At 63.7% G+C, this 57254-nt stretch carries 49 protein-coding genes (1 of these 49 running past the window's edge); 31 read left to right on the top strand and 18 right to left on the bottom strand.

Annotated features, from left to right (window positions below; translation table 11 throughout):
• On the bottom strand, window positions 1-713 hold part of the coding region annotated (locus tag ACT3UQ_RS16290; protein ID WP_444637541.1) for a choice-of-anchor G family protein (this coding region is incomplete at its 3' end). The annotated region extends 1234 nt beyond the left edge of the window; 713 of 1947 annotated nt are visible.
• Window positions 714-1248: 535 nt separating this feature from the next.
• Here ACT3UQ_RS16290 and ACT3UQ_RS16285 point away from each other — a divergent pair.
• Window positions 1249-1893 carry a helix-turn-helix transcriptional regulator gene (locus ACT3UQ_RS16285; RefSeq protein ID WP_181150446.1) on the top strand — a complete coding sequence of 215 codons (645 nt, stop codon included), beginning with the start codon at window positions 1249-1251 and terminating at the stop codon, window positions 1891-1893.
• Here ACT3UQ_RS16285 and ACT3UQ_RS16280 read toward each other — a convergent pair.
• The 3 genes from ACT3UQ_RS16280 to ACT3UQ_RS16270 all read right to left on the bottom strand — a co-directional run bounded on the left by ACT3UQ_RS16280 (window position 1890) and on the right by ACT3UQ_RS16270 (window position 5729).
• Entirely contained in the window at window positions 1890-2501 is a 612-nt protein-coding gene (locus ACT3UQ_RS16280) for an SH3 domain-containing protein (RefSeq protein WP_105650612.1), read from the bottom strand. The genes ACT3UQ_RS16285 and ACT3UQ_RS16280 overlap by 4 nt on opposite strands.
• A 204-nt stretch (window positions 2502-2705) precedes the next feature.
• Complete coding sequence (locus tag ACT3UQ_RS16275) at window positions 2706-3209, bottom strand: ferritin (RefSeq protein ID WP_096286777.1); 504 nt, start codon at window positions 3207-3209, stop codon at window positions 2706-2708.
• A 147-nt stretch (window positions 3210-3356) separates the two neighbouring features.
• Complete coding sequence (locus tag ACT3UQ_RS16270; protein ID WP_105650624.1) at window positions 3357-5729, bottom strand: Tex family protein; 2373 nt, start codon at window positions 5727-5729, stop codon at window positions 3357-3359.
• Window positions 5730-5822: 93 nt separating this feature from the next.
• Between ACT3UQ_RS16270 and ACT3UQ_RS16265 the strand changes: the two genes are divergently transcribed.
• Window positions 5823-6179 carry a hypothetical protein gene (locus ACT3UQ_RS16265; protein WP_105650611.1) on the top strand — a complete coding sequence of 119 codons (357 nt, stop codon included), beginning with the start codon at window positions 5823-5825 and terminating at the stop codon, window positions 6177-6179.
• 27 nt (window positions 6180-6206) lie between these two features.
• Window positions 6207-6602: an RNA-binding S4 domain-containing protein gene (locus tag ACT3UQ_RS16260; RefSeq protein ID WP_105650610.1), complete on the top strand. Its 396-nt coding sequence runs from the start codon at window positions 6207-6209 to the stop codon at window positions 6600-6602.
• On the opposite strand, the gene ACT3UQ_RS16255 is transcribed toward ACT3UQ_RS16260, so the two are convergent.
• Complete coding sequence (locus ACT3UQ_RS16255; protein ID WP_444637540.1) at window positions 6599-8551, bottom strand: prolyl oligopeptidase family serine peptidase; 1953 nt, start codon at window positions 8549-8551, stop codon at window positions 6599-6601. The two genes, ACT3UQ_RS16260 and ACT3UQ_RS16255, sit on opposite strands and share 4 nt — an antisense overlap.
• Window positions 8552-8626: 75 nt before the next feature.
• Here ACT3UQ_RS16255 and ACT3UQ_RS16250 point away from each other — a divergent pair, with 75 nt between their 5' ends.
• Window positions 8627-9184, top strand: coding sequence for a DUF1697 domain-containing protein (locus ACT3UQ_RS16250; RefSeq protein ID WP_105650608.1), 558 nt, complete (start codon window positions 8627-8629; stop codon window positions 9182-9184).
• 45 nt (window positions 9185-9229) lie between these two features.
• Entirely contained in the window at window positions 9230-9886 is a 657-nt protein-coding gene (locus ACT3UQ_RS16245) for a trimeric intracellular cation channel family protein (protein WP_096286765.1), read from the top strand.
• A 6-nt stretch (window positions 9887-9892) separates the two neighbouring features.
• On the opposite strand, the gene ACT3UQ_RS16240 is transcribed toward ACT3UQ_RS16245, so the two are convergent.
• The gene (locus ACT3UQ_RS16240; protein WP_105650607.1) at window positions 9893-11146 is read right to left on the bottom strand and encodes an MFS transporter; all 1254 of its coding nucleotides are present in this window, start codon (window positions 11144-11146) and stop codon (window positions 9893-9895) included.
• Between the two features lie 19 nt (window positions 11147-11165).
• Window positions 11166-11720 carry a TetR/AcrR family transcriptional regulator gene (locus ACT3UQ_RS16235; protein WP_096286760.1) on the bottom strand — a complete coding sequence of 185 codons (555 nt, stop codon included), beginning with the start codon at window positions 11718-11720 and terminating at the stop codon, window positions 11166-11168.
• 137 nt (window positions 11721-11857) lie between these two features.
• Between ACT3UQ_RS16235 and ACT3UQ_RS16230 the strand changes: the two genes are divergently transcribed.
• The 3 genes from ACT3UQ_RS16230 to ACT3UQ_RS16220 all read left to right on the top strand — a co-directional run bounded on the left by ACT3UQ_RS16230 (window position 11858) and on the right by ACT3UQ_RS16220 (window position 14990).
• Window positions 11858-13375, top strand: a complete 1518-nt coding sequence (locus ACT3UQ_RS16230; RefSeq protein WP_444637539.1) for an MFS transporter — start codon at window positions 11858-11860, stop codon at window positions 13373-13375.
• A gap of 288 nt (window positions 13376-13663) precedes the next feature.
• Window positions 13664-13867, top strand: coding sequence for a cold-shock protein (locus ACT3UQ_RS16225; RefSeq protein WP_096286756.1), 204 nt, complete (start codon window positions 13664-13666; stop codon window positions 13865-13867).
• 130 nt (window positions 13868-13997) lie between these two features.
• The gene (locus ACT3UQ_RS16220; protein WP_444637538.1) at window positions 13998-14990 is read left to right on the top strand and encodes an LLM class flavin-dependent oxidoreductase; all 993 of its coding nucleotides are present in this window, start codon (window positions 13998-14000) and stop codon (window positions 14988-14990) included.
• Window positions 14991-15178: 188 nt separating this feature from the next.
• Here the strand turns inward: ACT3UQ_RS16220 and ACT3UQ_RS16215 are convergent, their stop codons facing one another.
• Window positions 15179-16429, bottom strand: coding sequence for an MFS transporter (locus tag ACT3UQ_RS16215; RefSeq protein WP_105650605.1), 1251 nt, complete (start codon window positions 16427-16429; stop codon window positions 15179-15181).
• Between the two features lie 241 nt (window positions 16430-16670).
• On the opposite strand from ACT3UQ_RS16215, the gene ACT3UQ_RS16210 reads away from it, so the two are divergent.
• The 4 genes from ACT3UQ_RS16210 (at window position 16671) to ACT3UQ_RS16195 (ending at window position 19529) form a co-directional block, all read left to right on the top strand.
• Entirely contained in the window at window positions 16671-17147 is a 477-nt protein-coding gene (locus tag ACT3UQ_RS16210; protein WP_096286750.1) for an Lrp/AsnC family transcriptional regulator, read from the top strand.
• A 121-nt stretch (window positions 17148-17268) separates the two neighbouring features.
• Window positions 17269-17505, top strand: coding sequence for a hypothetical protein (locus ACT3UQ_RS16205; RefSeq protein WP_096286748.1), 237 nt, complete (start codon window positions 17269-17271; stop codon window positions 17503-17505).
• A gap of 46 nt (window positions 17506-17551) precedes the next feature.
• Window positions 17552-18457: a LysR family transcriptional regulator gene (locus ACT3UQ_RS16200; RefSeq protein WP_096286746.1), complete on the top strand. Its 906-nt coding sequence runs from the start codon at window positions 17552-17554 to the stop codon at window positions 18455-18457.
• Between the two features lie 43 nt (window positions 18458-18500).
• A complete protein-coding gene (locus tag ACT3UQ_RS16195; protein ID WP_258133761.1) occupies window positions 18501-19529 on the top strand; it encodes an enoyl-CoA hydratase/isomerase family protein in 1029 nt (342 codons plus the stop codon).
• Window positions 19530-19536: 7 nt separating this feature from the next.
• On the opposite strand, the gene ACT3UQ_RS16190 is transcribed toward ACT3UQ_RS16195, so the two are convergent.
• From ACT3UQ_RS16190 to ACT3UQ_RS16180, 3 genes are read right to left on the bottom strand one after another with little or no spacing between them, the layout of a single operon-like run.
• Window positions 19537-21300: an FMN-binding glutamate synthase family protein gene (locus tag ACT3UQ_RS16190; RefSeq protein WP_105554515.1), complete on the bottom strand. Its 1764-nt coding sequence runs from the start codon at window positions 21298-21300 to the stop codon at window positions 19537-19539.
• Window positions 21301-21339: 39 nt separating this feature from the next.
• Window positions 21340-23109 (bottom strand): amino acid ABC transporter ATP-binding/permease protein, encoded by a 1770-nt coding sequence (locus tag ACT3UQ_RS16185; protein ID WP_444637537.1) that lies wholly within the window; start codon window positions 23107-23109, stop codon window positions 21340-21342.
• Window positions 23106-24836: an ABC transporter ATP-binding protein/permease gene (locus ACT3UQ_RS16180; RefSeq protein ID WP_444637536.1), complete on the bottom strand. Its 1731-nt coding sequence runs from the start codon at window positions 24834-24836 to the stop codon at window positions 23106-23108. Before ACT3UQ_RS16180 ends, ACT3UQ_RS16185 begins: the two co-directional genes overlap by 4 nt.
• Window positions 24837-24907: 71 nt before the next feature.
• Here ACT3UQ_RS16180 and ACT3UQ_RS16175 point away from each other — a divergent pair, with 71 nt between their 5' ends.
• A complete protein-coding gene (locus ACT3UQ_RS16175) occupies window positions 24908-25909 on the top strand; it encodes an acyl-CoA thioesterase (RefSeq protein ID WP_105554512.1) in 1002 nt (333 codons plus the stop codon).
• Window positions 25906-26517: a phosphoribosylanthranilate isomerase gene (locus ACT3UQ_RS16170; protein ID WP_444637535.1), complete on the top strand. Its 612-nt coding sequence runs from the start codon at window positions 25906-25908 to the stop codon at window positions 26515-26517. The genes ACT3UQ_RS16175 and ACT3UQ_RS16170 overlap by 4 nt, the downstream gene beginning before the upstream one ends.
• On the opposite strand, the gene ACT3UQ_RS16165 is transcribed toward ACT3UQ_RS16170, so the two are convergent.
• Complete coding sequence (locus tag ACT3UQ_RS16165; RefSeq protein ID WP_105554510.1) at window positions 26514-27065, bottom strand: acyl-CoA thioesterase; 552 nt, start codon at window positions 27063-27065, stop codon at window positions 26514-26516. The genes ACT3UQ_RS16170 and ACT3UQ_RS16165 overlap by 4 nt on opposite strands.
• 164 nt (window positions 27066-27229) lie before the next feature.
• Here ACT3UQ_RS16165 and ACT3UQ_RS16160 point away from each other — a divergent pair, with 164 nt between their 5' ends.
• The 8 genes from ACT3UQ_RS16160 to ACT3UQ_RS16125 all read left to right on the top strand — a co-directional run bounded on the left by ACT3UQ_RS16160 (window position 27230) and on the right by ACT3UQ_RS16125 (window position 35451).
• Window positions 27230-28588 (top strand): ATP-binding protein, encoded by a 1359-nt coding sequence (locus tag ACT3UQ_RS16160; RefSeq protein ID WP_181148608.1) that lies wholly within the window; start codon window positions 27230-27232, stop codon window positions 28586-28588.
• Window positions 28589-28597: 9 nt separating this feature from the next.
• Window positions 28598-29257 (top strand): response regulator, encoded by a 660-nt coding sequence (locus tag ACT3UQ_RS16155; RefSeq protein WP_096286730.1) that lies wholly within the window; start codon window positions 28598-28600, stop codon window positions 29255-29257.
• An 87-nt stretch (window positions 29258-29344) separates the two neighbouring features.
• Entirely contained in the window at window positions 29345-30226 is an 882-nt protein-coding gene (locus tag ACT3UQ_RS16150; protein WP_096286728.1) for an ABC transporter ATP-binding protein, read from the top strand.
• Window positions 30223-31395 carry an ABC transporter permease gene (locus ACT3UQ_RS16145; RefSeq protein ID WP_096286726.1) on the top strand — a complete coding sequence of 391 codons (1173 nt, stop codon included), beginning with the start codon at window positions 30223-30225 and terminating at the stop codon, window positions 31393-31395. Before ACT3UQ_RS16150 ends, ACT3UQ_RS16145 begins: the two co-directional genes overlap by 4 nt.
• Window positions 31396-31442: 47 nt before the next feature.
• Entirely contained in the window at window positions 31443-32051 is a 609-nt protein-coding gene (locus tag ACT3UQ_RS16140; RefSeq protein WP_444637534.1) for a hypothetical protein, read from the top strand.
• 397 nt (window positions 32052-32448) lie between these two features.
• Window positions 32449-33558: a hypothetical protein gene (locus tag ACT3UQ_RS16135; RefSeq protein WP_444637533.1), complete on the top strand. Its 1110-nt coding sequence runs from the start codon at window positions 32449-32451 to the stop codon at window positions 33556-33558.
• Window positions 33559-33572: 14 nt separating this feature from the next.
• Window positions 33573-34769: a sensor histidine kinase gene (locus ACT3UQ_RS16130; protein ID WP_444637532.1), complete on the top strand. Its 1197-nt coding sequence runs from the start codon at window positions 33573-33575 to the stop codon at window positions 34767-34769.
• A gap of 16 nt (window positions 34770-34785) precedes the next feature.
• A complete protein-coding gene (locus ACT3UQ_RS16125; RefSeq protein ID WP_444637531.1) occupies window positions 34786-35451 on the top strand; it encodes a response regulator in 666 nt (221 codons plus the stop codon).
• Between the two features lie 100 nt (window positions 35452-35551).
• Here the strand turns inward: ACT3UQ_RS16125 and ACT3UQ_RS16120 are convergent, their stop codons facing one another.
• On the bottom strand, window positions 35552-39073 hold the full coding sequence (locus ACT3UQ_RS16120) for a bifunctional proline dehydrogenase/L-glutamate gamma-semialdehyde dehydrogenase (protein ID WP_444637530.1): 3522 nt from the start codon (window positions 39071-39073) through the stop codon (window positions 35552-35554).
• Between the two features lie 259 nt (window positions 39074-39332).
• Here ACT3UQ_RS16120 and ACT3UQ_RS16115 point away from each other — a divergent pair, with 259 nt between their 5' ends.
• The 3 genes from ACT3UQ_RS16115 to ACT3UQ_RS16105 all read left to right on the top strand — a co-directional run bounded on the left by ACT3UQ_RS16115 (window position 39333) and on the right by ACT3UQ_RS16105 (window position 43569).
• Window positions 39333-40277, top strand: coding sequence for a LysR substrate-binding domain-containing protein (locus tag ACT3UQ_RS16115; RefSeq protein ID WP_444637529.1), 945 nt, complete (start codon window positions 39333-39335; stop codon window positions 40275-40277).
• Between the two features lie 157 nt (window positions 40278-40434).
• Window positions 40435-41940, top strand: coding sequence for a sodium/proline symporter PutP (gene putP / locus ACT3UQ_RS16110; RefSeq protein ID WP_105554498.1), 1506 nt, complete (start codon window positions 40435-40437; stop codon window positions 41938-41940).
• Window positions 41941-42153: 213 nt separating this feature from the next.
• On the top strand, window positions 42154-43569 hold the full coding sequence (locus ACT3UQ_RS16105) for an NAD-dependent epimerase/dehydratase family protein (RefSeq protein ID WP_105570265.1): 1416 nt from the start codon (window positions 42154-42156) through the stop codon (window positions 43567-43569).
• On the opposite strand, the gene ACT3UQ_RS16100 is transcribed toward ACT3UQ_RS16105, so the two are convergent.
• Complete coding sequence (locus ACT3UQ_RS16100; protein ID WP_105554496.1) at window positions 43555-44508, bottom strand: Lrp/AsnC family transcriptional regulator; 954 nt, start codon at window positions 44506-44508, stop codon at window positions 43555-43557. The genes ACT3UQ_RS16105 and ACT3UQ_RS16100 overlap by 15 nt on opposite strands.
• A gap of 187 nt (window positions 44509-44695) precedes the next feature.
• Between ACT3UQ_RS16100 and ACT3UQ_RS16095 the strand changes: the two genes are divergently transcribed.
• The 5 genes from ACT3UQ_RS16095 (at window position 44696) to ACT3UQ_RS16075 (ending at window position 50588) form a co-directional block, all read left to right on the top strand.
• Window positions 44696-45445: a DUF5058 family protein gene (locus ACT3UQ_RS16095; protein ID WP_444637528.1), complete on the top strand. Its 750-nt coding sequence runs from the start codon at window positions 44696-44698 to the stop codon at window positions 45443-45445.
• A 15-nt stretch (window positions 45446-45460) separates the two neighbouring features.
• On the top strand, window positions 45461-46186 hold the full coding sequence (locus tag ACT3UQ_RS16090) for a hypothetical protein (RefSeq protein WP_105554494.1): 726 nt from the start codon (window positions 45461-45463) through the stop codon (window positions 46184-46186).
• Between the two features lie 23 nt (window positions 46187-46209).
• Window positions 46210-47421, top strand: a complete 1212-nt coding sequence (locus tag ACT3UQ_RS16085; protein WP_444637527.1) for an amidohydrolase — start codon at window positions 46210-46212, stop codon at window positions 47419-47421.
• Between the two features lie 242 nt (window positions 47422-47663).
• Window positions 47664-49304 carry a biotin carboxylase gene (locus ACT3UQ_RS16080; protein WP_219843957.1) on the top strand — a complete coding sequence of 547 codons (1641 nt, stop codon included), beginning with the start codon at window positions 47664-47666 and terminating at the stop codon, window positions 49302-49304.
• An 87-nt stretch (window positions 49305-49391) separates the two neighbouring features.
• Window positions 49392-50588 (top strand): serine hydrolase domain-containing protein, encoded by a 1197-nt coding sequence (locus ACT3UQ_RS16075; RefSeq protein ID WP_105554492.1) that lies wholly within the window; start codon window positions 49392-49394, stop codon window positions 50586-50588.
• 412 nt (window positions 50589-51000) lie between these two features.
• Here ACT3UQ_RS16075 and ACT3UQ_RS16070 read toward each other — a convergent pair whose 3' ends face one another.
• Genes ACT3UQ_RS16070 through ACT3UQ_RS16055 form a run of 4 tightly spaced genes read right to left on the bottom strand, consistent with a single transcriptional unit; the run spans window position 51001 to window position 56196 of the window.
• Window positions 51001-51942 (bottom strand): Lrp/AsnC family transcriptional regulator, encoded by a 942-nt coding sequence (locus ACT3UQ_RS16070; RefSeq protein ID WP_105554491.1) that lies wholly within the window; start codon window positions 51940-51942, stop codon window positions 51001-51003.
• 41 nt (window positions 51943-51983) lie between these two features.
• Window positions 51984-53522 (bottom strand): carboxyl transferase domain-containing protein, encoded by a 1539-nt coding sequence (locus ACT3UQ_RS16065; protein ID WP_444637526.1) that lies wholly within the window; start codon window positions 53520-53522, stop codon window positions 51984-51986.
• The gene (locus ACT3UQ_RS16060) at window positions 53519-54721 is read right to left on the bottom strand and encodes a CaiB/BaiF CoA transferase family protein (protein ID WP_105570268.1); all 1203 of its coding nucleotides are present in this window, start codon (window positions 54719-54721) and stop codon (window positions 53519-53521) included. Before ACT3UQ_RS16060 ends, ACT3UQ_RS16065 begins: the two co-directional genes overlap by 4 nt.
• Before the next feature lie 20 nt (window positions 54722-54741).
• Window positions 54742-56196, bottom strand: a complete 1455-nt coding sequence (locus ACT3UQ_RS16055; protein WP_444637525.1) for an amidase — start codon at window positions 56194-56196, stop codon at window positions 54742-54744.
• Window positions 56197-56415: 219 nt separating this feature from the next.
• Here ACT3UQ_RS16055 and ACT3UQ_RS16050 point away from each other — a divergent pair, with 219 nt between their 5' ends.
• Window positions 56416-57156: a DUF5058 family protein gene (locus ACT3UQ_RS16050; protein ID WP_105554488.1), complete on the top strand. Its 741-nt coding sequence runs from the start codon at window positions 56416-56418 to the stop codon at window positions 57154-57156.
• Window positions 57157-57254 lie beyond the last annotated feature (98 nt).

Here is a 57254-nt window from a genome sequence, read left to right as displayed (position 1 = left end):
TCTACGGCAGTCTGGAATACGTCACCCAACGTGGTGCCAAGCGTACCCACCAGAGGGCTGCTCAGTTCCAGCTCGGCTCCCGCGATGACGTAATCACTAGTAACCACGTCGTTGGTGCTTTCGGCTTCCGAAGCCAGCGCACCAAGTTCGATACGAGCAGCGTCAAGGATCTGATCGGTCAGTCCATCAACTCCAGCCTGGTCGAACAGTGCAGCCAGGTCGATGTACGCTGGGTCGTTTCCAACACCGGCGTTCGGGGATACTGCGATCGCGCCGCCGTCGGTAATTGCACCAGAGGACGCGCGAGCATGAACCTCAGTATCAGCAAGGCTGTAACTGCTCAATCCACCCAGTTCGCCCAGATCGATGAGGCCCACGCCTTCCGCATTCTTCAAGAGCGGAAGCTGGACGCCTGAACCTAAATCAATCGTCTCATCGGAAAGCAGGCCGATATCCAGCTGCCCCTGATCGGCACCTGGATTGCCGTCATCCGGGAAACTCTGCTGAGTGAAGCCCGAACCCACAAGGTCTAAGGTCGACAAGTCAAGGTCAATAATATGAGCTTGAGCTTGCGAAGGATCGTCAGCGCTGAAGGCACTAGCCGGCGCTGCGCAAAGTACTGCCGAAGCAGCGAATACAGCCGTCGTTGTTCCAAACGCTAGGCCAGAAGTGGCCGTGCGCCGGAAACGCGGCTTCTTGTTGGTATCTTTCAAAACTCGTGTCCTCCCACAAAGTCTTTCACTGATGCCCGATGTGCAGCGAGCCCCAATTGGTCCTCAAGTTGCGATGCTTCATTTCTCCTGTCGGATCAGAAGCCAAATCGTTCAATCGGAATGTTTCGAGTGCACTTCTGCAAAAGTGACCCAACTTTGACCCTATGCCGAGCAACCCTCCACTCTCAGGTTTCTTTCAGCTAATTCTTTGCTAATTCAGGTTATTAATCTTGGCCACTTGGCTAAAAAATCTAGCTGATATGGGTTACCCGTCGGTAGCTGACATATACACTTCAATTGAAATTCATCAAAATTAGGTATTGACACCGCTTAGGTGGAGGTCCATTGTGAAAACCGTGTCTGATTTGAGACTTAACAGCCGACTGTCGGAGTGTTTTTTTAGCCACATGGCTATAGGATTACACTACAAGCAATGGATGAACTCATGTGGGGACATGAAGGGGCGATCTGTTGCACCTCAACCTGAGTATTTTCTGAATAAGGATGATGCCCCTTGCCCCCTATTCGAGTCCATTTGGCCGATAGCGATCATTTTTCGCGCGCAGGGATTTCCGCTGTTTTAGCATCGGCCAATGACATTACGATCGAGAAAATCTCGGACTCGATGCATGAAGCAGTGCAAAATGCCGTGAGCTTTACCCCGCACATCGTGATTCTTGAGTACTCACTTAGCGGCACCGATATCCATCTCGCCATCCAGGATATTACGTCCCAAGCACCATCGACGAAGGTCGTGCTGCTCGCCAATTCATACGGGCGCGCGGAACTCGCGAAGGCCTACGAGTCGGGTAGTTCCGGACTGATTTCGAAGAATTCGATTAGCGCCGAGCTGCCCAGCGCGCTTCGCATGGTCGCCGCCGGCTATCAACTATTTGCCCAGCCCTCCGAAGGTTGGGAGAAGCCGCTGCGATTCGCCAGGCGATCCCAGAATCAAGCAATCATTGACAAAATGAGTGATCGCGACAGGCAACTCGTGCGTGGTGTCGCGTCAGGTATGACGAACATCCAGATTTCGCGATCAACGCACATCAGCGAAGGGTCGGTGAAATTGCATTTGGCCCGGATCATGGACGAGTTCGGCGTTTCGAACCGAGTTCAGCTGGCAGTCATCGCAGCAGAGACAGGGCTCATTACCTCAGCGGATCTGCTGACCGCTTAGTAGACGGTCCGCAGTTGGCTGGCTGGAATCCACATTTCTTCACCGTCGCGGTCGATCTGCCGCCAGGCACCCTGGCGGGCCACGATCACCACGGCGGTGTCGGCCTGCAAAATGCGCGCCAAAGAGTGGTGGTCTCCAGGTCCGCGTCGGGCATTGAGTTGAATGGTCGTCAGAGCCCGTTGGTTGGGAACCGCGATGAGCCCGCCCTTGGCCGGACGCGACGGCAAGGTCTGCAGATACATGCTCGGGACCCAGCCCAGCAGTTGGCCAAACTGGATTTGCGACCACAGTCCCTGTTGCAGCACCATCCGCACCTTGCTCGCCTGTTCGACGACTTTGAGTACCGGATATCCCGTGCCGCTGCCCTGGCGCAGATTGAGAGTCGCGGTGGTGAGGTGCGTTGCCTCGATCAGCGAATAGCGCGAAAGCACCCGCGAACCGCTATCTACTTCAGGATTGCCTTCAACGTTTTCCTCAATGGCCGCCGGAATCGGTTCAAGATAGATATTCGGCAGCCACCCATAGATTCGGTGAACGTAAACATGCGCCCAGGAGCCGCGCACTTCAACGAGCGCAAGTTCCGTTCCCGAGCTCAGATTGCTCTGCACAAGGTAGTGTCGCCCGGCACCCTTACGTAGTTTCAGCTCTGCCGTCGTGCGGTGCGTATGCGTCGGTGACGACGTCCGAGCCGAAGGATGCGGATAACCCAATTGGTTCACAACCACCTCGATATAGAAAAACTTAGAGAACCAGCAATTAGCTGATTCCCTAAGTTTATTTCATGTTTGAAGAGTTTTTATCTTCCTGAAGTTTTATTCGCCGGCCGACGTACGTGCCCCGAGCTCACGGTCCAGTCGCAGAATGCCGCTGCCGTCGTCTCCGACGAGCTTGAGCCGGTCCAGAATCTCGGAAACGGTGGCCTCTTCTTCGACCTGTTCCTCGATGAACCAGTTCAGCATCGGGATCGAATCGATGTCGCCCTCGGTCTGTGCCAGTCGGTAGAGTTCCCGGATTGCTTCGGAAACCTTGCGCTCGTGGGACAGCGAAACGGTGAAAGCGTCGACAACGGTCTTGACGTTCATCACCGGTGCCGGCTGTTCGCCGATCTTTGGGCGGGCATCACGGTCGGTCATGTGAGTCATGAACTTCTCCGCATGCACTACTTCTTCGGCCGCCTGCGCACGGAACCAACCGGCAATGCCGGAAAGGCTCATAACGTCCATTTCCACTGCCAGCTGACGGTAAACGGTCGCAGCTGTCAATTCGAGAGTTAACTGAGTGTTGAAGGCCTCTGCCAGTTTTCCTGTAAGTTCCATGTCTACAGACTACGACTCATTTTCCTGCTTGTCACCGAAGTTCGGACACACTTATCACGAGGGTAATTAGCGCATACTTTAGCGTTGACCAGTAGTTAATTGAGCCGATGCTAACAAAGGCAAGGGCAACAACCACCTGGGTCCTACCTATTTCCCCAGCCCTGCGCGGCGCAGCGCTTCGGCCATGGCCGTATTGGCGCTGGCTGCCGGCGCCGCCTTCCGATTCCCCTCCTGGTCACGCTCGCCCCGCTTGCTTGGCCCGCCGTTGGACCGGGGCCCACCCTGACCGCGCGGCCTTGTCTGTTCTGGCGTCGTTTTCTCGCCCGGCAGCTCGTCGTCCAAACGCAAGGTGAGCGAAATGCGCTTGCGCGTCGCATCGACTTCGAGGACCTTCACCTTGACGATCTGTCCCGAGCTGACTACTTCGCGCGGATCGGAGATGAACTTGTTGCTCATCGCCGAGACATGGATCAGTCCGTCCTGGTGCACGCCCAAATCTACGAACGCGCCGAAGGCTGCCACGTTGGACACGGTGCCCTCCATGATCATCCCCGGCTTGACGTCGGAAAGTGTTTCCACGCCTTCACGCAATGCGGCCGTAACGAATTCGCCGCGGGGGTCACGCGCCGGACGGCGAAGTTCTGCAATGACATCCCGTATCGTCGGCTCGCCGAACTGCTCGGTGGTGAAGTCGGCGGGGTTCAGCTCTTCTAAACGCCGTCCCTGGCTTTCGGCAGCCTGCTGCAGCTTATTGGCCAGCGCGTACGCTTCGGGATGTACCGAGGAGGCATCCAGGCGTTCCTTGCCACCGGTGATACGCAAGAAGCCGGCGCATTGCTCGAAGGCCTTGGCGCCCAGACGCGGCACCTTCAGCAGCTCCTTGCGCGTGGCAAAAGCCCCATTGGCGTTGCGGTGATCGACGATATTCCGGCTGAGCAAGGGACCCACACCCGCCACGCGGGAAAGCAGCGCCGGGGACGCGGTATTTACGTCCACGCCGACCGCATTCACGCAGTCCTCCACGACAGCGTCCAAGGCACGGTCCAGTTTCGTGGCCCCCACATCGTGCTGATACTGGCCCACGCCGATGGACTTCGGATCGATCTTGACCAGCTCGGCCAAGGGATCCTGCAGGCGCCGGGCAATGGACACCGCGCCGCGGATCGACACGTCCAGGTCCGGTAGTTCCTGGCTGGCAAGTTCTGAGGCAGAGTAGACGGACGCTCCGGCCTCGGACACGATGACCTTGGACAGGTCCTTGCCGCCCAGTGCCTTGATGACCTCTGCGGCCAGGCGATCGGTTTCGCGTCCCGCGGTGCCGTTGCCCACGGCAATCAGCGAGGTACCGTGCTTCTGCGCCAACTTGGTCAGCGTCTTCACCGACTCGTCCCACCGATTAGCCGGGGCATGCGGGTAGATGGTGGCTATATCTACGACCTTTCCGGTGAGATCGACTACCGCGACCTTCACCCCGGTGCGCAGACCCGGGTCGAGGCCGAGCACCGCCTTGCTTCCCGCCGGCGCGGCCAGCAGCACATCGCGCAGGTTGGCCGCGAAAATCTTCACCGATTCATCCTCGGCCGCTTCGAAGAGGCGAGCGCGCAGATCGGATTCAAATCGCGTGAGCAGCCGGGCCTTCCATGCCAGACGAACGGTCTGCGCCAGCCAACTAGCGGCCGGTGCATCGGGGCTGGTGGAAATTCCGAGGGAGGAAGCGATGGCGTTTTCGTAGCCGGTGCGGGCCGCGGCGAGCGCTTGCTCATCGCGCGGATCCGCCTCGGCGAACTGCAGTTTCAGCGCTCCGTCGCGTTCGCCGCGCAGCAAGGCCAGCACTCGGTGCGAAGGCAGCGAATCCAGGTTCGCCACATAGTCGAGGTAGTCCTTGTATTTACCTTGCGCCTCAGCAGTAGCGGCGGCCGCGGCGCTGGCCCCGATCTTGCCCGACTTCCACAGCCGCTCGCGAAGCTCGGAAGCCAAGGCGACATCCTGGGAAACCCGCTCGGTCACGATCGAACGGGCACCGGAAAGCACATCCAGCTCGGTGCCGAAGCCGGCTTCGACGTTGAGGTAAGCGGCCGCGGCCACCTGCGGATCGGTGCTCCGATCGCCAAGCAGCAAATCCGCCAACGGTTCCAGCCCAGCTTCACGAGCTATCTGCGCCTTGGTCCGCCGCTTGGACTTGAACGGAAGGTAGATGTCTTCCAGCTCGGCCTTGGTGGCAGCCGCCGAAATCGCGGCGTCAAGCTGATCGGTTAGTTTTCCGGCTTCGCTGATGGCTTCGCGGACCGTGACGCGGCGTTCTTCGAGTTCTCGCAAGTACCGCAGGCGTTCTTCGAGCAAACGCAGCTGCGTGTCCGAGAGCATCCCGGTGACTTCTTTTCGGTACCTTGCAATAAATGGAACCGTTGACCCCGAGTCCAAAAGTTCCACGGCCGCATTAACCTGCCAGACCGCGACTTTGGAGTCTCCAGATAGTTCGGCTGCCAGCTGTTCAATGATCTTCTGCTCTGTGCTACTCACCGAACCATTGTGCCCCAAAGAGCTTAATCTTCAGATGATCAACTCGGTTCACACCCAGCAGATCCTAAAACTTGGACGCTAGACTTGCTAGCTATGGGGAATGTAGCAATTCGAAAGTCAGCCGCGATACTCGCAGTATCGTCGCTCATCATGGTGACCGCTGGTTGTTCCGTGCTGGAAGACACCGCCACGTCGGCTGCCACGCAGCTCACCGACGCTGCCGCCACGGAGATGGTCCGCCAGGCCTGTGCGCCGATCCAGGATGGCAGCATAGATGCCGGAGAACTGCGCGTGCTCAGTTCCATCATCGGTTCGGTTGAAGGCGGCGGTTTGCCGCAGCCAATAGTCGATGTGCTCAAGGAACTGGCAAGTTCGGGAGACCAGGCGCCGCAAGCACTGCAAGATCGCCTGGTGCAGGCCTGCGATGATGCCAACGCAAACAACAACTAACCCCACGGTGATCTAGACTTTTGACCTATGGTCGAAATTCCCACCGGCGGCAAGGTCCGTCTTGACGCCTGGCTCTGGGCGGTGCGCATGTACAAGACTCGCTCGGCGGCAACCAGCGCCTGCCGCGCCGGTCATGTTCGGCTCAATGGGGATCCGGTCAAGGCATCGCAGATCGTCGTTCCCGGGGACCGCATCCGGGTCCGCAAGGACGGCTGGGACCGGGACCTTGAGGTCACCGGGCTCATTTCTAAGCGCGTCGGCGCGCCAGTAGCCGTCAAATGCTATCTGGACCACACCCCGCCCCGCGAGAAGGTCGTCATCCCGCAGGTTCCGATCCGCGACCGGGGTACCGGGCGCCCCACCAAGAAGGACCGCCGCGAAATTGATCGCTTGCGCACCTCCTGGCAGGGACCCGAAGACTAAGTCAGCTCGATCGCTGGCACGTCCACCGCGAAGTCGAAGATCTGTGCATAGAACGACAGCGAGCTTTCTAGCGCCTTGATGATATTTGCCGACTTGCGAAAGCCATGCTGTTCTCCGGCAAACAGGATGTAAGCATGCGGAATCCCCCGCTTGGCCAACGCGTCGGCCACCACCTGTGATTGAGCCGGCGGGACCACCTTGTCCTCATCGCCCTGGAGGAGCAGCACCGGGCAGGAAATCTTCTCCACATGGTTGATAGGCGCCCGCTTTTCGTACAGCTCTGCCGCTTCCGGGTAGGGACCGACCAAGGAGAACATGTACTGGGATTCGAAGTCGTGGGTATCCTGCACCAATCCCACCAGGTCCGAGACGCCGTACCGGCTGATGCCGGCGGTGAAGACCTCGGAGAAGGTCAGCGCGCACAGCACCGTCCAGCCGCCGGCGCTGCCTCCTTCGATGCCGATCCTTGCCGGATCGGCAAGTCCCCGGGCGATGAGCGCCTTGATCACCGCCACGGTGTCCGCCACGTCGACCACACCCCACGCGCCACGGAGCCGGTTTCGATAATCCCGGCCATAACCGGTGGAGCCACCATAGTTCACGTCCACCACACCGATGCCCCGCGAGGTGTAGTAGGCAACGGTGGCGCTCAGCGTTGCGACCGCTTGGCTGGTTGGCCCGCCGTGCACGAAGGTGACATACGGGGGCAGTTCCCCTTCTGCTCCCGCAAAGCCTTCTTGGCGGGGCTTGTAGAGCAGCGCGTGGACCGCCTGGCCGGCCGCGTTGGCGCATTCAAATTCTTCGACTTCCGGAAGCATGGCGGGCTCTGGCAGCTCGGCGATCGACCGGGTCACCGACCGGTGCTCCAGGGTCTCCACGTTGATCAAGGAGATCTCTTCGCCTTGGGTCAGCGAAGAGGTGCCGGCCAACAGCCACCCATCTTGCAACGCCAGCGGACGCACCCGGGTGAAGGGCAAGGCGAGGTCTTCCAGTCCCCCGGTAATCGTATGCACCCGTGCCAGCTTGGTCGTGCCCGTTCCGTAGGAACACAACAGCGTCTGCTGATTTTCGTTCAGATACCATCCGGTGCCTACCTGCCACAGCGGACCTGCGAACTCTGCGGCACGGTCAACCAGACGCACGGTGCGCCCGGAACTGAGCTGGTAGGTGTAGGGATTCCACCATCCCGAGGCATCCGAGATGAAGGTCAGCCGGTCATCGTCGGTCCATTCGGGCTGCATGACCGAGATCTCCGGGCCTCCGGCGATCACCGAGCCCTGTAAGGTTCCCTGCTCGGTGTATTCGGCGAGGTGGAGTTCGGTCGCATCCCAGGGCATATCCGGGTGTTCCCAGCTGATCCACGTCAGATGCGTGGCATCCGGGCTCAGCCGCGGCCCGGCGACAAACCGCTCCGGGGCGCTGAGCAGTCGAATGGCCGCCAGATCTTCGCTGGCGCTGCCGTCCAGCGGGATTTCCACGATATGGCGCACCGGTTCGGCCCGCAGGTCTTCCATAATTGCCAGCACCTGGCCCGCCGGCCCCGGAACGAATTCTGCGAAGCGCAGTGCCGGATCGCCGTCGATCATGCTTGGCGGGGTCAGCGCCACCGGCTCTTCATTGGCCAGCACCTTCAGGTAGACGCGCTGGTCTTCGAAGTTTGCAAAGACCACCGCGGGGACCGCCCCTTCGAGCAGCAGCCAGCTGGCACCCCCGTACTCATGCACCCGCGAGCGCACGTTGTACGGCGCCGCGATCAGCTGACGCCCCGCCGCGGCAGCGCTGCGCCCATACTCGACAAGGGTCACCCGTCCGCCCTCCGCGGGCAGGCCTTCCTGCACGATCAGCTTGTCTCCGAAGAAGCAGGCTCCGCCGAGCGGTTTAGTGCCAGCCGCTACTTGCGCAGCTGAGATGGTCGAGGGCCAGGAACCAAAGGGCATGTGCTGAAGCATGTGTTCGATCCTAGTCATATTTCGGGCCAAGAACGACCCTCGACAAGCGCTAACTCGGTGAGCTTGGATGGTGCCATGGCAAAGTTCGTATTGTTCTTGCGCGGGGTTAACGTCGGCGGGGTCAAAGTTTTGATGAAAGATCTCGCCACACTGCTCGGCGAGGCCGGCTACGGCCCGGTTAAAACCGTGCTCGCCAGCGGCAATGCTATCCTCGACGCGCCGCACGGCGCGGCGCCCGAGCTGCGTGCGCACTGCGAGCAATTGCTGGCCGACTACTACGGCCGCCCCATTCCGGCGCTGGCTTTCAGCGCCGCCGAAGTCCACGAACTCGCCGCCGACTTCCCGGTGCCGGTGCCCGAAGCAGCTGCCGAGTTCCACCGCTACCTGACCCTGTGCGCCAGTGAGCGCGATGCCCAGGAACTATATGCCGCGGCGGCCCCGCTCGCCGATGCTACGGTGGTGGCGGTGCGCGCCAGGAGCTTGTGCTGGATCAGCCCAAAGGGCCAAAGCCTTGAAACCCCGGTTTCGAAGCTTGTCACCGCGCAGGCGCGCCAGCGGATTATCACCACGCGCAACCTGAATACCTTAGTAAAACTTTCCACGATTATTCGCGCGCAGGAACTCGGAGAATAATGAGCTCTGCATCTGCTTCCACTCCAACTCGCTGAGGGCCACTTCATGCTCATTGTCATCGAACTCGTTGGCATTTTCTTTTTCGCCGTCGCCGGCTCGCTGATGGCCGCCCGCCGCGGTTTTGACATGCTCGGTTCGGTATTCCTCGGCGGCGTCACCGGTCTGGGCGGCGGTGTGGTGCGCGACCTGATCCTGAACGAATCCCCGGCCACCTTCGGGCATCCCATTTATTTCCTGCCGCCGGTGCTGGCCGCGTTGCTCGTTTATGGCTTTACTCCCGCCATCCAAAAACTTCACCGCCTGGTGCTGGTCTTCGATGCCGCGGGACTGGGCTTGTTCTGCATGACCGGCACGCTCAAGGCCCTGCAGCACGATTTTAATCCGGTCACCGCGGTGCTGCTAGGGATGATTACCGGGGTGGGCGGCGGGCTGATGCGTGATGTCATTTCCAATGTCACCCCGGATTTGTTCAACCCGCGGGACATCTATGCGATCCCGGCGATGATCGGCGGCATCCTCACCGCGGTGTGCTGGAGCTTTGAGCTCTTCAACCCCATGGTCGGCGTGGGCATCGCGGCGCTCACCTTTGCCACGCGGCTGGCCTCGCTGAAGTTCGGCTGGCGCATCCCGCTGGCGGCCGGACACTGGCACCGGCCTACCCCGGGATCCCCACCGGAGAACGGACCGCAACGGCATTTCTAGTTCCGCCTAGTCCACGCGTTCGAGCTTGCCCTCGTTTTCGGCACCCGGCGCGCTGTCCTCGATGGTGCGCGATGGATTGATGATCACCGCGCCGAGCAGCATCACCACGATGCACACCCCGAGCATCGAGAAGGCCACGCCCCAGGATCCGCTGGCCTGCTGCACGACGCCGAAGAGCATCGGAACGATGGCGGCACCGGCATAGCCCAGGCCCTGGGCGAAGCCCGAAAGCACGCCCGAACCGTAGGTGGTGCGCGAGCGCAGATTCATCATCAACAGCGCAATGGCGAAGGTGCCCTGGCCCAGGCCCGCCATCGACACCCAGAACCAGGTTCCCTGGGTCGGGGAAAGATAGATTCCGAGGTGGCCGGTAATCCAGCAGGCGGTGAACACGCCCACCGCGATGATCGGGTTCTTCAAGCGCGGAACCCACAGCGGGACCAGCAGTGCCACCGGCAATCCGAGGATCGCGAAGAGCGCGAGCATATTTCCGCTGGCCGCCTCGTCCAGGCCCTGGGCGTACAGGTACGGCGGCAGCCAGGTGAAGTACACATAGGTCTGCGCTGAGTTGCCGGCAAGGAAGATGGCCAGCCCCCAGGCGACCTTGGACTTCCACGGGTTGATCCGCGCGATCTCGTGTCCCCCGGCCGCCGGCAATGCCGCCTCCGGGCGCTCCACGCGGCGGTCCGCAAACAGCTGCATCATCCAGGGGATCAGCACGATCCCGGACAACAGGGCCCACGAGCCGATCGAGGTCTGCCAGCTGCCGACATTGGCGAAGGGAACCGAGAATTGCGGCGCCAGCCAGGTGCCGATGGCGATCATCGTGACGTATCCGCTGGTGACAACGCCGATGCGGTCCGGGAAGTATTTTTTCACCAACGGCGGCAGCACCACGTTGCCCATGCCGTAACCGGCCAGGGTGACAATGGACAAGGCCAGGAAGGGATAGACATTGGGCATCAATGGCCGTGCCAGCTGTCCGGCCACGGCCAGCGCGACCGCGATGACCAGCGTACGCTCCAGGCCCCAGAGCCGAATCAGCCGCGGGGTCAACAGCCCTAAGACGGCGAATGAGATCGGTGCCAGCATGGCCAGCAGCCCGGTGGTGAATTCGGTGAACTCGATATCTTCTTGGATGCGGGCCAGCAGCGGCGGCACGGACACTACCGCCGCGCGCAGCGACAGGGCCATCAGCAAGATGCCAAGCAGCGCCCCGATACGGCCTTTGAGCCGGTTCCTTGTGCCGTCTTCGGCCATGTGACACATCCCTGCAGAATTATTCGTTGAGTTCTTTCAACTTTTTGAGTTGCGGGACCAATTCTAGTAATTCTTTGAGCCGACCCTCAAAATTGCTTTGATACCAGGAGCCGGGCATGGCCAGATGCGCATAGAGCCCCTCGCCAATCAGGATGACCAGATGCGCGATCGCCGGGTCCCCCACTTCGTCGAGGATTAGCTGCAGCCACCGGGCGTGCACGTCCTCGAGCATCGCCGCGGCGCTGCCGACTCCAGCCTGCGCCAGGCGCTGCACCGCGACCAGATGGCGGTCCAATTCGGTGTCGACTTCCGCCGAGGTCTGCACGTAATAAACCGAGGCGCCCTCTGCGGCCTCGTGCATCCGATCGAGATCCAATTGGACGTGCTCCTCGGTGGACTCGATCACCCCGGCGGCGAGCGCTTCCTTCGAGGCAAAGTGGTAAAGCAGTCCGCCTTTTGAAACTCCTGCTCGTGTCGCGGCGGCTTCGAGGGTTGCCGCGCGTTCCCCTTCTTCGCAGAGCAGCGAGATATAAGCATCCAGTACCTTCGTGCGTGCCGCAGGTGGACGGGCCATGAATCTCCTTAGGATTTTAGACGGTGACGGATTTAACCTTACATTCGATGGTAACTATACCAACCGGACGGTACAGTTACTCTTGAGGGTGAAACCACACCCCAATTTCCTACGCACTAATTTCAAAGGCCAATCCCATGAGCTCACAGATCACCGAACGCGCCTCCACGCTGAGTCGTTCGCGCCGCTGGGCCGCTCTGACCGTACTGCTTTTCCCGGTACTACTCGTCTCCGTGGACAATACGGTGCTGTCATTCGCGGTTCCCGCCATCTCGGGTGCGCTATCGCCTAGCGGTACGCAACTGTTATGGATCATCGACATCTACCCACTGATCCTCGCGGGACTGCTGGTCCCCATGGGCTTCCTGGGTGACCGGATTGGCCGACGCAAGGTGCTGCTGATCGGTGCCACGGGATTCGCGCTGATCTCCGCGTTGGCGGCCTTCGCCACCGACGCTTTCCAGCTGGTGCTCGCCCGTGCCCTGCTCGGCATTTTCGGTGCCATGCTGATGCCGGCCACGCTCTCCTTGATCCGCAATATCTTCCCGGACGCCAAAGAACGCCGGACCGCAGTAGCCATCTGGGCCAGTGCATTCTCCGGCGGAGCGGTCCTCGGCCCCATCATCGGCGGACTCCTTCTGGAGCACTTCTGGTGGGGTTCGGTCTTCCTGCTGGCAGTTCCGATGCTGCTGCCGCTGCTCATCGGCGGCCTGCTGCTCCTGCCCGAATCCAAGGACCCGAATCCCGGGCGAGTCGATCCGCTGTCCATCGTTTTGGTCATCTTCACCTTGCTGCCCTTCGTCTACGCGATCAAGTCCTTCACCACCGAGCCGCTGTACGTGGTCATTGGCGCCGTAGCGCTCTCCGTTGCCAGCGGGGTGGGCTTCGTGCGCCGGCAGCTGGCCGCCGCCAACCCGATGATCGACGTGCGCCTGTTTTCCAATGCCGCGTTCTCCGGAGCGCTGACGGTGAACCTGATCGGCGTCTTCTCGCTGGTGGGCTTCATCTACTTCGTTTCCCAGCATCTGCAGCTCATCGCCGGGCACAGCCCGCTCGATGCCGGCCTGCTGATGACCCCGGGCCTGGTCTTGACGATGGTCTTCGGCCTCGTCTCGGTCCCGCTGGCCGCGCGCTTCGGCGCACCGGCCATCATGGTCGGCGGCCTGATGCTTTCGGCCGTGGCCTACGCGGTGGTCGTTTTCGCCGGCTCTTCCGGAGATGTCTTCTGGCTCATGGCGGCCTTCTGCGTCCTGGGAATCGGGGTGGGCATGTCCGAGACCCTGTCCAATGACATGGTGCTCACCGCGGTGCCCGCCTCGAAGTCGGGGGCGGCCTCGGCAATCTCGGAAACCGCCTATGAGGTCGGAGCGGTGCTCGGGGTGGCCGTGCTCGGCACCATTTTGAATACCGTCTATGCCGCGCAGCTCAAGGTTCCGGAGGCGCTCGACGCCGCGGCGACCCAAGCGGCCGTGGAAACCCTGAGCGGCGCGCACCAGATTGCGCAGGGGCTGCCCGCCGATCAGGCGCAGGCGCTTTTGGCCTCCGCGGCCCACGCTTTTGACCACGGGGTGCTCATCACCTCGAGCATCGCGGCGGTGCTGGCCCTGGTCGCCGCAATCGTGGTGGCTCGAATCATCAAACCCGCTACTCGGTAAACGATTTGGGACACTTTCCGAAAATCTAGATTAATTAGGTCAAAGTTATTCAAAAGTTGCGAATCTCGACGTAGGCTAGGCAGTGTAGTTCCAAAGTAATTCGCGAAGAACCCTTTAGAAGTTTGTGAATGTCGATCCGCATGGTTGGCGCGAACCCCTTCTAGACGTGAAGTGAATGACTTGGCTGCTTCGTAGGACGAGGGAACTTCGGTTTCAGCGTCTCTCGTGGATTACAACCAAGCTCACCAAAAAATCGGTGAGGAACGTCTGAAAGGACCAAATAGTATAATGGCAACCGGTATCGTCAAGTGGTTTAATGCTGAAAAAGGCTTCGGCTTCATCGCTCCAGACAGCGGAGATCCTGACGTCTTTGCTCACTTCTCCGCCATCCAGACCCAGGGCTTCCGTACCCTGGAAGAAGGCCAGAAGGTTGAGTTCGAAGTAGTTGAGGGCCCTAAGGGTCTTCAGGCAGCGGACATCCGCGGACTCTAAAGCGTCTTAGGCGAATAGCCCCTAGACATTAGCGTCAACGGCGTCTTCCCGGAATTATCCGGGAAGACGCCGTTTTCACGTTTATCGGGCTTCACGGAATAGTCCCGCACCTCGGTGGGTTGTACTAACCGTGAAGCTTTCGATTCTGGACCTTGCCCCGGTTGCACCTAATAGCACCATTTCCGACTCTTTCAAGTCATCTGTACGCCTCGCTCAGCTTGCTGAGCGCACCGGCTATGAACGTGTTTGGTACGCCGAGCACCACAACATGCCGACCATCGCCTCCAGCGCGACCTCCCTGTTGATCAGCCACGTGGCCCACCACACCGAACGCATCCGTTTGGGTTCTGGCGGCATCATGCTCCCCAACCATTCGCCGCTGGTGATTGCCGAGCAATTCGGCACCCTGGCCGAGATCTTCGGCGATCGTATCGACCTGGGAATGGGACGCGCCCCGGGCACCGATATGACCACCTTGCGCGCATTGCGGCGCGACGCCTCGTCCGCCGACTCCTTCCCGCACGATGTGCTGGAGCTCCAGGCCTATCTCGCCGGCGAGTCACGCATCCCGGGTGTGCAAGCCATCCCGGGGGCGGGCACCAACGTTCCGCTGTACATTCTGGGCTCCTCGCTCTTCGGCGCGCAGCTTGCCGCGCAGCTCGGCCTTCCCTATTCCTTCGCCTCGCATTTCGCTCCGGCGGCCTTGCAGCAGGCGGTCAAGACCTATCGCGAGCAGTTCAAGCCGTCGGCCCAGCTGGCCGAACCATATGTCATTGCCGGCGTCGGAGTGATTGCCGCCGAAAGCGTGCAGCACGCCCACGAGCTCAAGGTGGCCTCCGAACGCCACCGCGTCGCGTCCTTCTTGGGCCGCAACGCAAAGAAGGAATTCACCGAAGCCGAACTCGACATGGTGATGGATACCCCGCAGGCCGAACAGATCCTGGACATGATGCGCTTCACCGCCATCGGAACCGGGGATAACGTGGCCGAATACCTTGCCGATTTCGCCGAAACCGCCCAGGCGGACGAGCTGATCACCGTGCACCACCCATTGCTCGAAGAGGACCGGTTGAATTCGGTCAACCTCACCGCACAGGCCTGCCGGTTGGTTACCGCGGGCTGATGCGCACCGGGCCGGCAATCTCGTCGTCGGCCTAGCGCCACAGCGATCCGCCCCGAAAGGAACCGGCCACGCACCAAAGCGGTGCCTGGCCGGACGCCGGGGTGGATTGCTTCTGTTTTAACGCCCCCGTGGTAGCCGCGCGGTCCGCGCGGCCGGGCGGAGAGACGGAAGCACTCAGCGATTCTGGGCTATGCCCGAGCGGTGCGGTCCTTCGCCAATGAGGCCACGGACCACCCGGTGAGGAGCAGCGCCAGCAGCGCGCAGAGCACACTGAAGACCAGAATGCTCAGTTCCTGGCCATAGACCCCCACCGCCCAACCCAAGACGATCACCGGCAGCGCGCTGCCGAGGTAGGTCACCAGGTAGATGGTCGACACGGTCTGGGCGTGCAAGGAAGCCGACACGGCATTAACCGCGCCGCTGAACGCGGTTCGGAACGCGATTCCCTGCCCCAGGCCGATCAGCGCCAGCGCCAGCATGGCCAGCCAGAGCGAACCGAGCTCGGCGGCCACCACGAGGCCAATGGTGCTGGCGGCCAGCAGCAGCAAGCCAAGCGGCAGCAGGCGCTGGCCGCCGCGGATCACTACCTGGGAGAGCGCCGAGATCCCCAAGGGAAGACCCGCGACCAGTCCGATCATCGGCAGCGAGGTCAGCTCGAAAACCTGCGCGAAATAGCCCGGAGCCAAGGACAAGGCGAAGCCGAACACGGCAAAGCTCAAGAATCCGACCAGCGCACCCATCCAGAATTTGGTTCGCGCCTCGCGCGGGATCCCCAGCCGGCGCGGGGCCAGCGCGCGGTGCCGTTGCCCGCGCTCGGCCATGGCAATGGCCGGGCGCGCCTGCAGCGCGACCAATGGAATGAGTGTTGCGAGCAGCAGCACCGCTTGCACGGTGAACACCGTTGTCCGTCCGCCGGGCAGCAAGGCCAGCACGCCGCCGAGCAAGGGGCCGAAGGCCACGCCTCCGGAGGAGGCCAGCAGGGTGAAGCGCGAGGCCCATTCGGGCTTATGCGGCAGCAGCTCGCGCAGCGCCGCGGCGCTGGCCCCGGTGGCCAGGGCCACCCCGGCCCCCTGCAGGCCGCGCCCGAGGCACAGTTCCCACAGGGCTGAAGCCGCACCGAAGCTCAGCGTGCCCACCAGCGAGATGATGATGGCGAGCACCAGCGCGGCCCGGCGGCCGATGTGATCGGACCAGTGGCCCACGATGGACAGGAAGAACATCAGCGAACAGACGTAGCTGGCGAAGGCGATGGTGGTCCCCATGGCGCCCAGGGAGAGTTCGGCCTGCAGCTGCGGATAGAGCGGCGTTGCCAAATTCGCGCCCACCAGCAAGGTGAAGCTCACCAGCACGGTGATGCTCAGCCGCGTGGTGGTGCCCGGGTTCCAGGTCAGTGGCCTGGTTCGAACCGGCTGCATGCGCAGTTCGCTGATTACCGACATGGGGTCTCCCAAAAGGCGGGTGGTCCAAAGGATGTCGCCAGGTTGTTGCACTAGAAAGTTTTTAGCGGTGGGGTTGCTCGCTACCCCACCGGCTAGTTGAGCGATCTGTAAGAAAATGTCTACTGATCTAGATCGTTCACTCATAAATATCCGCCAAACAAGGACACTTCGGTTCTTAACTTGTTAGAGTTTGAGCAAAATAGTCAAAAACTTGGCCCCCGCGGGTCCTAGGAGTGAGCAAATGGTGCGTTTGGATGACGTCGATCTGAAAATTCTCTTGGCGTTGATCCGGGATCCGCGGATCCAAATCTCCGATCTCGCCGACGAAGTTGGCGTGGCCCGCAACACCGCCCAGTCACGTCTTCGGCGCCTGCAGCGCGCGGATGTGCTGCGCGAAGGCGGCCGCGACCTCGACCTGGCAAAACTCGGCTACGACGTGCTGGCCTTCGTCACCTTGGAAGTGCTGCACCGCGACCTCGATACCGTGGTGACCTCGCTGCGGCAGATTCCCAACGTGCTGGAAATCCACGAAACCTCCGGCCGTGGAGATGTCTGGGTGCGGCTGATCGCCACCGATACCCACCAGTTGCAGTCGGGGCTGCGGCAGATCCTGCGGATCAAGGGTGTCACCCGATCCGAAACCACCTTCGCGCTCCACACCCACCTGGCCTACCGGGCCGCTCCGCTGCTGGAGCACTACGCCGAACACAATCACTGAGAAGCGCGAAAATACAAGTCTTTCCTTGTGCGCCTTCCCGGCCTAGGCTGTGATTACGAGAAGTCATGAGGGATAACCCCGGCTCTCGTCGGGTCCCTCGCATTCTGTGGAGGAGTACGTGATGACCAAGGATTTTGAACCAACCGACTTCGCACCCGAATACGGGAACGACATCTACGAGCCCGACGACGGCCGCGATTCGCAAGCCTATGAGGGCTCCAGCGATTCGCCCGAAACGATGCGGAACATCGACCCGTTGGCTACACGCGCCTACCTGCTCGATGACGATCTGGAAACCGAGGCGCAACTGGATAACGAATTCACCGAAGAGTCCAATGCCGACGAAGATGAGGACTAGCTCACTGACTAAGCATCCCTTAGGCTTCAGCGTTTAGACTTTAGAAGTGATCAATCCAGTTCATCTGCGCACCCTGCTCGAAGTGGTGGCGCATCGTTCCTTTGCCACAGCCGCAACCCGGCTGGGCTACACTGCCAGCGCCGTCTCCCAACAGATGACCGCCTTAGAACGCAGCACCGGAACCACGTTGTTCCTGCGTGGTGCCCGCTCCATCACCCCCACGCCCGGGGCGCTGCGCATGGTGCGCCACGCCAAGCGCGTGCTCACCGACCTCGACGCCCTGATGGCCGACGTAGCAACCATCTCCACGGATTCCACAGACCGTGAAGAGATCAAGCTCGGCATCTTCCCGTCCCTGGCCACCTACGCACTTCCCAAGCTATTGACCAGCGAAGACTGGAACTCCCTGGGCATCAATCTGCGCCTGTGGATCGGCGAACCCCAGCAAACCGTCGCCGGCCTGGGCAACGGCGGGGATCTGGATCTCGCGCTCATCTTCCAGGTGGGACCCGGCGGACTGAGCTGGCCCGCCTCGCTGGAGCGCGCCTGGCTGGGCGATGACCAGTTCCGCGTTGTCATCCCCGCCTCGTGGCCGATCGCAGACGACGCCCAGCTGACCGTGGACCAGCTCGCCGAATGGCCGTGGATCTTCCACCACCCGGGCACCTCGGATGCCACCTTGATCTCCCGGCTCTTCGCCTCGTACAACATCCACCCGCAGGTTGCGGCCTACTGCGACGATTTTAACGCTTCGCTGAATCTGGTCTCCTCGGGCCTCGGCGCCGCCTTGGTGCCGGATCTGGCCATGACCCAGGCCCCCGCGGGCCTGCGTATTGTCGACGCACCGGAAATCCGGCTCGCCCGCTCGATTTTCGCCTTGAAGCCAGAGAATTCGAAGAAGCCCAAGGTTGCCCTCGTTTTGGACCGGCTCACGCAGATCCTTTCCGACTAGGCTGGAAAGCGGTCATCGGTAGGCAGCCTCGGAAAGGGCGATCGTGGAAGAACTTGTCGTAGCGTCCGTGCACGGACCGGTAGGTCATCTTGAACTGAACCGTCCGGGCAAACTCAACGCCTTGACCTTGCCCATGCTCCAGGAGCTGCACCGGGTCCTGCACCTGTGGGCCGAGGACCCGAAGATCGGGCTCGTTTTGCTCACCGGACGCGGCGAGCGGGGGTTCTGCGCCGGAGGAGATATCGCCGACTTCCATGCCGCGATCACCGGTGGCCGGCACGCGGACTTCCTGGAACTGCTCGCCCTGGAGTTCCGCACCGACCACTTGATTTCGGTCTACCCCAAGCCGCTGATTACGCTGGCCCACGGGATCACCATGGGCGGCGGCATCGGCCTGGCCAGCCACGCACCGGTGCGTCTGGTCACCGCCGACGCGAAGCTGGCCATGCCCGAAGCGCGCATCGGCTACACCCCGGATGTTGGCGGAAGCCACCTGCTGGCCAACGCGCCGGGGCACTTCGGCGAATACTTCGCCATGACGGCCACTTCCTTCAGCGGCGCGGACGCGGTCTTCCTGGGTTTCGCCGACGCGGTCATTAGCGAATCCCTCGCCGCGTCCATAGTTGATGAGCTCGATGACCTGATCGGCCTGGGCGCCGCAGAGATCGCCGCGGCCTTCGAGGTGCTCCACGCGGTTCCCGAATCCCGCCGGCTGGAAATCGAACAGGGCTGGATCGATTACGCCTTCGGCGCCGAGAGCCCGGACGCGGTCCTGGAGCGTTTGCAGTCCATGGTCCACCCCGGCGCGCGGCGCGCGGCCGAGATGATATCTGCGAACTCCCCGACGAGCGTGGCCGCGGCGTTCCATGCGGTGCGTGCGGCCCGCGCCGAGCAGAACCTGCGCGGCGCCCTGGACCGGGAGCTGCGCCTGGCGGCGCACCTGATGCACCAGCCCGACCTGGCCGAAGGCATCCGCGCCCAGGTCATCGACAAGGACCGGAATCCCAGCTGGCAACCCGCAGCGCCGGGCGAGGTCAACGCCGCGGCGCTGCTGGCGCTCATGGGCGAGTAGCTTCGGTTCAGGACCCTGGCTGGCCTTCGGGCCGGGTGACATCGCTGGGCACCGGATGGACCTTCTGCGAATCGCGCGGCTCCACGCGCGTGGCCTTCACCGCTTCGCCGGGTTCACTGAGCCGGCGGGCCGGGGCCAGCGCCACACTGCTCGGGAGGCCGAAATGCACCGGGGCGTGTTCGCCGAAGTGATCCGCGTCCGCCTCCTGCCAGTCATCCCGCCACGAGGCCGGAGGATTCTCCAGCAGCTCGCCGGGCTGCAGCCAGTGGAACAGCGAGGCGTAGGAGCGGGTCGACTGGAGATTCACCCGGCGCCGCAGCATCCGGGTGTTCAGCTGGTCCGGACCGTGCAGGCCCATGGACGCCATGATCTGTCCCGCCTCGGTGACCGTCAGCCGGTGGTAGTTGTACACCCGGTGGCCCTTGTCCTCGACGTCCAAGGCGCGCATGAGCCGCTTGTTCTGCGTCGCTACGCCAACCGGGCAGTGGTTCGTATGGCACTTCTGCGCCTGGATGCAGCCGGTGGCCATCATCATCGGCCGGGCGGAAAAGGCGAAGTCCGCGCCCTGGATCAGGCGCTTGACGATATCCGAGCCGTTGGCGATCTTCCCTGCCGCCGCCAAGCGGATTTCGTGGCGCAGCCCGGCGCCCATCAACACGTTGTGGACCAGCATCAGCCCCTCGGTCAGGGGTGTCCCCACATGGTCTTCGTACTCCAGCGGTGCGGCGCCGGTGCCGCCTTCGGCACCGTCCACGGTGATGAAGTCAACCAGCACCCCGGTTTCGATCATGGCCTTGCAGATCGCCATCACATCGGTGCGTGAACCGACGCAGAATTTGATTCCCACCGGTTTGCCGCCGGAGAGCTTGCGCAGCTTTGAAACGAAGGCCAGCAGTTCGCGCGGGGTAGAGAATTCGGCGTGGCTCGCCGGGGAAATGCAGTCCTGGCCCATCGGCACCTCGCGGGCCTCGGAGATTTCCGCGGTCACCTTCGCCGCCGGAAGCACCCCGCCGAGTCCGGGCTTTGCACCCTGCGACATCTTGATGGTGATGCCCTTGACCTGCGGGAGGTTGGCCTTCTGCGCAAAGGTCTCGGGGTTGAACCGGCCTTCGGGGGTGCGGCAGCCGAAGTAGCCCGAACCGATCTCCCAGAAGAGGTCCGCACCGTGTTCCAGATGGTATTTGGTCAGCCCGCCCTCGCCGGTCTCGTGGACAAAATCCCCCATGGCCGCGCCCTTGTTCATCGCCAGCACCGCGTTGGCCGAGAGCGACCCGAAGCTCATCGAGGAGATGTTCAGCAGCGACATCTCATAGGGCTGAGCGCACTGGCTCGAACCGATTTCCACCCGGTGCTGCTCCTTGCTCGGAGCCACCGGCGCGCTTGAATGCAGCAGGTATTCGTGGCCGACCTCGTTCACTTTCAGCTCGGTGCCGAAAGCCTTGTGGCTGTCGGCGCCCTTGGCCCGGGCGTAGATCATCGAGCGGGTGTCGCGGTCAAAGGGCGTGCCGTCGGTGTTCCGCTCGATGAAGTACTGCTGGATCTCCGGGCGGATGAATTCGAACAGGTAGCGGGCATGTCCCAGAATGGGGAAGTTGCGCAGGATCGCATGCCGTTTCTGTGTCATATCCCGGATCCCCACGGCCACCAGCACCGCGGTGAGCGCCACCAGGATCCACCACACCCAGTTGCCGGAAGTTCCCGCCAGCAGCGCCGTGAGCACAAACCCGGCGGCGAGCACGAACAGGAACAGAATCACTACTATTCGCATCATGTTTTCGACCCTACTGCCTGCACCGGGACTTGTCAGGGATTAGGCCCCGGTATTGATCCGATCGTTTTCGCGCAGCACCATCTGGTAGAACTCGCTGGTGCCATCGGCCAGCAGCTGTTGAGGGGAACCGGTTTCGACCACCCGCCCCTCGCGCAGCACCAGCACCTCGCTGGCCTCTTGCACGATGGAAAGGCGGTGGCTGATCATCAGCACCCCCATCCCGTATCCGCGGCGCTCATTTATCGCCTTCAGCACCAGTGCTTCGCTCGCGGCATCCAGTGCGCTGGTCGATTCGTCCATAACCAGCAGCGCCGGGTGCCGCAGCAGGGCGCGCGCCAGGGCCAAGCGCTGGCGTTGGCCGCCGGAAAGCCTGGTGGAACGATCCGCCAGCCGGGTGTCCAGGCCCTGCGGCTGCTGCTCCAGCCACGGGCCCAGGCCCAGCTCCTCAAGCACCGCGCGGAGCTCCTCGTCGCTAGTTCCGGTGGTGCCCAAGAGCAGATTTTCGCGGACCGTGCCGCGGACCATCACCGCCTCCTGGGAGACCACCACGATGCGCGAACGCAGCGCCTGGAGCGGTAGCGCATCCAGGGCCGCCCCGCCAAAGCTGAGCCTTCCGCCGGCCGGCAGCGCCCGGACCAGCGCGGCGGCGATGGAGGATTTCCCGGAGCCCGAGGCGCCCACCAGCGCCACCAGTTCCCCGGCTTCCACCGTGAAGTCCACCTGCTGCACCACTTCGCGCTGCCCGTGCCGCACGGTGAGGTCTTGGACGTTCAGCGTCCCGGTATCCGGCAGGTCCCCCGCCTCGCTCGGCTCGGCCACGGCCGGTGGCGCGCTGGCGGTGGCGAACAATCGGCGAGCGCTCGCCAGGGAGTCCTGCAGCCCCAGCACGAACCCGTCCACGGCGCGAACCGGCTCGAAGGAAGGGACCGCGATCACCACCAGGATGATCGTGGCCGCCGTGCCTTGGGCGGAATCGGTGAGCAGCAGGGCCAGCGCGCTGCCCCAGATGATGATCTGGCTCAGCGCCGCGCGCAGCCCGGTCACCCAGCTGGCCCGGTGGGCTTCCCGGGCATCCGCCGTTCCGGCCTCATCCATGCGCTTGAGCATCCGCCCACCGGCGCCGAAGGCGTGCAGCACTTCGATGCCCGCCAGGGATTCGATGATGATCCGGTTCTGGCTGCCGCGCACCTGTGCGGCGCTGCCAGCCGCCTGGCGCAGCGCGCCGACCCCGAGCAGCGGCAGCAGCAGTCCGACCAGCAGATAGCCGCCGGCGAGGATCAGCGTCGCGGTGCCGCCAAAGACCTGGTAGACGCAGCCCAGCACCGCGCCGCTGACCAGCAGCGCTGCCGCGGCCGGCGGCAGGGTATGCGCGAAGAATACCTCCACCTTGTCGATATCGCGGGTGGCCTTGGCCAGCATGGACCCGGAATTCTTGCTGGCCGCCGCGAAGGGCGCCTGCCGCTGGTAGGCCTCGTACATGGTTGAACGCAGCCTGGCCAGGGCCAGGAAGGCGACCTTATGCCCCACATACTGTTCGGCATAGCGCAGCCCTCCCTTGCACAGGCCGGCGAAGATAATCGCCGCCACCAGCAGGCCGAAGGGAAGCCGCGGCAGCCCGGCGGGCAGCTGAAGGCCGATGGCCGCCACCAGCCCCAGCCCGGCAAAGAGATAGATGGCCAAGGCGACCAGTCGGGTGAGGCAGGCGAGCAGGCAGGCAAGCAGCACCGGCGGCAGCAGGTCCCGGGTTTGGGCGATCAGCCACCGGGCGCTGGCGAGGCTGCTTGGCTGCTGGCCGTGCGGTTTCATCATTTCGCCCCGTTCCCGCGTTGGCTGCCCAGCGCTGCGACGCGCTGGCCGAAATTCTCCATCGCCGTTTTCAGGTACCCCTCGGTGCCCAGCAGTTCCTCCCGGGACCCGGCTTGCACGATCCGCCCCCGATCCAGGACCAGCACCTGGTCGTAGTCGGCGAGCAGCCCCAAGCGGTGGGTCACGGTGATGACCGTGAGCCCCGCCGCCACCTCGCGCAGGGTGTCCAGCACCTCGGCTTCGGTCTGCACATCCAGCGAGCTGGTCGGCTCGTCGAGCAGCAGGATGGGCCGCTCGGCCAGCAGCGCGCGGGCGATGGCCAGGCGTTGGGCCTGGCCCCCGGACAGCGTTGCGCCGCCCTCGCCAAGCACCGTGTCCAGCCCCGCTTCCTGCTGCGCGAACCACGGCGCCAACCCGGCGCGGCGCAGCATCGCGCGCAGCTTTTCGTCGCTGGCCTGCGGCGCGGCAAGCAGCAGGTTCTCGCGCAGGCTGATCCCGAAGAGCGTTGTGCCCTGTTCCACCACCGCCGTATTCGAGCGCAGCGTGGCCGGGCCCAAAGCCTGGTGCCCGTCGTGGATGATTCCGGCGGTGGTCTCCAGCTGCCCCTGCAGCACGCGCAGCAAGGTGGTTTTGCCGCTGCCCGAGGCCCCGATCACCGCGGTCTTCGAGCCGGCGGGGAAACTGAAGTTCAGCTGCTCCAGCGCCGCGGGGTGCCCCTCGTATCCGGTCCCGAGATCCAGCAGCTGCAAGGCGTCGGCGCGCAGGTCGACGCGCAGCGGATTCGCCGCCGCACGGTGCCGCTCGGTGTCCATGAAGCTCTCAATTTTCTGCTCGGCCGCCTTGCCGGTCATCCCGATGTAGAAGAAGCTGCCCACGTAGTTCACCGGGGCGAGCATCAGGAAGCTGAGCAGCACCAGGGCGGCCCCCTCCCCGGGGGTGATCGCCAGGCTGCCCACCCGCCACCAGGCAAGCAGCGCGGCGGTGGCCAGCAGCAGCACCGCGAAGCTCGCGTCGATCACCAGCAGCACCAGCTGGTTCCGCGCCAGCAGTTTCATCACCTGCTGGCGCACCCTTTCGCTGGCCACCGCGATGCGCTGCCCCATCCAGGATGCCCCGCCGTTGAGCTTGAGCATGGTCAGCGCCCGCAACCCGTCGAGGAAGGTGGCCGAGAGCAGCCCTTGGGCCCGGCGGTATTCCCCCGATGAGCCGCGGAAAAGCCTTTGGAAGCCGATGACCAGCACCGGGACCAGCATGGTGGGCAGCAGCAGCAGCAGGGCGCTGAGCGGATCGATGAAAAACACGATGCCGAGCAGCACCAGCACCGGGGTGGCCACCGCGCAGATGGCCGGACCCATGAAGCTGGTGCGGAAGCGCACCGAGCGATCGACCGCGTCCATGGCGGCATCGACCAGTTCGCCCTCGCCGAGCCGGCGCACCGCCAACGGGCCGATGGCCAAATAGTGGCGTACCAGCTGGTGGCGCTGCAGCGCTCCGAGCTTGCGCCCGGAGCGGGCGATGAGCACCGGGGTAAGCAGCGCCGCGGCGGCCACCAGCAGCAGTTCGTACCCCACCGCCACATACCAGCCGACGTCCAAGGGCTGATCCGCGCGCAGCGAATCGATGGCGCGCCCGATGAGCACCGCCAGCCCGATGGCACCGATGGCCGAGAGCAACCCGAGGCAGACCACCGCCGCGGTGGATGCCGAAAAAATTCCAAAGACCCTACGCACCCCTCCATCCTAAGTCGAAAGCCCGGCGTCATAGGTTGGCAACCGGCGCCCGCGCGGGGGAAACTAGACAAATGACTGCTCTGCAAACGGCCAGCCGGCCGCATTCGGTGACCCTTCGCTTCCTCGCAGCGCCCACGGATGTGGGGATCACCGGAACGGTGGCCGCCGGCACCGTGCTCGAATGGGTGGACAAGGCCGCCTACGCCGCGGCGGTGGGCTGGTCCGCCAGCTACTGCGTGACCGCCTACGTGGGAAATATCCACTTCGCGGACCCGATCCATTCCGGGGACCTGGTGGAGGTCACCGCCTCGGTGGTCTACACCGGCACCAGCTCCATGCATATCCGCACCGAGGTGTCCTTCTCCGATCCGCGCGAGCTGCGCCCGGTCACCTCCTCCACCTGCCTGGTGATCTTCGTGGCGGTGGATGAGCGGGGCAAACCGACCGAAGTGCCCTCCTTCACCCCGGGCACCCCGCGCGAGCTGCAGCTGCGGCAGAATGCGTTGGCGCGCATCGAGATCCGCGAACGCATCGTCGAGTCGATGAACGACCAGTCCTATACCGACGCCGGCACCGCGCCGCGGGTGACCCTGCGCTTCCTCGCCGCGCCCACCGACGTGAACTGGGGCGGCAAGGTGCACGGCGGCATCGTGATGAAGTGGATCGACGAGGCGGCCGCCCTGTGCGCCAGCCGCTACGCCGGGCGGGACACCGTCGCGGTGTTCTCCGGCGGCGTGCGCTTCTACCGCCCGCTACTCATCGGCCATCTGGTCGAGGTCGAGGCCCGGCTGGTCTATACCGGTTCCAAGGGCATGCACATCGCGGTGCACGTGCGCTCCGGGGATCCGAAAACCAACCAGATGGAGCTGACCACCTACTGCCTGACCGTGCTGGTCGCCCGCGACGACACCGGCACGGCGGTGCCGGTGCCAACCTGGGTGCCGGTCAGTGCGGAGGACTCCCGGCTCTGGGAGCACGCCCGCGAACTGCTTGAGATCCGCGCCAACGCGCCCGGCGGCTACACCCCCACGCATCTGAGCGACCCGCAGGCCAGCGCGGAGGCCACTCGATGAGCTCCCGCCCGTTTGTGAAGATCTGCGGCCTGGCCACGGAGCATGACGTGGCGATCGCGCTGGAGCATGGGGCGGACGCGCTGGGCTTCGTGCTGACCAATTCGCCGCGTCAGGTCTCCCCGGAACTGGCGGCAGCACTCGCCGCGCAAGTCCCCAGCCAGGTGGCTACCGTGGCGGTGTTCCGCGATGAGGACACCGCAACGGCCATCGCGCGCACCTCCGCCGCCGGGCTCGGCTGGATCCAGCTGCACGGGGAACGGCGCCGCGCAGAGGTGCAAGCGGTGCGCGCGGCCGGATTCCGGGTGATCCGCGCGGTGCGCATGGACGCGCAGCCCGAGGCATTCGAGGACTGGGGAGAGGATTTCTTGCTGATCGACGCCGCGGTCCCCGGCAGCGGGGAAAGCTGGGACTACGCAAAGGTGCGCACCCTCGCGGCCGGGCGCAACTGGCTGGTGGCCGGCGGCTTGTCCCCGGAGAATGTGGCCGCGGCACTCGCCGAGTCCGCGGCCAGCGGCGCGGATGTCTCCTCCGGGGTCGAGTCCGCTCGCGGAGTCAAGGACCCGGCGCTGATCGCCCGGTTCCTGGACGCCGCGCGCCGCGGCGCCTAGCCGATCCAGGAGTGCGGAGCGGGCTTGCGCGCGCCGGGCAGGGCGCTTTCGGCACGCCAGCGGGCGACCCATTCGGGGAGCACGCGGTCTTCGGGCATGCTCAGCCCGAGCGCGGCAAGGATCCGCTCATTGGGCACCGGCCCGGTTTTCGAGGTCATGCGCGTGGCGATATAGCCGCGGGCATAGATTTCGCCGGCCACCACGATGCGCTGCTCGAAGTAGATGCAGCGCTCATCCATGCCCAGCACCCGGGTCTCTTGGGTGAACTTCACCCCGAGCTTCACCGACTTCCTGAAGGTCATGGTTTCGGCCTGCACCACCGGGCTCCACTTGTTCTTGCGCAGCACCGCCCAGGCCCCGGAGCGGAACATCAGATCGAAGCGGCCCAGATCGAAGATCGAGAAGTACATGCCGTTGTTGATATGCCCGGCGAAGTCGATATCGGTCAGCGTCGCGCGCATGGACAGGGTTCCGGAGTCGAGCATGGACAGCCTCGGGGCTTTTTTGCCTTGGAGCAGCATCAGCAGGATGCGAAAAATCATGTGCATGAGATCACATTACCGCTTAGTAACTTATGTGGCCAAGCCCGCCGCCGCCCACCGCGACAAATGGCGTAATCCCCAAGGCGCATTCACCCGGGCCCGGTCGGCGGGTAAAGTCCAGTGCGGAAGAGCCCTCGCATCCGCAACGAATGCACCGAACAGGAAGAACTATGCACCGCCTTTCGCAGCTGCTGCACCGCCAGGTCCCCTCGCTGCCGCCGGCCGACTGGGAACGCGCGGCACCGTCGGCAACCGCGTTGCGCCGCGATATCGCGGTGGCGCTGGGCTTCTACCTGCTGGCGCTGCTCATGCTGGAACTGGTGCTCTCGCTGACCGAGACGGGCAAGAGCGCCGAGCGCCCGCTGGCCTTCGCCTTGCTTGCGGCCCTGATCCTGCCGCTGATGTTCCGCCGCCGCTGGCCGATCACGATGATGCTCATCTCTTCGGCCGCCTTCCTGATCGGCAGCTCCCCCGCCACGGCCACCGTCGTCATGCAGTTCTGCGCCCAGCTGGCCTACTTCCTGGGCCTGTACACGGCCGTGGCTTGGGCCCGCAACCGCCGCGGGCTGTGGACCGCGATGGCCCTGGTGCTGCTGAGCATGGCGGTGTGGCTGGTCCTCTCCTTCTTCACCAGCGACCTGTATTCGGCCGCGAACCAGCTGCTGGTCGAAAACCCGATGGGCTCGATCCCCGAAGAGCTGGCCTTGCCGCTGTACAGCTTCCTGATCAACGTGCTCTTCTTCGGCGGGGCGATCTTCCTGGGGCTGACCAGCTGGTCGAATTCCTACGCCAAATCCCTGGTGCTCGTCCAGGCCGCGCGCATCGCCGCGCAGGCCGAAGAGCTCGCGGCGCGCGCGGTCAACGCCGAACGCCTGCGCATTGCCCGCGAGCTGCACGACGTCATCGCCCACCACATCGCCTCCGTCGGAGTCCAGGCCTCCGCCGCCCGGCTGGTCCAGGACCGCGATCCGGCCCAGGCCATCGAACTGATGCGCGGCATCGAGTCCTCGGCACGCAGCGCGGTGGCCGAAACCCGTTCGCTACTCGGCGTGCTGCGCGAGCAGTCCCCGCAGGATCCCGAGACCGGCAATTCCGCCGCCCGCGCCCCGGAGCCCTCGCTGGCGGCGCTGCCCGGGCTGCTAGAGCAGAACGCCGCGCACGGGCTGCACGTGCAGCTCTCCGAGGACGAGCACGCCCCGGGCTTCTTCGCCTCCTTGGCCCCCGGCCTCTCGCTGGCCCTCTACCGCATCTGCGGGGAGGCGCTGGCCAATGTGCGGCGCCACTCCACCGCCCGCGCCGCCACGCTCGCGCTGCGCTCCGGAACCGACGCGCAGGGATCCTGGGTGGAGGTGGAAGTCACCGACGAGGGAGCCCCCCGCCCGGACAGCGCCGGCAGCGGCTTCGGGCTGCGCGGCATCCGCGAACGCGCCGCGCTGCATCACGGGCTGGTGGAGATCGGCCCGCGCACCCCGCGCGGCTGGCGCACCCGCGCCCGGCTGCGCCTGCCCGGATCCCCCGAAGGGAACTAGGCTAAGCCCATGAGCCAAATTACCGTCGTGATCTGCGATGACCAGCCACTGATCCGCTCCTCGCTGAAGCTCATCCTGGAAACCGATCCGCAGCTGCTGGTCATCGGCACCGCCGCCAACGGCGCCGAAGCCGTGGAGCTGATCAGCACCCGCACCCCGGATGTCGCGCTGATGGACATCCAGATGCCCGCATTGGACGGCATCGCGGCCACCGCGCGGCTCGCGGGCACCGTGGACACCAAGATCATCGTGCTGACCACCTTCGACCGCGAGGACTACCTCTTCGACGCGCTCGATGCCGGGGCCAGCGGCTTCCTGCTGAAAAACGCCGAACCGGAATTGCTGCTCAACGCGGTCCACCAGATCCACGCCGGATACGCGCTGCTCTCCCCGGAGGCCACGCTCAAGCTCATCGCCCGCAAGACCAGCGCGCGCCCCGGCACCTCGGCACCGGGCGCAGAGAGCGCGGCGCTGCACGCGCTGACCGCCCGCGAACGCCAGGTGCTCACCGCGCTGGCCAGCGGCAAGAACAACCAGGAGATCGCCGCCCTGCTGGCCCTGTCCGAGGCGACGGTGAAAACCCACCTGTCGAATCTCTTGGCCAAGCTCCACCTGCGCGACCGCGTCCAGGCGGCCCTCTACGCCCACCGCGCCGGGCTCATCCAATAGTTTCATCCCCAAGCATCAGGCGGATCCGCCCCGGCCTTCCTAAGCTGGAAGGCAAGCGAAGAGATTCCCAAGCCAGAAAGACCGAGCATGCTCGAACTTCAGCAGATCACCCGGTCCTTTGCCGGAACCAAGGTCCTGGACGAGGTGAGCTTCACCGTGCCGCGCGGGGCGCTGACCGGCTTCGTCGGTGCCAACGGCGCCGGGAAGACCACCACCATGCGCATCATCATGGGACTGCTCAACGCCCACGGCGGCCGGCTCACCCTGGACGGGGCCGCCCTGGACGCGCCCACCCGCCCCAACTTCGGCTACATGCCGGAGGAACGCGGGCTGTATCCCAAGCAGCCGGTGATCGACCAGCTGATCTACCTCGGTCAGCTCCACGGGTTGGCCCGCGGCACCGCACGCACCCGCGCGATGGACCTGCTGGCCCGCTTCGGCCTGGCGGACCGGGCCAAATCCAGGCTGGAGGCCCTTTCGCTGGGCAACCAGCAGCGCGTGCAGGTGGCCGCCGCGCTGCTGCACGAACCCGACGTGCTGGTGCTCGACGAACCCTTCAGCGGGCTGGACCCGTTGGCGGTGGACGCGATGAGCTCCATCCTGCGCGACTACGCGGCCCGCGGCGTCCCGGTGCTCTTCTCCTCGCACCAGCTGGATCTGCTCGATACCCTGGTGGACCACCTGGTCATCATCCAGGAGGGCAAGATCCTGGCCAACGCCCCGGCCAGCGAGCTGCGCACCGCCCAAGCCAGCAGGCACCGCCTGGCCCTGGGCGCCGACGCCGGCTGGCTGCGCACCGAGCCGGGGGTCGAGGTGATCGACCTCTCCGGGCAGCACGCCCTGGTCAGCTTCGGCACGCCAGGCGACGCGCAACGCGTGCTGGCCCACGCGCTCTCCCGCGGCACGGTCACCGAATTCGCCCTGCACCGCCCCGCGCTGGCGGATATCTACCGGGAGATCATCGCATGAACACCCTTGCCACCCCCGCCTGGCTGATCGTCACCCTGCGCGAAGTCGAAACGAAGCTGCGCGACAAGGCCTTCATCATCTCCACCCTGGTCACGCTGTTGCTGATCATCGGTTCGATCGCCGTTACCGGATTTCTCGCCACACGCACCACGCAGTTTTCGGTGGCGGCCACCGATCAGGCCAGTCTCACCGTCCTCAACCAAGCGGCCTCGGACGCCGAAGACCAGCTGAAAATCAACGTCGAACAGCTACCGGCCGATGATGCCACCGCGCAACTTGATGTTGGGGAGCTTGATGCCACGCTGAGCCAGGGCCCAGCAAATAAATTTACGCTCACCGGATCCGATGAAGTCCCGGACAAACTCCATGGGGCGCTGCGCGAAGCCACCGAGAAGGTGTTGACCGCGCGACTGCTCACTTCGGCCGGGCTGAACGCAGATCAGCTACCGGGCGACGGTGCACTAACGGTCACCCAAATGCATGGGGACGCCGAACGTGCCTCCATGATCAAGGCTATGGCGTTCCTCTTCTCCTTCTTGTTCTATATGTCAGCACTCATCTTCGGCATGCCGATAGCCAACTCGGTGATCGAAGAAAAACAAAACCGGGTAGTGGAGATCCTCGCCGGCGCGATCAATCTGCGTCAGCTGCTTGCGGGCAAAATCTTGGGTAACGTGATTCTCGCGCTGGCCCAGCTGCTGCTCTTCCTCTCCGTGGGCCTGTTCGCCGCCTATCTATCACCAGTTCAGATCCCGTTCCTTGGAGTCGTCTCGCAAGTAGCCGGCTGGTTTGTGGCCTTCTTCCTCGTCGGGTTCCTGGTCCTCGCCGGAATCTGGGCGACGCTGGGAGCACTAGCCAGCCGTACCGAAGACCTCCAACAATCCTCTGGGCCGGTAGTCGGTGTGTTGATGGCGGTGCTGTTCATCGGAATCTACGCCAAGGACGGATTTTTGGTCATCGCCTCCTATGTGCCAATTGTTTCCTCCGTCGCGATGCCAATCCGCCTGCTCGGCGGTGAAGTCTCACTGGTTGAACCGCTCATCTCACTGGCCCTTACGCTGGCTACCTGCTGGTTCACTATCTTGTTCGCCGAACGGATCTACCGCCGTGCGGTGATGCACACCGGCGGGGCGCTGACCCTGCGCAAGGCGCTCAAACTGGAACTCTAAACCGCCAATATAGCCAGTACACAGCCGCGCTGACTACACTTGATTCGGTGACCGAGAACAAACCCCGCATGCAGCTTTCAGCCCTGTCCATCTTCATCTGGTTCGCGGTGATCCTCGGACTGGCCGGCAACACCGCGCTAGCCATGACCCATCTGGTCTTAGGTTCGAACGCCTTGGTAGTAGTCAGCCTCTGGGTGCTGCGCTGCCTGGTACTAGCCACTTTTTGGTTGTTGCCAATCACCCGTGCGGCAAAAATCTTCGGCATCGGAATCATCATGCTTAGCTTCCTGCTCGATCTGCTGCTCAAGCTCCCGGTGCTGGGCAGCGTGGAATACGGCGACTGGTTCTTCGTCTCCGCGCTCGATCTGACCGGCGCCTACACCGGCTACTTCCACACCTTGGGCCTGATCCTTCCGCTGGTGGCCCTCACCGGCTGGTTCATCCTGCGCCCGCGCGGTGCCGCCGGCTGGATCGTGGGCCTGGCCAGCGGGCTCGGCTTTGGCTTCCTGGCGCTGGCCGCCGCGCAGGCCCCCGAGGGATCGCTGACCCTCTTCGTGCTGGCCACGCTCGCCCGCTATATCCTTCCCGCGCTGCTCTCCGTGGCCGCCGATGCGCTGGCCGCGCGCTACCGGGGCCAGTTATCCGCAAAATCCTGAGCCCCCGCCCCGGCCGACAAGCTCAACGCGCTGCACCCGCTGATTGAACTCACGGCCAATTCCGGCGGCAGCGGAGAACTGCCGGTTTGCGCCCGCGTCTGGCTGGACGGCGGCGAGACGAGACTGGCAAATCTGGCATCATCCTGCCTCAACCGTCACCCGGCGATCGAGCTTGGCCGGATCGAAGCGACCGTCCAGGGCGGGCTGCTCTGGACGGTCCTGCCCCACTGTCTGGATCCGGATCAAGTACCGCGGAGTGACTGCAGCTGGAACCCCTAGGGCTCCGGTGTGAGCCTGCGGCGGTTGCCCGCGGCCAGCATCAAAATCGCTCGCGCGGGGGATGCAGTTCCCCCGCGCGGGTGAAGCGCTCGGCAGCGGCGCGGAGAAGAATCGAACTATGAGCACATACACACTCCCCCGATTGCTGCTGGCGGCCACCGCCGCATCGTTGTTCGCCTCGGTCCTCGGCGCGGTCTGGTTGCTGCACCCGGCCGACTCATTTTTTCACGCGAAGCAGACCGCCACCCTCATCGCGGCGCTGACCTCCGGCGACACCGCTACGCGGGTCTTCCTGATCACCGCCCTGGGCGCGCTGGCCACCGGTGCCGCGTCACTCTCCGGCGCACTGGGCCGTCGTGGCACGATGGCCGGCGCGGCGCTGCTGACCCTGGTGCTGGGTGCGGGTTTCGGCAGCAGCGCGACGCTGACCAGTGCCGGCTACCTGCTCGCGCTGTGCATGCCGTTGCTGCTCGTCGGGCTGCTTGTCCAGGTGATTCGCCGCTACCCCGCGGCCCGCTGGACGTTTGGCGTGCCGGCGCTTGTGCTCCTGGCCGGTGCGGCGGTGCTGGGCCGCGAGGCGCTGGGCAACCTGGCCACCACCTTCGTGGCGCAACTGGCCGGCCAGGGCGCGAACTTGTTCGGACCGTTGCTGCTGCTTCTCGCGCTCCTATGGGCCGCAGTGACCATCCGCTGTGCCCGGGGCACCGAATTCGTCGCCCGGGCCACCAGCTGGGTCACCCGGCACCGGCGCGTGTTCACCATCATCGCCGCCTGCGGGCCGCTGCCCTACGCATTGGCCCGGCTGACCTGGTTCACCCCCTGGCCGATATTCGGCGGGGACGCGGCGGCCGACCCCGCGACCCGCATCTGGGGCATCACGCTATCCTCCGGCGCGTGGCTCGGCGCGGTGCTGACCGTGGGCTTGCTCCGCCCCTGGGGCGAGAACTTCCCGCGCTGGGTGCCCTGGCTGGCCGGACGTCCCGTCCCCGTCATGGCCGCGGCACTGCCGGCCGGGGCGGTTGCCGCGATGCTCTGCTTCACCGCGGTTCCGCTGCTGGTGCAGGCAGCAGCGTCCGAGAGAAGCTTTCTCATGGCTCTGGTGTTCCCCTGCTGGCTCTGGGGACCGGCGCTGGCGCTGGCCGCCTGGGGCTACGTCGGGCACCGCCGGATCACCGGCCCCTCGGGGATTATCCGGACTCCGGCCCCTAGCCCGCACAGCGGCTCATAGGCAAGGATAGAGCCATGACCACCGTATCCCGATTGCTCCGGCAGTTCGCCTGGTTGATGTCCGGCGCCGCAATCGCCACGGCAACGATCATGGTGGTCATGGTCCTGGTGTACACGGTCGCCGAAGCACCGGCCAGCCAGGGGGCAATGCAGCCGCGGCTGCTCGGTGCGATCGCCGCCGGGTCGATTCTGCTCGGCGCGGCCCTGGGCTTGGTGCCCGGTGTTCGCGAGGTGGAGGTCAGCGCAGCGCGAACCATGCTCTCCAGCCGCCAGGAGCTGGTCGCGCCGCTGACAGTGCGCCCCGCACACCGGATCCAGACGGTCCTCTGGGTCTTGTTCCACCTGGCGGGCGGCCTCTTCGTGGCCAGCTGCCTGTTGATCGTTCTGCCGCTGGCCGGCTCGGCGGCCTTCGACCTGTTGACCGCTCGCCCCCTGCCGCTGGGGCTCGCTGCTCCGTCGACCGGACCCGGTCGATGGCTCGGAGCCATGCTGGCGGCGCTGACCGCGTTGGCCGCGCTGCTGTCCTGGTGGCCGCTCGGGCTGCTCGCCGCCCGGCTGGTCGGCAGATTCCTCGGACCCACCACCCATGACCGCCTCCAGCTGGCCCTGGCCCGGGCCGATCGGGAGGCCGAGCACAACCGCATCGCCCGAGAGCTGCACGATGGCATCGGGCATGCGCTGAGCATCGTCGGCATTCAAGCGGCCGCCGGCCGCCGGCTGGCACGGCGCGACCCGGAGATGGCGGCGGAGCGATTCGACACCATCGAATCCACGGCCCGTTCGGCCATGGCCGAGCTCGATGCGATGCTGGCCGTGCTTCGGGGCGGTGCCGCGGCGCCCTCCCACACCGACCTCGGAAGCCTGGTCGAGACTCACCGGCGCAACGGCATGGAGCTCCGGGCGGCCATCGAGCTGCCCGAGGATCTCCCCGAGATGCTCGGCCAGCAGCTGGCCGGCATCGTGGCCGAGCTGCTGAGCAACGCGCGGCGCCACGGCGCCACGGCGCCGGCGGGGAGGTTCGGCTGCTGGTTCGGCACACCGGCAAATCCCTGGAGCTGCGTGTCGAGAACGCACCGGGAGCCGGCGGCAGCCGCCCCGGCGGTGGGCGCGGTCTGCTCGGGGTGCGCGAACGGGTGGCGATCTGCGGCGGCACCGCGGACATCGGGCTGCACGAGAATCGCTGGACGGCACGCATCGAGTTGCCGCTGCTGAGGAAAGGACACGGTTCATGAACGCTGGCGCGACCCCGCCCGGCGCGCACGGCGTGCGCGTACTGCTCGTTGACGACGAACCTCTGGTGCGCCAGGGGTTCCGGCTGATCATGGAGACCGAGGAGGACCTGGAGGTCGTCGGGGAGGCCTCGGACGGCGCGCAGGCCGTGGATCTGGTGCGGCGCTCGAAACCCGATGTGGTGTGCCTGGACGTGCGGATGCCCGATGTTGATGGCATTCGCGCCACCGAGCTGATCCTGGCGTTGCCCGATCCGCCGAAGGTGCTGGTGGTGACCACCTTCGAGCACGACGACTACGTGCGCGGGGCACTGGCGGCCGGGGCTTCGGGCTTCCTGCTCAAGCGCGCCACCGCCGAAGAGCTGGTGCAGGCGGTGCGCACCGTCGCCCACGGATCCAGCCTGCTTTTTCCCGAGGCCGTCCGCGAATTGCTCCGGCCCCGGGCCCGGAGCACGGACTACACCGGGCCCCCGCTCACCACGCGTGAGAGCCAGATGCTTGCCCGCATCGCCCGGGGCATGACCAACGCGGAGATCGCAGCGGATTTGGTGCTCGGAGTTGAAACGGTGCGGTCCCATGTTTCCTCGCTACTGGCCAAGACCGGCTCACGCGATCGGACCCAGGTCACCGTGCTGGCGTACCGGACCGGTTTGGTCGAGCCCTGATATTCTGCCGCGCCGCACTTCGAGCGCCAACGGCACAGGCCGGCCCGCTCCCCGGAAGGAAGCGGACCGGCCTGAGTGCTGCGCGCCGAGCTCTAGCGGACTAGATCAGCCCGTCGCTGAGGTGGTTCGGCGTACCGAACCGGTGCGCGGTGATCGATACCGCCTGCTCGTGCAGGAACGGCAGCAACTCCACGCGTCCGGCGCCGGTGACCGGCGAGGCGTAGATCGCCACATCGGGCTTGCCGTCGGTGGCCTCGGCAACTGCCTTGGCCGAACCGCCGATCAAGCGGATGCGCGAGGCCGCGGTCGGCCCCTCTTTCGCGGCCAGGCGCGCGGCCCGGGCGGCGAACGCCTCTGCATCTTCGCGGACCACCGTCACCGAGTGCTCGGCGAACAGGTTGCGCACCCCGCGTGGCAGGTCCGCATCCGCGGAGAAGATCACCCGGGAACCGGCGGTCACCCCGGCGGCCACCACGCGCAAGGCCTCGGTGATGCCGTGCCCGCTGGAGGCGGCTTCGAAGCGCACGGTGACATCCACCGGCTTGTAGCGGAAGATATTGCGCTCGGCGGCCAGTCCCGAACGGTCCTTGGCCGCGTTGAACTCCTGGTGCCACCACAGCTTGTCGCTGCCCAGCGCACCGCGCAACCAGTCGGCGTCTTCGCCCGATAGCTCCGCGGCGTTCAGCAGCCGCTCGTCGAAGGCCGACAAGGTGGCCGTTTCGGTCACCGGTGCATCGCGCCAGCTGCCCATGCCGACCAGGTAGTTCGGGCCGCCGGCCTTGGTGCCCGCGCCGATCGCCGAGCGCTTCCAGCCGCCGAAGGGCTGGCGCTGCACGATGGCACCGGTGATGCCGCGGTTCACGTAGATGTTGCCGGCCTGGATGTTCTCCAGCCAGTAGGCCATCTCCTCCGAATCCAGCGAGTGCAGCCCGGAGGTGAGCCCGAAGTCGATGTCGTTGACTATTTCGACTGCTTCTTCAAGGCTCTGCGCGGTCATCACGCCCAGGATCGGACCGAAGTACTCGGTCTGGTGGTATTCGCTGCCGCGCTGCACCCCGTAGCGCACGCCCGGGGAGTAGAGCTTGCCCGACTCGTCGAGCTGCTTCGGCTCGATGGCCCAGCGCTCCCCTTCGCCCAGGGTGGTCAAGCCGCGCGCGAGCTTCTCCCCCGGCACGTCGATCAGCGGTCCCATCTGGGATTCCGGGTTCCACGGGTAGCCGACGGTCAGCGATTTCACCGCGTCGATCAGCTGGCTGTTGAAGCGGCGCGATTCGGCCACCGAGCCGACCAGCACCACCAGCGAGGCGGCCGAGCACTTCTGCCCGGCGTGCCCGAAGGCCGAGGCCACCACATCGCGGGCGGCCAAGTCCAGGTCCGCATGCGGGGTGACGATGACCGCGTTCTTCCCCGAGGTTTCGGCCAGCAAGGGCAGATCCTTGCGGAAGGAGCGGAACAGCTGCGCGGTCTCGTAGCCGCCGGTGAGGATCAGGCGGTCAACGCGCTCGTCGGAGACCAGCTGCGTGCCGAGCTTCCGCTCGCCGGCGAAGACCAGCTGCAAGACGTCCTGGGGCACTCCCGCATCCCACAGGGTCTGCACCATCACCGAGCCGATGCGCGCGGCCAGCGTGGCCGGCTTGATGATCACCGCGGACCCGGCGGCCAGCGCCGACATGGTCGACCCGGCGGGGATCGCCATCGGGAAGTTCCACGGCGGGGTGACCACGGTCAGCTTCGAGGGCACAAAGCTTGCCCCGTCGACGTTTTCCAGGTCCAGGCCGCGCTGCGCGTAGTAGTGGGCGAAGTCGATCGCCTCGGAGATCTCCACGTCGCCCTGGTCGATGTTCTTCCCGCATTCGGAGCCGAGCACCTCCAGCAGCATCGCGCGGCGCTCTTCGAAGAGCAGCCCGGCACGGTGCAGGATCTCCGCGCGGCCGGCCACGCCCAGCGCCTGCCAGCTGGCCGAGGCGTCCACGCCCGTGGCGATGGCCTCATCCATTTGCGCGGTCGAGGACAGGGTATGGGCGGCGACCAGGTCCTTGCCGAGGTTCGAATCGCGCATTTTGGACAGGATCTCCCCGCCCCAGGCGCGGTTGGCGCCCAGGTTCGGGTCGGTGTCCGGGGTGTTGAAGAACTCGGTGGTTCCATCGGCGAATCCGGCCACCACCTCGGTCAGCGAGGCGTCGGGCAGCTGGCGGTTCTGCACGCGGTGCGTTGCGGGCACCACGTCGGTCAGGTTTTCCAGCGAGGCGAGGAAGCGGTTGGTCTCACGCTCGAACAATTCCTCGTTCTGCTCCAGTTCGAAGACCGCGGACATGAAGTTTTCCTGGCTGGCGCCTTCTTCGAGGCGGCGGATCAGGTAGGCGATGGCCACGTCGAATTCGGCCGGGTGAACCACCGGGGTGTAGAGCAATAGCTCGCCCACGTCGCGGCGCACCGCTTCGGCCTGGCCGGTAGCCATGCCCAGCAGCATCTCGAACTCGATGCCGTGCTGCACGCCGCGGGCCTTGGCCAGCAGCCAGCCCAGCGCCACGTCGAAGAGGTTGTGCCCGGCGATGCCGATGCGCACGTTCTGCACATGTTCCGGGCGCAGCGCGTATTCGAGCACCGACTTGTAGCTGGTGTCGGTGTCCTGCTTGGAGTGGCAGGTGGCCAGCGGCCAGCCGTGGATATCGGCTTCCATGATTTCCATCGGCAGGTTCGCGCCCTTGACCACGCGCACCTTGATCGGCGCGCCGCCGGCGGCCACGCGCGCGGCGGAGAATTCCTGCAGCTCGATCATCGCGCCCAGGGCGTCGGGCAGGTAGGCCTGCAGCACGATTCCGGCCGAGAGGTCCTTGAACTCCGGCAGCGACAGGAGCTTGGTGAAGACCGCGATGGTCAGTTCCAGGTCCTTGAACTCTTCCATGTCCAGGTTGATGAACTTCTTCGCGCTCGCGTTGTTGGCCAGCTCGTAGAGCGGGCGCAGCTTGTCCACGATGTGCTCCACGGCCTCGTCGAAAGCCCAGTGGTTATGCGGGGCCACGGTGGAGGAAACCTTGATCGAGACGTAGTTCACGTCGTCGCGGGCCAACAGCTTGGAGGTGCCCTCCAGCCGACGGTTCGCTTCGCCCTCGCCGAGGATCGCCTCGCCGAGCAGGTTCACGTTCAGGTTCACGCCTTCGCGCTTGATCTTGGAGATCGCGCCGCCCAGCTTGCTATCCGAGGCGTCGATGATCAGGTGGCCGACCATTTCACGCAGCACCTTGCGGGCCACGGGCACGACGATTCCCGGCAGCAGCGGAGCCATGGTGCCGCCCAGGGCGACGGCCTTGCGCAGATACCACGGCAGGAAGGCCGGCACCATCGGGGCCAGCCGCTTCAGGTTGCTGGCCGCGACCTTTGGATCCTCGGGGCGGATCACGCCGTCGACGAATCCCACGGTGAAGTCCAGGCCCTTGGGATCTTTCAGTACTCCCGCGAGGCGCGCCGCAGAGGCGTCGACCGGGAATTTGGCGGCTTCGGTCAGCCAGTGGCGGACCAGAGCGATGGTCTCATCGGCAAGTTCTGTGGGGTGGGTCAGTGGCTTGCCTGTTGCGTCAACCGCCGGAGCGACGGTTCGCAGTGAGGTGATAGAGGATGACATATTTGCCGTTCCCTTCGATGCAGTTCGTCCTTATATTGATACACCGATCGCGAATTTCGTTGTGGCTGACGAGCTTACGGAATCACCGGATAGTTGGCCGCGAAAATGCTGTGTGCAAGATCGAGTATGACCCCAACTTTGATTAAGCAAAAGTGAACAAACCCGAAGAGCTTCGTTCGGGTTTGCTAATGTATTAATGGGTGCGCGAAACGCCCGGGCATAACTTCACTTAACATCCGCGTGAATAGGATATGAATCAGTGCTTGAACTGCGACGATTACGTCTCTTAAGGGAACTAAGCATCCGAGGAACGATCGCCGAGGTTGCGGATGTGCTCCGCTACTCCCCGTCCTCGGTTTCGCAACAGCTCAGCCAGCTCGAAGACGAAGCCGGCGTCGAGCTTTTGCGACGCATTGGACGCAAGCTCCAGCTGACTCCGCAGGCCCAGGTTCTCGTCGCCCATACCGAGGAATTGCTCGGCTCGATGGAACGCGCCGAAGCGGACCTGGCGGCGACCATGTCCAACGTCTCGGGCACCGTGCGCCTGGCGGTTTTCCAGACCGCGATGCTCGCCATCATGCCGCCGGTGCTGCGCAAGCTGCACTCCGTGCATCCGCATCTGCGCGTGGAGATGACCCAGCACGAGCCCGAGGAAGCGCTGCACGAAACCAGCGCGCGCAACTTCGATCTGGTGATCGCCGAACAGTACCAGGGGCACGCGGCACCGATCTTTGAAACCCTCGATCGGCGCCACCTCGCGCACGACCCGATCCGCCTGGCGCTTCCGCTGCACGGCGGCGAGGGCAACGCCGAATTCGACCGGACCGCTTCGCTGGCCGATGCCGCCACCCTCCCATGGGTGATGGAGCCGCCCGGCGCGGCAAGCCGGCACTGGGCGGAGCAGTCATGCCGCATGGCCGGATTCGAGCCGGACGTACGTTACGAAACGGCCGACCTTCAGGCACATGTCACCCTGGTCGAGACCGGCACCGCGGTGGCGCTGCTGCCGGATCTGGTGTGGACCCAGTTCGAGCGGCAACTGCGTTTCGTGGACCTGCACAACGCCCCGGTGCGCACCATTTTCACCGCGATGCGGCACTCTTCGGCGCGGTCCCCGGCGATCCAGGCGGTGCGCACGCTGGTGCACGAACAGCTGGCAATTCAACACGAAACCGCGGAACTCGATTCTGATTCTGCGCACTAGTTCGATACGGTCTTTTAAGTTACAAATCCATAACGAGCAGGGAAGGTAGCCAAGACAAATAGAAAAATAAGTGCAATAGTGGTGACTCGCACCACTAGATCCGCGGTTCGCCGGGCGATAACACGCGCCGGTGAACAAAAAACGGCAATGAGGAAAAATGTCTGACCAGACTTATCAGATCATCGCAATCGCTTTTTACATGGCCGTGATGCTTGGCATCGGCTATGTAGCTTTCAGGCGAACATCGAATATCGACGATTACATGCTCGCAGGCCGTGGCCTGAAGCCGTGGGTGGCAGCGCTATCCGCAGGTGCAAGTGACATGTCGGGCTGGCTGTTGATGGGCCTGCCCGGCGCCATCTACCTTGGCGGCCTGCACGAAGCCTGGATCGCCATTGGCCTGCTGATCGGTGCCTGGGCGAACTGGAAGTTCGTCGCCCCTCGCCTGCGTTCCTACACCGCCATCTCACAGAACGCGATCACCATTCCGAGCTTCTTCGAGAAGCGCCTGAAGGATCGCAAGCACCTGCTGCGCATCGCCTCGGCGGTCATCATTCTCGTGTTCTTCACCTTCTACGTGTCCTCGGGCATGGTCGCCGCCGGCAAATTCTTCGAAGCTTCCTTCGGCTGGCCTTATTTGAACGGCATGATCTTCGTTGCCGTCATCACCTTGCTCTACACGCTGTTCGGCGGCTTCCTCGGAGCCTCGCTCACCGACGTGGCCCAGGGCCTGCTGATGTTCACCGCGCTGATCGCGGTGCCGATCGTCGCCGTCATCCAGATGGGCGACTTCGGCTCGCTGGCCTCGAAGATCACCGAGGTGAACCCGGAAGCCTTCAACCTGTTCTCCTCCTTCTCGGGCAGCAACTGGTTCCTCGCGGTCGTGGCGATTTTCTCCACCGCCGCCTGGGGACTGGGCTACTTCGGCCAGCCGCACATCATCGTGCGCTTCATGGCGCTGCGCAGCCCGGGCGAGGCCAAGACGGCACGCCGCATCGGCATCGGCTGGATGTTCCTGGCTTCGGCAGGCGCCATCGCCACCGCACTGGTGGGCGTCGCCTACTTCGCCGACGAACCGTTGACCGATGCCAGCAGCGAGACCGTGTTCCTGCTGCTCAGCCAGATCTTCTTCCACCCGCTGATCGCCGGCTTGGTGCTGGCGGCCGTGCTGGCAGCCATCATGTCGACGATGTCCTCGCAGCTGATCGTCTGCTCCTCGGCGTTGGTCGAAGATCTCTACAACATCACCGGACGCAAGGCCTCGCCTAAGGCACTGGTGATGCTCGGACGCACCGGCGTGCTGATCGTGGCGGTGATCGCCACGCTGCTGGCGCTGAGCCCGAGTTCCTCGATCCTGGACCTGGTCTCCTTCGCCTGGGCCGGTTTCGGCGGCTCCTTCGGCCCGATCGTGCTGCTGGCCCTGTACTGGCGCAAGCTGACCGCTCTGGGCGGCTTCGCGGGTATGGTTTCCGGTGCCGCGGTCGTCTACATCTGGGGCAACATCGACGTGCTTGCCAGCAACATGTACGAGATCGTGCCGGGCTTCATCGTCTCGCTGGTTGTCGCGTGGCTTGTTTCGCGGGCGACCTTCAAGCCGAACGCGGAGATCGACGCGGAATTCACCGCCATGGAAGAAGAACTCGGCGCGAAGGTTACCGCCTAGCGCGCACCTCGCTCTTCTTCACGAAACCGGCGCCCGCCGACTGCCCAACGGCACTCGGCGGGCGCCGGTTTTCTCCTTTAATCACCGCGTCGCCTCCGGGGCCGGCGCGACACTGCAGGGCAGCTCCGGGCGCGCATCACGCCCCGGCACAGCAAACCGAAGTAGCCTTGGAGAAGTCCGAAGTTTCTGATCAACTCGAAGGATGATCCGAGAATGGCGCAGATGCTCAATAAGTTCACCCGCTGGCAGCGCAGCGAATCGCAGTACCTCGCCGCGGACCCCGAGGCCGTGTATTCCATCGTCGGCAACCTGGCGCAGACCGGCAGCTGGATGAAAAGCTTCGACGGCTTCGTGGTGCACGATGACCAGCGCGGGGTAGGCACCAAGGTTGACCTGCGCCCGCCGGGCAAGCTGTTCGGCCCGCTGCACCGCGCCACCGCCCCATCCGGTTCGATCACCCGCCGCAATCCGGCCCAGCGCATGGTGGAGTTCACCCAGCCGCAGCCCGGCGGGGACATGGTCTTGCGCTGGCAGGTCGACTCCGCGGGCAGCGGCGCGCTGCTGCGCTTCACGGTTGCGCTGCGCGGGATCGGCACCGCCGCCTTCAAATTCAGCGTCGCCAATGCGCTGTGCGCCGACTTCGCGCTGGCGGCCGCCCGCCTGTTCAAGGTCATTCCACCGGCCGCGCACCGCACCGTACCGGCCCATGTGGTCATCTCCGGGGGCCGCGGCTTCCTGGGCCGCAATCTGGTCGCCGAGCTGGTCTGCCGCGGCGCCTCGGTCGCGGTGCTCACCCGGAACGCGGAACCGGACTTCCCGGCCGAGCAATACCCCTGGGACGGGCGCCATCAGGGGGCCTGGGCCAGCGCGCTGACTCACGAAAAGTATCCGGTGCACCTGATCAACTTGGCCGGCGAGCGCGTGGACAAGCGCAATACGGCCGAGAACATCGCCAAGCTGACCGCCTCGCGCGTGCAGAGCACCGCGACCCTGGCCGAGGCCGCGGCGGCGCTGGAGACCCCGCTGGCCAGCTGGATCCAGTCCAGCACCACGGCGATCTTCGGCGATGGCGGGGAAACCGAATTCACCGAGGACAGCCCGCTGCCCGAAGGCGCACGGGCGCTGCCGGAAATGACCGGCGTGGCCTCGGCCTGGGAGCAGGCCTTCAACGACGCGCAGGTCAACGCGGCGCGCAGCTACGTGCTGCGCACCTCGTTGGTGATGCATCCCGATGCCCCGCTGCTCAAGCCGCTGAGCCTGCTGGTGCACACCGGCATGGGCGGTCCGCTGGGCAGCGGCAAGCAGTGGTTCAGCTGGATCGGGATGGAGGACTGGCTGCGCCTGGTGCGCAATCTGCTGGGCCTGGAAACTCCGCCGATCCCCGCGGGCGTTGTGCACGCGGCGAACCCGCACCCGCTGCGCAACCACGAGGTGATGGCCGCGCTGCGCTCGATCGCCGGGCTGCCCGGGCTGCCCACCGGTTCGCTGCTGCCCAAGCTGGGCGCCGCGGCGCTGGGTTCCAACGCCCGGGTGGCGCTGACCGGGCGCAAGGTCACCAGCCGGGTGCTGGCCGACGCTGGATTCGACTTCGCGCAGAACGACTTCGCCGCCACGCTACACGGCGAATAGCCGCCCTCCGCGCTTGCGTGCCGAAAGCACCATCGCGGTCTTGATCTGCACCATCTCGCCCCATTCGGTGTCCGAGATGAACCGGTACAGGTCCTTCTGCGTGCGCACGGTGACGTCGACGATCAGCTGGGCGTCCCCGGCAACGGCCGCCGCGTAGCGCACCTCGGGCAGCAGCCGCAGGCGCTGGCCGAGGGCCTCGACGCTGTGCGGGGAGGTCTGCACCCACAGCAGCGCCTCCACGGGGAAGCCGAGCAGCGCCGGTTCCACCAGCGTGCGGATGCTGATCTGCTCGCCGCGCAGCAGCCAGTCCACCCGGCGGGAGACCGAGGATTCGCTCATTTTCACCTGCCGGGAGATCGCATCGATGCTCGCCCGGCCGTCTTTGCGCAATACCTCGATGATCATCGAATCGTTTTCGGTGAGCCCGGGGGCCGGATTCCATTCGGTCAGCTCCCCGCCGGTGGCCGGGGTCAGCGCACGCTCCTGGGCCTCGCTGACCGGTTCGGCGCGCCAGGCGCGAATGGTCTTGAAGTACTTCAGGATCGGATAGACGGCCAGCGCATTCACCCCGGGGGTGGCCGGCAGCTGCATGGTGAGGATTTCGGCCAGGTCCCCGTCGTAATGCAGCTCGGTGACCACGTCGCTCTGCCCGGTGACCATATAGCTGAAGCTGGTATCCGGACGTTGGGCCAGCGCCTCGCAGGCCACCCGCACGGTCCCCGGCGCACAGGTGAAGGAGGCGACCAGCGACCCGGAACGGTGCGCGATCGCCGCCACCGAAACTCTCCCACTCTCCAGCAGCGCCTGGCCATAGCGCGCGACGGTCCGTTCCGGCTCGTGCAGCACCCTGGCGATCTTCCGCCAGGTGGCCCGCCCATCGATCTGCATCGCGATGACGATGCGGCGTTCCAGTTCGTTGAAAACTTCGTGCTGCGCCATGCGGCTTCCCCTCGGTGACTAAATCCTGCATCTACCGGGCAAGTCCATCACAGATTTGGCGGAAAACGACAAAAACTTGGCAATACGTGCCAATTATTGCCGTTGTTGACGGAAGCTAGCAAGGTTATAACTAGATGCGATCCACATCACATCACGCTTAGTTACCTACCCTTATCAGGAGCCCACCATGCAGCCACAGCTCGTTCTGGCCGCTGGCGACCCGAGTTCAACGAACATCTGGGCCATCGCCAACACCCCCTTCCTGTGGTTCTGCGCCCTGGGCGTATTCGCAGTCATCTTCATCCAGACGGTCCTCTACTCGCGGGCGGCCAAGGTCGCCGCGCCGCATGTGGACATGCCGGCGCGCGAGCTGAAGGAGTCCTTCCGCGCCGGTGCGGTCGCCTCCGTCGGCCCCTCGCTGGCGGTCGTCTTCGTCGCCATCGCGCTGCTGGCCCTGTTCGGCACCCCCGCGGTGCTGGTGCGCATCGGACTGATCGGTTCGGTCTCGGCGGAAACCGGTTCGGCGACCATCTCCGCGGTCACCATGGGCGCCTCGCTGGGCGGGGCGGACTACACCCAGCAGGTCTTCGCGGTCGCGTTCATGGCGATGAGCCTGTCCGGGGCCATGTGGATGCTCGCCACGCTGATCCTCACCCCGATCATGAAAAAGGGCGGCAAATCGCTGGCCAAGCGCAATCCCGCGGTGATGGCGCTGATCCCCACCGCGGCCCTGCTCGGCGCGTTCTCCGCGCTGACCATCGCCGAACTGCCGAAGTCGAACGTCCACCTGATCCTGGTCACGGTGTCCGCGACCACCATGGCGCTGTGCCTCTTCCTGGCCAAGGCGCTGAACGCGAAATGGTTGAAGGAATGGGCTTTGGGCATCTCCATCGTCGTTGCCATCACCGCCGGCTACTTCCTGCACACCGCAGCCTAAGACCAGGAGCACCACATGAGCACCTCAGCAGCACAACTGACCGGCGCCGACGCCTCGATGGCGCGCTTCGAAAAGCAAACCACCCGCTACGGCTCGCTGACCATGTCCGCCGGCCTGGTCTTCTCCCTGCTCGGCCCGATCTATCTGGTCTTCTTCAGCGACCTGGACATCGCCCCGTCGATGATCTGGGTGGCTTTCCTCGCGGTCGCGGCGACCTTCGGGGTGCTGTGGATCGTTGAACCGGCCACCTACTTCCCGATCCTCGGCTCGGCCGCCATGTACCAGGCGTTCATGATCGGCAACATCTCCAATAAGCTGCTTCCGGCCGCGATCGTCGCCCAGGCCTCCATCGGCGCGAAGCCGGGCAGCAAACGCGGAGACCTGGCCGCGGTGATGGCCATCTGCGGCGCGGCCACGGTCCACCTGACCAGCCTGCTGCTTTTCGTCGGACTGCTGGGCACCTGGCTGGTGTCCATGGTTCCCGCCGAGGTGATCGAGGTTGCCCGCCTCTACATCCTGCCCTCGCTGATGGGTGCGGTGCTTGTGCAGTCCATCGTCGCGATGAAGTCGCTGCGCCCCACGCTGGTGGCCATCACGCTCGCGCTGCTGATGAACTTCGTGATCCTGCCGGCGGCTCCCGCGCTGGCGATGTTCGCCACCGCGCTGGTGGTCATCGCCTCCATCCTCGTTTCCTGGCTGGTCCGGGACCGCACCCAGTTCTCGGCGACCACCGAAGATTAAGCACCACCGAGCAAAGGAAGACCATGAACGAGATCGCGTTGAACCTCCAGGAGACCCGTGCGCTGCACGAAAGCTACCTGCACCTGCACGCACACCCCGAACTATCGATGCAAGAGCACGCCACCGCGGACTACATCCAGGGCCGGCTGAGCGACCTGGGCATCGAGAACTTCCGCTGCGGCGGCACCGGAGTGGTCGGGATCCACGCCAATGGCCCCGGCCCGGTGATCGCCTTCCGCGCGGACTCCGACGGGCTGCCGATCAAGGAAGACACCGGCGCGGACTACGCCTCGGTGGCCACCGGGGTACTGGCCGACGGCACCGAGGTGCCGGTAATGCACGGTTGCGGCCACGACACCCATGTGGCCTCCGCGCTGGCCGCGGCGCAGGTGCTGGCCCGAAGCACCGACAGCTGGTCCGGCACGGTGCTGTGGATCTTCCAGCCGGGCGAGGAAACCGCGGCCGGCGCGCAGGCGATGCTTGCGGACGGCCTGTGGGACAAGGTCCCGCACCCGCAGGTGGTGCTCGGCCAGCATGTCTTCCCCTTCCAGACCGGGTCCATCGCGGTCACCGAGGGCAGCGCGATGGCGCTGGCCGACTCGCTGAAGGTGACGCTCTTCGGCAAGCAGTCCCACGGCTCGCAACCCCAGGATTCCATCGACCCGATCGTGCTCGGCGCGCATATCATCACCCGCTTGCAGAGCATCGTTTCGCGCGAGCTGCATCCGCTGAGCCCGGCGGTGATCACCTGCGGCACCTTCCATGCGGGGCTGAAGGAGAACATCATTCCGGATCGCGCGGAGTTCACGCTGAATATCCGCACGCTCACCGAAGAGGTTCGCGCGCAGGTGCTCAGCGCGGTCACCCGCATCGTCGAGGCCGAAGCAGCGGCCGGCAATGCGCCGGCGCCGCTGATCGAGCCGCTCTACAACTTCCCGCGGCTCTACAACGACCCGCAGCAGACCCAGTCCGTGGCTTCGGCCTTCGGCACCGAATTCGGTGCCGAGCAGGTGCGCTTCGTGCCCCCGGCGATGGGCTCGGAGGACTTCGGGGCGTTGGCCGATGCGCTGGGCGTACCGAATGTGTTCTGGATGTTCGGCGGCTTCGACACCACTGCTGGTCCCGCCCCGGTAAACCACTCCCCGCATTTCCTGCCCGACTATGTGCCAGCCCTGGATACCGGGGTACGGGCAGCCCTGGCAGCCATCGGGTATTACGTCGGCTCGGCTAGCTGACATCGTCACATGACAGAGAAAGTCCTAACGTGTCATTAAATTCACGTTAGGACTTTCGCGCGTCTAGGCTATTGCTCAACGCCAAAGCGCCCCAAAACTCACTATTCACCGCAGCTTTACCTCACCGTTGCTCTCGCCTTACTCGCACCCCCAAACATGGATAGAGCAACCGGTCCACAGCGTGTCCAGCGTCGGGCACGTGAAGAATTACTAGGTCTACCACTTCGAAGGAACGACATCCCATGGCAAATTTTCTTGAGGCGAGCGAAGGCTCTGCACGACCGCAGATGCCCAAACCAAGCGATCTGGCCAATTTACGCAAGCAGGTCGGCAAAGCGCAGTCGCAGGAAAGCGTTTTGGACGAGATGACTGCCAATGTTGCCGTGGATGCCGCCTATAACGACGACGAGAGCATCGTGGAGGCTCCACGCGTCGTGAATTTTGGCCGCACGCTGAAGAATATGAGCGAGGTGCGCCATTTCTTCCGCACCAACCAGACTCCGATCTATTTCATCGGCGCCACCCCGGTGAACCTGCTGGGCCTAGACCGCTGGGTGCGCAAATTCAGCTACATCACCTACTACGACGGCTGGGACGGGCACCACCCGCGGGTCTTCACCCCGAGCGAGAAGCCGCATGTGGACTTCCAGAGCTCCGAAGAGATCAACAACTGGCTGCTGGAAAACCCCGAGGTGCGCGAATACATCGATACCCACCGCGCAGCCGGTGGCCAGCGCCCGAAGATCGCGATGGTGTTCTTCGACGAGGAGACCGAGGCGATCTGCGAGGAGCTGGGCTACGACCTGATCCTGCCTTCGCACGAGCTGCGCACCCATCTGGATTCGAAGATCGTCACCACCGAACTGGGCAACGCCGCCGGCGCCCACTCGGTGCCGAACGTGCTGGGCACCGCCGACTCCTATGCGCAGCTGCAGAAGCTGTCCCGCGGGGCGAAGCTCGGCGATGACCTGGTCGTGCAGACCCCGTACGGCGATTCGGGCAAGACCACGTTCTTCATCACCAGCGAGGATGACTGGAACCAGTACTCCAAGCACATCATCGGCGAGCAGCTCAAGGTCATGAAGCGGATCAACAACCAGCCGGTAGCCGTGGAAGCGGTGCTCACCCGCTGCGGCACCGTCGTCGGCCCGATCCTCACCGAGCTGGCCGGATACAAGGAGCTGACCCCGTACAAGGGCGGCTGGTGCGGCAACGAGATGCACCCCGATGTGGTCACCGACGGGCAGCGCGCCCGCGCCATCGAACTGGTCCGCAAGGTCGGGGCGGGGCTTGAATCCACCGGGTACCGCGGTTTCTTCGAGGTCGATGTGCTGGTCGACACCGACACCGACGAGGTATATCTGGGCGAATTGAACCCACGCATCTCCGGGGCGAGCGCGATCACCAACGTGACCGCCGGCGCCTACGCGGATGTCCCGCTGTTCCTCTTCCACTTGCTCGAATACCTCGACGTGGACTTCGAACTGGACGTCGATGAGATCAACGCGCGCTGGGAGGAGCTCTCCGGGGCGGACGTGTGGAGCCACATGATCATCAAGGAAACCGATGACATCGTGCAGTACATCACCCATGCCCCGCGCACCGGCAAGTACTTCCTGGACTCCAAGGGCAAGCTGCAGTTCTCGCGCAGCGCGCTGGACTGGCACCAGCTGCAGAACCACAAGGAAGCGTTCTTCCTGCGCATCTACGGCGCCGAAGATTACCGCTGGAAAGGCGCTGATTTGGGCGTATTGGTGACCAAGGCGAAGCTGCAGTATGAGGGGAAGAAGAAGACGAAGTTGACCATCGACGCGAAGCACTTCATCTCCTCGATCCGCGCACAGTACAAGGGCATCGACGTTCCGCCGTCCGAAAACCGCTAACCCAGCATCACTCTCCCGTTCAACCGCTGGTGGTAGGCTCCGAAACACAGAGCACAACAGCGTTCCCAAGAGAAGACGGACCAGCAGATGACCAGCGGCCTAGCGATATCCGAGTTAACGATCGCCAACTGGCAGTATCCGGAAAACATCCAGGTATCCTTCCAGAACCTCGCCGAGTTCTTGCCTACCACCAAGGTCTCCCGCGGCGATGACGCGATCGCGAAACTGCCGTTCACCGAAATGGAGATCGGCGAGCTTGAGGTAGCCAAGGTCTCCGCGTCCGACCCGTCGATGACCGTGCGCGGGGTCATTAACTCGACGAACACCGATGGCCTGCTGGTGATGCGCAATGGCCGGGTGCTGGTGGAGAAGTACTACAACACCATGACCTCGCTGACCGACCACCTGTTGATGTCGATGAGCAAGACCGTCGTGGGCACCGTGGCAGGCGCGCTGGCAGGCGCGGGAAAGTTGGACGTGGACGCGCTGGTCACCGACTACGTGCCGGCTCTGGAACGCTCGGGTTATGCCGGGGCGACGGTCCGCCACCTGCTGGACATGCGTTCGGGCATCCAGTTCTCCGAGGAGTACCTGGACCCGAAGGCCGAGGTGCGCCTGCTGGAGGAGGCCATCGGCTGGACCGAGCCCAGCGGCGCGATCGGCCCGATCGGAATGTACGACTACCTGCTGACGCTGAAGTCCAAGGGCGAGCACGGCGGTCCGTTCGAGTACCGTTCCTGCGAGACCGACGTGCTCGGCTGGGTGCTGGAGGCCGCCGGCGGCGCGCGCATGGCGCAGCTGCTCTCTGAATATGTCTGGGCGAAGATCGGCGCGCAGCAGGATCTGGTGATGGGCACCGATCAGTTCGGCACCGGCATGTACGACGGCGGTTTTAATGCGACGCTGCGCGACCTGGCGCGCCTCGGCCACCTGTACGTCAACGACGGGGTGGCGCTGACCGGGCAGAAGGTTTTCGATCCGGACTGGATTCGGGACACCTTCACCGCCACCGAGGACCAGCTCAAGGCCTTCGCCGACTCACCGGGCGACAATATGATGCCCGGCGGGCACTACCGCAACCAGATCTGGTTCCCCTACCCTAAGTCGAATGTCGCCCTGGCGCTGGGCATCCACGGGCAGATGATCTACATGAATCCCGCCACGAAGATGGTCTGCGTGAAGCTCTCCAGCTGGCCGCTGCCGCAGGATGCCTCCAAGCTCTTCCCGACAATCCGCGCCTTCGATGCGATCGCCAATCATTTGGCCGAACAGGACAGCCTCTAGGCTTTCGGCCTCGCGGCCATCCACTGACCGCGCCGCAGCTTCGGGACCGCGTGCCGGGGCCGTTCAATAAGACCGGCAGGTCACGTGTTGGCATCCGCTGCCAGCGCCTCGTCCCGGTGCGGCAGCGACGATCCGCTGGTGCCGGACGACCGGCCGATCAGCCGAACCGAAGTACAGCGGGAGCGGTTGACCTGGCTGGACTGCCTCGGGCTTCAAATACTGGCGCCGAGATCAATACCCCGGGCACAGCACGGCTGATAACAGGCGGCAGCCGCAAGAAACCGAAAATGAGCGGCTCGCGCTTCGACGTTTCTCCAGAGGCAGACAAGCTGCTGTGCGCAGTATTGCCGTTGCCGCTCCGAAAGCTGCCTAGCCGGTATCGCTATGCCGGGAAAACCTTCATGAGTCCGCGCTAGATACTGATCAGCCTTCCGCCGCGTTTGCGCGCCTTGACGACAAACGAGGTTTTGACTTGAAGCATTGAATCTCCCCAAGCGCTATTCGAGATGAAATCATAGAGTTCCGTTTGGCTAGCCACTGTCACGTTAACGACGAGCTGGCAGTCTCCCGCCACGGCCGCTGCGTAGCGCACCTCGGGGCGCCTCGCCAGCCGTTGGCCTAATTGCTCAACTTGAATGGGAGAAGTAGACACCCACAGCAATGCTTCGGTAGGAAGTCCCACAGCAGACGGTTCGACCAGTGCCCGAATGGCTATCTGCCCGCTGGCCAGCAGCCAGTCGATTCGGCGTGCAACAGAAGTCTCGCTCATCGCCACACGTCGTGCGATTGACTCGATACTGGCCCGGCCATCTTCGCGCAAGGAGCTGATGATCAGTTGATCTTTAGGGACCAAATCGGGTTTGGCCTTCCAACTGGTGACATCGGGGTGCTTGCGCAGAGAATTTTCTTCGGCCGCATTTAGCGAGCCAAGCCGCCAGCCGCGAACCGTCTTGAAATACTTGAGCACAGGATAGGCCACGACAGATGAGACTCCGGGCGTGGCTGGAAGCTCCAATGAGAGAACATCGGTGAGGTCCCCGTCGTAGTGCATTTCCACGACGAGATCCTCACGCCCTGTGACCTGATACGAAAAGCTGGTGTCTGAACGGGAAGACAGCGCTTCGCTTGCGAGCCGGCCGGTTCCCGGAGCACAGGTGCAAGCTATCAGCAGCGAGTGCTCTCGGTGCCTGACTGCAGCCACTGTGACAACTCCGCTCTCCAATAGCCACGCGCCGTGGCGCGCAACCGAGCGTTCCGGTATGTCTAGTACCGTGGCAATCTTGCGCCAAGTAGCCCGGCCATCAACTTGAAGCGCCGCAATTATTCGCCGTTGCGTGGTACTGAGCTCTGTCATATCTTCCTGTTTCTCGGTCGTGCAAGGTCGAACCTCACCGCTTAGCCCAGTAGTGCTTGCTTACCAATCGATGCATATTTCAATGCGCGTTGTCTTCTCAATCCGGCAATGTCCTCTTGCGCCAGCTTGGTCAGTGCAATAGATATTATCTGTCCGATTTCTTGTGCAAAGCGCCTAGGCGCTTTGCACACATCGTACTCCTCGGGCACAATCGCTTGCACAATCCCCGCACGTTTCAGAGAGAAAGCATCAGTTTGCTGGGCATGCGCCAACGTAGACGCATGCTCGGTGTCTCGATAGATAATGGCGCTCGCCCCTTCGGGAGGCAGCGGGGAGAGCCAGGAATTTGCGGCTGCAATGGAAATGTCAGCAGGCAGCAGCGCCAAAGCTCCGCCCCCAGTCCCTTGGCCGAGTAGCAGCGATACGCTTGGCACGTTAAGTCCAACCAAAGCACTCAACGACCGGGAAATTTGTCCGGCCATGCCGCCTTCTTCCGCGCTTTGGCTCAACGCTGCGCCTTCGGTATCAATCACCGTAACCAACGAGATTCCCAGGTTCTCCGCTAGCTGCGCGCCCCGGCGCGCCTCGCGAAGGAACGCTGGCCCCATTGGCTCAGTGGACCCCGAACCATTCAGGCCAGAGCGGTCTTGGCCAACGAGCACGACTGGATGTCCACCAATTCGGGCGATAGCCAGATACATTCTGGGATCCCTATCGCCCTCGTTGCTCCCCGAAAGTTGCATTGCATCGCTCGACGCATATTTAACTACATGGCGCACCGATGGACGGCGCGCTTTTCGAGTTGCCAGGATAGCCTGCCAGACCTGGTGCTCGCCCAACCGACGATCTGCCACTGTTGGGAACTCAGCCGCAACTGAAAGACCATCACTGGGACGAAGAATTCTCAAGGCCCGGTTGACGATGCTTGCGAGTTCTTCCAGAGGGACCACCGCGTCGATAAGTCCATGTCGCTTGAGGTTCTCAGCAACTTGGACTCCTTCCGGGAAAGGATGGTGGTAGATAGTTTCATATACCCGGGGTCCGAGAAATCCCAGAAGAGCTCCCGGCTGCGAAATGGTTATATGGCCCGCTGACCCCCATGAAGCCATCACTCCGCCTGTCGTTGGGTGACGCAGATACACCAGATATGGAAGAGAGGCCTCCCTGTGGGCACGCACCGCTGCAGTGATATGCACCATCGACACAAATGCCGGAGTACCTTCCTGCATTCTGGTTCCGCCGGAAGCTGGAGAGGCGAGCACCGGCAAGCCCCGTGCAGTTGCTCGTTCGAAGGCCGCGACGATTCGTTGCGCAGCATTGCGCCCAATCGACCCGGCCAGAAAATCGAATTCGGAAAGCACCACAGCAACTTCTTGACCCTTAACCGTGCCGAACCCCGTAATTACTGCTTCATCCGATCCGGAACGGAGTGCTGCCTGCTCGAGTTGTTCTCGGTAGGCGTCCGCAGCGAAGGAATAGTCTACCGGCTCATCCCAGCTGGTGAAGCTTCCGGGGTCCAGTACCTGCTCGATGATTGCTCTGGTAGTGATTCGTTCGACGCGCGCCGGATCACTGCTCATGTTGCTACCTGCGCTGCGTCTTGCCCAAGCCATTCGCGGATTTCCTGCTCGTGCTGGTTAAGCAACGGGGGTGCAGTATGTTCTTTTCGAGTTACTTCGTGCTTGCCGTCAAAGAACCTCAAAGGTGCGCCAGGGAGCTCCACCTGGCCCAGCACAGGGTGCTGGACCTGTAGCACGAGGCCTTGCGAACGAACCTGGTCCCACTCATATACCTCATCGAGGGTACGAACGATACCCGCTGGAATTCCGGCTTCCCCTAGCTGCTTGAGCAATGGCTGGGTGGGGATCTGCATGAATACCTTTTCAATGATCGCAATTAGCTCCTCACGGCGTTCAACTCTTTGCGCATTCGATTCGAAGCCGGCTGTGGGCAACTGGAATTTCTCAACCAGCGCTTGCCACAGCTTTGGGCTGCCGACGCTGATCTGCACGAAACCGTCGGCGGAACGGAATAAACCGTATGGTGCAATGGAAGGGTGATGGTTTCCCTGGGCTTTGGGAACCTGCCCCGCAACGGTATTGCGAGTTCCCTGAAACGCATGAACGCCGACAATTGCGGCCAGCAACGAGGTACGGACCTGCTGACCGAGTCCGGTACGCTCACGTTCCAGCAGAGCGGCCAAGACACCATAGGCTCCGTACATGCCCGCCAGCAGGTCACCTATGGGCACCCCAACTTTTTGCGGGTCATCGGCAGAGGGGCCAGTCAAGGACATGAGTCCAGCTTCACCCTGAAGTATTTGGTCATAGCCGCTACGCGCCGCTTCCGGACCGTCATGCCCGAAACCTGAAATCGAGAGCATCACCAGTTTCGGGTTGATCTCATGCAGCAATTGCGTGGTGAGTCCCAACCGGTCCATGACACCGGGACGGAAGTTCTCCACGAGGACATCGGCCTTTTTGATCATTGAACGCAGCGTCTCGAAGCCATCGGCGCTCTTCAGATTCAAAACAATAGAACGCTTATTGCGATTGCAGGACAGGAAGTAGGTGGATTGCCGGTCCTCCTCCGGTCCAACAAAAGGTGGACCCCACCCCCGAGTGTCATCCCCGCCGTTGGTGCTCTCGACTTTGATGATTTGGGCACCCAGATCCCCTAACATCATTGTCGCGTGCGGCCCCGCCAGAGCACGAGACAGGTCTATTACCGTGTACCCGGCCAAGGGGCCGTTTTCTTGGGCATTAGCATCGAAGCTCATTGTTTTCGCTACCTTTCCAACTATGCGCTGATCGTTCGGACCGGATTGGCCAACACAGATTGCGGGTTGGTCGCAAGCAGGGGCGCCGTTGCTGCGAAGGGCGCTTGTTCTTCATATCCGGCGGCCCAATTAAGCAAGTTGACGTCTTGATAGTGATTGGCAGCCAGTTGCCAGCCGACTGGAAGCCCGGATTTAGTGAATCCTCCAGGCATCGAAATCACCGGAAGCCCGGTGGCCGAGAGCAAGCAGGCGGAGCGCATCCAATCAAGATAAGTTTCAGCCTGAGTTCCCGCAATTTGTTCAGGCCAGCGGATAGCGGCATCAAACGGCAGGACCTGCGCGGCAGGTGAAAGGAACAGGTCATATCTGGAGAAATAAGCCTGGACGGCTTGTTCCAGCCGCGTACGCGCAGCAACCGTGGAAATCATTGATTCGCCGTCCAGCGCCCACCCTTTTCGCACATTCCAGATCACTTCTGGCTTGATAAGTGATTCCTTGCTGCGTACGAGTTCACCTAGGTTCGTCGCGAAATCAAACGCTCGGGTATTTCCGAAGACCTCATCGGCATCCGTGAAATCTATGCACCCTTGTTCCACGATGGCACCAGCGGCTTCGAATACGGATAACTGGGATCTAAGGACTTCGATGATTTCTGGCTCAACTGGCACTCCGATACCAAAATCGAAGCTGTATCCAATGCGCACCCCACGCAAATTTGGCGTTGGGGCAACAAAATCCTCTGCCTTGAGCGTATTTGGCGTAGGAAGTGCGGTGTCCCCCGCGCTAGCGCGCATAAATAGCGCGATATCTTCCACAGTGCGCGCGATCGGTCCTGAGCGAGCTAGCCACGAGTATGCGTTGGACGGCGATTCCATTGGAATCACACCGTACGAGGGCCGGAACCCAACAACATTGCAGAAGCTAGCTGGAATGCGCAGTGAACCGCCCATGTCGGATCCGTCGCCAAGTGGCTGGATGCGAGCCGCAACCGCTGCTGCCACGCCGCCGGATGAACCGCCAGCGGATCGATCCGGGGCAAACGGATTAGTGGTCGTACCGAAAACTTCATTAAAAGTGTGCGAACCGGCTCCAAATTCTGGAACATTGGTTTTGCCAGTTCGGATGGCTCCGGCCCCAGCCAGCCTGGCGATCTGCAAGTCATCATGTTCTGGAACGTAGTGCTGCAGTGCCAATGAACCCTGAGTGGAGACCAATCCTGCCGTATTGAACGTATCCTTATGCGTCATCGGCAAGCCATGCAGCACACCAACTTCCCCATTGCGAGCGGTAATCTCGTCGGCGGTAGCAGCCAAGGTCGACGCGCGATCGAAGTCAGTGGTGACAACGGCATTGACCTGTGCGTTGACAGCTTCGATTGCCTGCATATGGCTTTGAAGGGCCTCGCGGGCAGATAATTCTCGGCTTCGAATTTTATTGGTCAGCTCTACAGCGCTGAGCCGCTGGATCTCATTCATGACAAACCTTTCAGACATCAACAGTCGTGCGACGTATGCCACAATCCTCACTCGCTAGTGGCGACATGGGGAATAGGGGTGCTAAAAATAGTGAGTTTTGCAGGATCCGGCCACTTATTTGGCGATTTCTCCAGTTCCTTGCCGCAACCAGACGCGCAGGGCACTATTTATTTCATGAGATCCACATCACAAAGTTGATGCGAAATTTAGGAGAGTCCCATGGGCCTACCACTTTCAGCAGGAAATCCAGGTTCGACCGACATCTGGGCCATAGCCAATATCCCTTTTCTATGGATATGCGCTCTGGGTGTCTTCGCCGTTATCTTTATTCAGACGATTCTCTACGTCAAAGCCACCAAGGCGGCTGCTCCACATGTCGACATGCCGCTGCGCGAAGTTAAAGAGGCCTTCCGCGCTGGCGCTGTCGCATCCATAGGCCCATCGCTTTCGGTTGTGCTGGTCGCCATCGCTCTACTAGCCCTGTTCGGAACGCCTGCCGTACTGGTACGCATTGGGCTAATCGGTTCGGCATCAACTGAAACGGCGAGCGCCAACCTCGCTGCGCAGTCCATGGGGTCGATGCTGGGCGGCGATACGTATACCCAACAGGTTTTTGCCGTCGCCTTTATAGCCATGAGCTTGTCTGGTGGCATGTGGATGCTATGCACTCTGCTGCTCACCCCGATACTGAAGCGTGGTGGAAAGTCCCTGGCAAAACGCAATCCCGCTGCCATGGCGTTGATTCCCAGCGCCGCACTACTCGGCGCCTTCAGCATGCTTACCATCGCCGAAATCCCCAAATCCAATATCCATATGATGCTGGTCCTAATCTCCGCGACATCAATGGCCCTATTCCTCTTCCTCGCCAAAACACTGAATGCCAAGTGGCTCAAGGAATGGTCTTTGGGTTTTGCGATCCTCATCTCGATCACCGCCGGCTACCTGATGCACACCGCATAGAAAATGTGAAAGGAATTAAGTGATGAGCACACCGACTTTAACTAACGCTGATGCCTCGATGGCCCGTTTCGAGAAGCAAACCACACGTTATGGCTCTA

The sequence above is a fragment of the Glutamicibacter sp. AOP12-B1-11 genome (assembly GCF_052379245.1).
Classification (GTDB): Bacteria; Actinomycetota; Actinomycetes; order Actinomycetales; family Micrococcaceae; genus Glutamicibacter.
Note: the sequence above shows the minus strand (reverse complement) of the source record. Positions and strands in the feature narration are given on the sequence as shown.

Coding starts and splice junctions, on each gene's coding strand:
- ACT3UQ_RS16150 (WP_096286728.1), top strand. CDS start 29,345: ATGCTCGAACTTCAGCAGATCACCCGGTCCTTTGCCGGAACCAAGGTC.
- ACT3UQ_RS16145 (WP_096286726.1), top strand. CDS start 30,223: ATGAACACCCTTGCCACCCCCGCCTGGCTGATCGTCACCCTGCGCGAA.
- ACT3UQ_RS16175 (WP_105554512.1), top strand. CDS start 24,908: ATGACTGCTCTGCAAACGGCCAGCCGGCCGCATTCGGTGACCCTTCGC.
- ACT3UQ_RS16215 (WP_105650605.1), bottom strand. CDS start 16,429: ATGTCGGTAATCAGCGAACTGCGCATGCAGCCGGTTCGAACCAGGCCA.
- ACT3UQ_RS16160 (WP_181148608.1), top strand. CDS start 27,230: ATGCACCGCCTTTCGCAGCTGCTGCACCGCCAGGTCCCCTCGCTGCCG.
- ACT3UQ_RS16250 (WP_105650608.1), top strand. CDS start 8,627: ATGGCAAAGTTCGTATTGTTCTTGCGCGGGGTTAACGTCGGCGGGGTC.
- ACT3UQ_RS16060 (WP_105570268.1), bottom strand. CDS start 54,721: ATGAGCTTCGATGCTAATGCCCAAGAAAACGGCCCCTTGGCCGGGTAC.
- ACT3UQ_RS16210 (WP_096286750.1), top strand. CDS start 16,671: ATGGTGCGTTTGGATGACGTCGATCTGAAAATTCTCTTGGCGTTGATC.
- ACT3UQ_RS16230 (WP_444637539.1), top strand. CDS start 11,858: ATGAGCTCACAGATCACCGAACGCGCCTCCACGCTGAGTCGTTCGCGC.
- ACT3UQ_RS16190 (WP_105554515.1), bottom strand. CDS start 21,300: ATGATGCGAATAGTAGTGATTCTGTTCCTGTTCGTGCTCGCCGCCGGG.
- ACT3UQ_RS16135 (WP_444637533.1), top strand. CDS start 32,449: ATGAGCACATACACACTCCCCCGATTGCTGCTGGCGGCCACCGCCGCA.
- ACT3UQ_RS16260 (WP_105650610.1), top strand. CDS start 6,207: ATGGTCGAAATTCCCACCGGCGGCAAGGTCCGTCTTGACGCCTGGCTC.
- ACT3UQ_RS16050 (WP_105554488.1), top strand. CDS start 56,416: ATGGGCCTACCACTTTCAGCAGGAAATCCAGGTTCGACCGACATCTGG.
- ACT3UQ_RS16275 (WP_096286777.1), bottom strand. CDS start 3,209: ATGGAACTTACAGGAAAACTGGCAGAGGCCTTCAACACTCAGTTAACT.
- ACT3UQ_RS16055 (WP_444637525.1), bottom strand. CDS start 56,196: ATGAATGAGATCCAGCGGCTCAGCGCTGTAGAGCTGACCAATAAAATT.
- ACT3UQ_RS16105 (WP_105570265.1), top strand. CDS start 42,154: ATGGCGCAGATGCTCAATAAGTTCACCCGCTGGCAGCGCAGCGAATCG.
- ACT3UQ_RS16255 (WP_444637540.1), bottom strand. CDS start 8,551: ATGCTTCAGCACATGCCCTTTGGTTCCTGGCCCTCGACCATCTCAGCT.
- ACT3UQ_RS16100 (WP_105554496.1), bottom strand. CDS start 44,508: ATGGCGCAGCACGAAGTTTTCAACGAACTGGAACGCCGCATCGTCATC.
- putP (WP_105554498.1), top strand. CDS start 40,435: ATGTCTGACCAGACTTATCAGATCATCGCAATCGCTTTTTACATGGCC.
- ACT3UQ_RS16125 (WP_444637531.1), top strand. CDS start 34,786: ATGAACGCTGGCGCGACCCCGCCCGGCGCGCACGGCGTGCGCGTACTG.
- ACT3UQ_RS16085 (WP_444637527.1), top strand. CDS start 46,210: ATGAACGAGATCGCGTTGAACCTCCAGGAGACCCGTGCGCTGCACGAA.
- ACT3UQ_RS16120 (WP_444637530.1), bottom strand. CDS start 39,073: ATGTCATCCTCTATCACCTCACTGCGAACCGTCGCTCCGGCGGTTGAC.
- ACT3UQ_RS16235 (WP_096286760.1), bottom strand. CDS start 11,720: ATGGCCCGTCCACCTGCGGCACGCACGAAGGTACTGGATGCTTATATC.
- ACT3UQ_RS16170 (WP_444637535.1), top strand. CDS start 25,906: ATGAGCTCCCGCCCGTTTGTGAAGATCTGCGGCCTGGCCACGGAGCAT.
- ACT3UQ_RS16095 (WP_444637528.1), top strand. CDS start 44,696: ATGCAGCCACAGCTCGTTCTGGCCGCTGGCGACCCGAGTTCAACGAAC.
- ACT3UQ_RS16265 (WP_105650611.1), top strand. CDS start 5,823: ATGGGGAATGTAGCAATTCGAAAGTCAGCCGCGATACTCGCAGTATCG.
- ACT3UQ_RS16065 (WP_444637526.1), bottom strand. CDS start 53,522: ATGAGCAGTGATCCGGCGCGCGTCGAACGAATCACTACCAGAGCAATC.
- ACT3UQ_RS16225 (WP_096286756.1), top strand. CDS start 13,664: ATGGCAACCGGTATCGTCAAGTGGTTTAATGCTGAAAAAGGCTTCGGC.
- ACT3UQ_RS16165 (WP_105554510.1), bottom strand. CDS start 27,065: ATGCACATGATTTTTCGCATCCTGCTGATGCTGCTCCAAGGCAAAAAA.
- ACT3UQ_RS16070 (WP_105554491.1), bottom strand. CDS start 51,942: ATGACAGAGCTCAGTACCACGCAACGGCGAATAATTGCGGCGCTTCAA.
- ACT3UQ_RS16075 (WP_105554492.1), top strand. CDS start 49,392: ATGACCAGCGGCCTAGCGATATCCGAGTTAACGATCGCCAACTGGCAG.
- ACT3UQ_RS16155 (WP_096286730.1), top strand. CDS start 28,598: ATGAGCCAAATTACCGTCGTGATCTGCGATGACCAGCCACTGATCCGC.
- ACT3UQ_RS16080 (WP_219843957.1), top strand. CDS start 47,664: ATGGCAAATTTTCTTGAGGCGAGCGAAGGCTCTGCACGACCGCAGATG.
- ACT3UQ_RS16245 (WP_096286765.1), top strand. CDS start 9,230: ATGCTCATTGTCATCGAACTCGTTGGCATTTTCTTTTTCGCCGTCGCC.
- ACT3UQ_RS16130 (WP_444637532.1), top strand. CDS start 33,573: ATGACCACCGTATCCCGATTGCTCCGGCAGTTCGCCTGGTTGATGTCC.
- ACT3UQ_RS16205 (WP_096286748.1), top strand. CDS start 17,269: ATGACCAAGGATTTTGAACCAACCGACTTCGCACCCGAATACGGGAAC.
- ACT3UQ_RS16185 (WP_444637537.1), bottom strand. CDS start 23,109: ATGATGAAACCGCACGGCCAGCAGCCAAGCAGCCTCGCCAGCGCCCGG.
- ACT3UQ_RS16240 (WP_105650607.1), bottom strand. CDS start 11,146: ATGGCCGAAGACGGCACAAGGAACCGGCTCAAAGGCCGTATCGGGGCG.
- ACT3UQ_RS16090 (WP_105554494.1), top strand. CDS start 45,461: ATGAGCACCTCAGCAGCACAACTGACCGGCGCCGACGCCTCGATGGCG.